58 protein-coding genes (1 of these 58 cut by a window edge) are annotated in these 55150 nt (G+C 67.7%); 39 read left to right on the plus strand and 19 right to left on the minus strand.

The window, feature by feature from the left end; genetic code table 11:
• Positions 1-250: 250 nt before the first annotated feature.
• Positions 251-1864 (minus strand): alpha-glucosidase family protein, encoded by a 1614-nt coding sequence (locus HH110_RS17235; RefSeq protein ID WP_176990792.1) that lies wholly within the window; start codon positions 1862-1864, stop codon positions 251-253.
• A gap of 316 nt (positions 1865-2180) precedes the next feature.
• Here HH110_RS17235 and HH110_RS17240 point away from each other — a divergent pair, with 316 nt between their 5' ends.
• Positions 2181-3179, plus strand: a complete 999-nt coding sequence (locus tag HH110_RS17240) for a polyprenyl synthetase family protein (protein ID WP_176990793.1) — start codon at positions 2181-2183, stop codon at positions 3177-3179.
• Positions 3180-3337: 158 nt separating this feature from the next.
• On the opposite strand, the gene HH110_RS17245 is transcribed toward HH110_RS17240, so the two are convergent.
• Positions 3338-4132, minus strand: coding sequence for a dienelactone hydrolase family protein (locus HH110_RS17245; protein WP_176990794.1), 795 nt, complete (start codon positions 4130-4132; stop codon positions 3338-3340).
• 213 nt (positions 4133-4345) lie between these two features.
• On the opposite strand from HH110_RS17245, the gene HH110_RS17250 reads away from it, so the two are divergent.
• Complete coding sequence (locus tag HH110_RS17250; protein ID WP_176990795.1) at positions 4346-4942, plus strand: SMI1/KNR4 family protein; 597 nt, start codon at positions 4346-4348, stop codon at positions 4940-4942.
• A 6-nt stretch (positions 4943-4948) separates the two neighbouring features.
• Here the strand turns inward: HH110_RS17250 and murD are convergent, their stop codons facing one another.
• Genes murD through HH110_RS17265 form a run of 3 tightly spaced genes read right to left on the minus strand, consistent with a single transcriptional unit; the run spans position 4949 to position 10328 of the window.
• Positions 4949-6358 (minus strand): UDP-N-acetylmuramoyl-L-alanine--D-glutamate ligase, encoded by a 1410-nt coding sequence (murD, locus tag HH110_RS17255; protein ID WP_176990796.1) that lies wholly within the window; start codon positions 6356-6358, stop codon positions 4949-4951.
• Complete coding sequence (gene murL, locus HH110_RS17260) at positions 6339-7691, minus strand: UDP-N-acetyl-alpha-D-muramoyl-L-alanyl-L-glutamate epimerase (protein WP_176990797.1); 1353 nt, start codon at positions 7689-7691, stop codon at positions 6339-6341. Before murL ends, murD begins: the two co-directional genes overlap by 20 nt.
• 33 nt (positions 7692-7724) lie before the next feature.
• Entirely contained in the window at positions 7725-10328 is a 2604-nt protein-coding gene (locus tag HH110_RS17265; RefSeq protein WP_176990798.1) for a bifunctional aspartate kinase/diaminopimelate decarboxylase, read from the minus strand.
• A 204-nt stretch (positions 10329-10532) separates the two neighbouring features.
• On the opposite strand from HH110_RS17265, the gene HH110_RS17270 reads away from it, so the two are divergent.
• On the plus strand, positions 10533-11408 hold the full coding sequence (locus HH110_RS17270) for a PhzF family phenazine biosynthesis protein (protein WP_176990799.1): 876 nt from the start codon (positions 10533-10535) through the stop codon (positions 11406-11408).
• A gap of 12 nt (positions 11409-11420) precedes the next feature.
• Here the strand turns inward: HH110_RS17270 and HH110_RS17275 are convergent, their stop codons facing one another.
• Positions 11421-13094, minus strand: coding sequence for an amidohydrolase (locus HH110_RS17275; protein ID WP_194243818.1), 1674 nt, complete (start codon positions 13092-13094; stop codon positions 11421-11423).
• An 86-nt stretch (positions 13095-13180) separates the two neighbouring features.
• Complete coding sequence (locus HH110_RS17280; RefSeq protein ID WP_176990800.1) at positions 13181-13615, minus strand: OsmC family protein; 435 nt, start codon at positions 13613-13615, stop codon at positions 13181-13183.
• 364 nt (positions 13616-13979) lie between these two features.
• Between HH110_RS17280 and HH110_RS17285 the strand changes: the two genes are divergently transcribed.
• The 3 genes from HH110_RS17285 to HH110_RS17295 all read left to right on the plus strand — a co-directional run bounded on the left by HH110_RS17285 (position 13980) and on the right by HH110_RS17295 (position 15954).
• Complete coding sequence (locus tag HH110_RS17285; RefSeq protein WP_019185677.1) at positions 13980-14378, plus strand: HU family DNA-binding protein; 399 nt, start codon at positions 13980-13982, stop codon at positions 14376-14378.
• Positions 14379-14636: 258 nt separating this feature from the next.
• Positions 14637-14981, plus strand: coding sequence for a DUF3861 family protein (locus HH110_RS17290; protein ID WP_176990801.1), 345 nt, complete (start codon positions 14637-14639; stop codon positions 14979-14981).
• A 376-nt stretch (positions 14982-15357) separates the two neighbouring features.
• Positions 15358-15954 carry a DUF1439 domain-containing protein gene (locus HH110_RS17295; protein WP_176990802.1) on the plus strand — a complete coding sequence of 199 codons (597 nt, stop codon included), beginning with the start codon at positions 15358-15360 and terminating at the stop codon, positions 15952-15954.
• A 75-nt stretch (positions 15955-16029) separates the two neighbouring features.
• Here HH110_RS17295 and HH110_RS17300 read toward each other — a convergent pair whose 3' ends face one another.
• The gene (locus HH110_RS17300; protein ID WP_176990803.1) at positions 16030-16572 is read right to left on the minus strand and encodes a type 1 glutamine amidotransferase domain-containing protein; all 543 of its coding nucleotides are present in this window, start codon (positions 16570-16572) and stop codon (positions 16030-16032) included.
• Between the two features lie 121 nt (positions 16573-16693).
• Positions 16694-17161, minus strand: a complete 468-nt coding sequence (locus HH110_RS17305; protein ID WP_176990804.1) for an SET domain-containing protein — start codon at positions 17159-17161, stop codon at positions 16694-16696.
• Between the two features lie 173 nt (positions 17162-17334).
• Here HH110_RS17305 and HH110_RS17310 point away from each other — a divergent pair, with 173 nt between their 5' ends.
• The 18 genes from HH110_RS17310 (at position 17335) to HH110_RS17395 (ending at position 35655) form a co-directional block, all read left to right on the plus strand.
• Complete coding sequence (locus HH110_RS17310; protein ID WP_026070170.1) at positions 17335-17787, plus strand: SUF system Fe-S cluster assembly regulator; 453 nt, start codon at positions 17335-17337, stop codon at positions 17785-17787.
• A 13-nt stretch (positions 17788-17800) separates the two neighbouring features.
• Positions 17801-19276 carry a Fe-S cluster assembly protein SufB gene (gene sufB, locus HH110_RS17315; protein ID WP_176990805.1) on the plus strand — a complete coding sequence of 492 codons (1476 nt, stop codon included), beginning with the start codon at positions 17801-17803 and terminating at the stop codon, positions 19274-19276.
• Positions 19273-19680 carry a lysozyme inhibitor LprI family protein gene (locus HH110_RS17320; RefSeq protein WP_176990806.1) on the plus strand — a complete coding sequence of 136 codons (408 nt, stop codon included), beginning with the start codon at positions 19273-19275 and terminating at the stop codon, positions 19678-19680. Before sufB ends, HH110_RS17320 begins: the two co-directional genes overlap by 4 nt.
• Positions 19681-19725: 45 nt before the next feature.
• Positions 19726-20490, plus strand: coding sequence for a Fe-S cluster assembly ATPase SufC (sufC, locus tag HH110_RS17325; RefSeq protein ID WP_176990807.1), 765 nt, complete (start codon positions 19726-19728; stop codon positions 20488-20490).
• Positions 20490-21752 (plus strand): Fe-S cluster assembly protein SufD, encoded by a 1263-nt coding sequence (gene sufD, locus HH110_RS17330; protein WP_176990808.1) that lies wholly within the window; start codon positions 20490-20492, stop codon positions 21750-21752. Before sufC ends, sufD begins: the two co-directional genes overlap by 1 nt.
• Entirely contained in the window at positions 21749-23005 is a 1257-nt protein-coding gene (locus tag HH110_RS17335) for a cysteine desulfurase (protein WP_176990809.1), read from the plus strand. Before sufD ends, HH110_RS17335 begins: the two co-directional genes overlap by 4 nt.
• Before the next feature lie 106 nt (positions 23006-23111).
• A complete protein-coding gene (locus HH110_RS17340; RefSeq protein WP_176990810.1) occupies positions 23112-23648 on the plus strand; it encodes a GNAT family N-acetyltransferase in 537 nt (178 codons plus the stop codon).
• Entirely contained in the window at positions 23645-23977 is a 333-nt protein-coding gene (locus HH110_RS17345) for a non-heme iron oxygenase ferredoxin subunit (protein ID WP_176990811.1), read from the plus strand. Before HH110_RS17340 ends, HH110_RS17345 begins: the two co-directional genes overlap by 4 nt.
• 89 nt (positions 23978-24066) lie before the next feature.
• Positions 24067-24447, plus strand: a complete 381-nt coding sequence (locus HH110_RS17350) for a hypothetical protein (protein WP_176990791.1) — start codon at positions 24067-24069, stop codon at positions 24445-24447.
• 146 nt (positions 24448-24593) lie between these two features.
• Positions 24594-26915, plus strand: coding sequence for a catecholate siderophore receptor Fiu (locus tag HH110_RS17355; protein ID WP_176990812.1), 2322 nt, complete (start codon positions 24594-24596; stop codon positions 26913-26915).
• A gap of 51 nt (positions 26916-26966) precedes the next feature.
• Positions 26967-27653, plus strand: a complete 687-nt coding sequence (locus HH110_RS17360) for a Fe2+-dependent dioxygenase (RefSeq protein WP_176990813.1) — start codon at positions 26967-26969, stop codon at positions 27651-27653.
• A 159-nt stretch (positions 27654-27812) separates the two neighbouring features.
• A complete protein-coding gene (locus HH110_RS17365; protein WP_176990814.1) occupies positions 27813-28211 on the plus strand; it encodes a hypothetical protein in 399 nt (132 codons plus the stop codon).
• Between the two features lie 141 nt (positions 28212-28352).
• Positions 28353-30776 (plus strand): TonB-dependent receptor, encoded by a 2424-nt coding sequence (locus HH110_RS17370; protein WP_176990815.1) that lies wholly within the window; start codon positions 28353-28355, stop codon positions 30774-30776.
• A 152-nt stretch (positions 30777-30928) separates the two neighbouring features.
• A complete protein-coding gene (locus HH110_RS17375; RefSeq protein WP_176990816.1) occupies positions 30929-31567 on the plus strand; it encodes a PepSY-associated TM helix domain-containing protein in 639 nt (212 codons plus the stop codon).
• 25 nt (positions 31568-31592) lie between these two features.
• On the plus strand, positions 31593-32111 hold the full coding sequence (locus HH110_RS17380; protein WP_102789113.1) for a DUF2271 domain-containing protein: 519 nt from the start codon (positions 31593-31595) through the stop codon (positions 32109-32111).
• Between the two features lie 25 nt (positions 32112-32136).
• A complete protein-coding gene (locus HH110_RS17385) occupies positions 32137-32943 on the plus strand; it encodes a DUF4198 domain-containing protein (protein WP_176990817.1) in 807 nt (268 codons plus the stop codon).
• Between the two features lie 121 nt (positions 32944-33064).
• Complete coding sequence (locus HH110_RS17390) at positions 33065-34045, plus strand: FAD:protein FMN transferase (protein ID WP_176990818.1); 981 nt, start codon at positions 33065-33067, stop codon at positions 34043-34045.
• Positions 34042-35655 (plus strand): flavodoxin domain-containing protein, encoded by a 1614-nt coding sequence (locus HH110_RS17395; protein WP_176990819.1) that lies wholly within the window; start codon positions 34042-34044, stop codon positions 35653-35655. Before HH110_RS17390 ends, HH110_RS17395 begins: the two co-directional genes overlap by 4 nt.
• Positions 35656-35671: 16 nt before the next feature.
• Here the strand turns inward: HH110_RS17395 and HH110_RS17400 are convergent, their stop codons facing one another.
• The 4 genes from HH110_RS17400 to HH110_RS17415 form a co-directional block, all read right to left on the minus strand.
• On the minus strand, positions 35672-36283 hold the full coding sequence (locus HH110_RS17400; RefSeq protein ID WP_176990820.1) for a HutD family protein: 612 nt from the start codon (positions 36281-36283) through the stop codon (positions 35672-35674).
• 36 nt (positions 36284-36319) lie between these two features.
• Positions 36320-37027 (minus strand): murein L,D-transpeptidase catalytic domain family protein, encoded by a 708-nt coding sequence (locus HH110_RS17405; RefSeq protein ID WP_176990821.1) that lies wholly within the window; start codon positions 37025-37027, stop codon positions 36320-36322.
• 27 nt (positions 37028-37054) lie between these two features.
• A complete protein-coding gene (locus tag HH110_RS17410) occupies positions 37055-38116 on the minus strand; it encodes a L,D-transpeptidase (RefSeq protein ID WP_176990822.1) in 1062 nt (353 codons plus the stop codon).
• Between the two features lie 383 nt (positions 38117-38499).
• Positions 38500-38775: a ComEA family DNA-binding protein gene (locus tag HH110_RS17415; protein ID WP_176990850.1), complete on the minus strand. Its 276-nt coding sequence runs from the start codon at positions 38773-38775 to the stop codon at positions 38500-38502.
• Between the two features lie 253 nt (positions 38776-39028).
• Between HH110_RS17415 and HH110_RS17420 the strand changes: the two genes are divergently transcribed.
• Genes HH110_RS17420 through murU form a run of 4 tightly spaced genes read left to right on the plus strand, consistent with a single transcriptional unit; the run spans position 39029 to position 42637 of the window.
• Positions 39029-40522 carry a M20 family metallopeptidase gene (locus HH110_RS17420; protein WP_176990823.1) on the plus strand — a complete coding sequence of 498 codons (1494 nt, stop codon included), beginning with the start codon at positions 39029-39031 and terminating at the stop codon, positions 40520-40522.
• 60 nt (positions 40523-40582) lie between these two features.
• Positions 40583-40852 carry a GlsB/YeaQ/YmgE family stress response membrane protein gene (locus tag HH110_RS17425; protein WP_176990824.1) on the plus strand — a complete coding sequence of 90 codons (270 nt, stop codon included), beginning with the start codon at positions 40583-40585 and terminating at the stop codon, positions 40850-40852.
• Between the two features lie 58 nt (positions 40853-40910).
• Positions 40911-41936 carry an aminoglycoside phosphotransferase family protein gene (locus tag HH110_RS17430; protein ID WP_176990825.1) on the plus strand — a complete coding sequence of 342 codons (1026 nt, stop codon included), beginning with the start codon at positions 40911-40913 and terminating at the stop codon, positions 41934-41936.
• Complete coding sequence (murU, locus tag HH110_RS17435) at positions 41933-42637, plus strand: N-acetylmuramate alpha-1-phosphate uridylyltransferase MurU (protein ID WP_176990826.1); 705 nt, start codon at positions 41933-41935, stop codon at positions 42635-42637. The genes HH110_RS17430 and murU overlap by 4 nt, the downstream gene beginning before the upstream one ends.
• 8 nt (positions 42638-42645) lie before the next feature.
• On the opposite strand, the gene hda is transcribed toward murU, so the two are convergent.
• The 3 genes from hda to HH110_RS17450 are packed head-to-tail and all read right to left on the minus strand — an operon-like array spanning position 42646 to position 45640.
• Positions 42646-43356, minus strand: a complete 711-nt coding sequence (gene hda / locus HH110_RS17440; RefSeq protein ID WP_176990827.1) for a DnaA regulatory inactivator Hda — start codon at positions 43354-43356, stop codon at positions 42646-42648.
• Complete coding sequence (locus HH110_RS17445; RefSeq protein WP_176990828.1) at positions 43353-44525, minus strand: AI-2E family transporter; 1173 nt, start codon at positions 44523-44525, stop codon at positions 43353-43355. The genes hda and HH110_RS17445 overlap by 4 nt, the downstream gene beginning before the upstream one ends.
• On the minus strand, positions 44522-45640 hold the full coding sequence (locus tag HH110_RS17450; protein ID WP_241696618.1) for a DUF2066 domain-containing protein: 1119 nt from the start codon (positions 45638-45640) through the stop codon (positions 44522-44524). The genes HH110_RS17445 and HH110_RS17450 overlap by 4 nt, the downstream gene beginning before the upstream one ends.
• 138 nt (positions 45641-45778) lie before the next feature.
• Between HH110_RS17450 and purM the strand changes: the two genes are divergently transcribed.
• The 5 genes from purM to HH110_RS17475 all read left to right on the plus strand — a co-directional run bounded on the left by purM (position 45779) and on the right by HH110_RS17475 (position 49476).
• Complete coding sequence (gene purM / locus HH110_RS17455) at positions 45779-46804, plus strand: phosphoribosylformylglycinamidine cyclo-ligase (RefSeq protein ID WP_176990851.1); 1026 nt, start codon at positions 45779-45781, stop codon at positions 46802-46804.
• A gap of 8 nt (positions 46805-46812) precedes the next feature.
• Entirely contained in the window at positions 46813-47295 is a 483-nt protein-coding gene (locus HH110_RS17460) for a hypothetical protein (RefSeq protein WP_241696619.1), read from the plus strand.
• The gene (gene purN, locus HH110_RS17465) at positions 47292-47945 is read left to right on the plus strand and encodes a phosphoribosylglycinamide formyltransferase (protein WP_176990830.1); all 654 of its coding nucleotides are present in this window, start codon (positions 47292-47294) and stop codon (positions 47943-47945) included. The genes HH110_RS17460 and purN overlap by 4 nt, the downstream gene beginning before the upstream one ends.
• 68 nt (positions 47946-48013) lie before the next feature.
• Positions 48014-48790, plus strand: coding sequence for a DUF3108 domain-containing protein (locus HH110_RS17470; RefSeq protein ID WP_176990831.1), 777 nt, complete (start codon positions 48014-48016; stop codon positions 48788-48790).
• 2 nt (positions 48791-48792) lie between these two features.
• Positions 48793-49476 carry a DUF3108 domain-containing protein gene (locus HH110_RS17475; RefSeq protein ID WP_176990832.1) on the plus strand — a complete coding sequence of 228 codons (684 nt, stop codon included), beginning with the start codon at positions 48793-48795 and terminating at the stop codon, positions 49474-49476.
• A gap of 33 nt (positions 49477-49509) precedes the next feature.
• Here HH110_RS17475 and HH110_RS17480 read toward each other — a convergent pair whose 3' ends face one another.
• The 3 genes from HH110_RS17480 to HH110_RS17490 are packed head-to-tail and all read right to left on the minus strand — an operon-like array spanning position 49510 to position 51368.
• Positions 49510-49818 carry an EF-hand domain-containing protein gene (locus HH110_RS17480; protein ID WP_176990833.1) on the minus strand — a complete coding sequence of 103 codons (309 nt, stop codon included), beginning with the start codon at positions 49816-49818 and terminating at the stop codon, positions 49510-49512.
• Entirely contained in the window at positions 49815-51089 is a 1275-nt protein-coding gene (murA, locus tag HH110_RS17485; protein ID WP_176990834.1) for a UDP-N-acetylglucosamine 1-carboxyvinyltransferase, read from the minus strand. Before murA ends, HH110_RS17480 begins: the two co-directional genes overlap by 4 nt.
• 45 nt (positions 51090-51134) lie before the next feature.
• Complete coding sequence (locus HH110_RS17490) at positions 51135-51368, minus strand: BolA family protein (protein ID WP_176990835.1); 234 nt, start codon at positions 51366-51368, stop codon at positions 51135-51137.
• 53 nt (positions 51369-51421) lie between these two features.
• Here HH110_RS17490 and HH110_RS17495 point away from each other — a divergent pair, with 53 nt between their 5' ends.
• The 6 genes in view from HH110_RS17495 to HH110_RS17520 are tightly spaced (at most 43 nt apart) and all read left to right on the plus strand, a layout consistent with a single transcriptional unit that may run on beyond the window.
• Positions 51422-52423: a KpsF/GutQ family sugar-phosphate isomerase gene (locus HH110_RS17495; RefSeq protein ID WP_176990836.1), complete on the plus strand. Its 1002-nt coding sequence runs from the start codon at positions 51422-51424 to the stop codon at positions 52421-52423.
• A gap of 43 nt (positions 52424-52466) precedes the next feature.
• On the plus strand, positions 52467-53015 hold the full coding sequence (locus tag HH110_RS17500) for an HAD family hydrolase (protein ID WP_176990837.1): 549 nt from the start codon (positions 52467-52469) through the stop codon (positions 53013-53015).
• Positions 53012-53578, plus strand: coding sequence for an LPS export ABC transporter periplasmic protein LptC (gene lptC, locus HH110_RS17505; protein ID WP_176990838.1), 567 nt, complete (start codon positions 53012-53014; stop codon positions 53576-53578). Before HH110_RS17500 ends, lptC begins: the two co-directional genes overlap by 4 nt.
• Positions 53556-54131 (plus strand): lipopolysaccharide transport periplasmic protein LptA, encoded by a 576-nt coding sequence (gene lptA, locus HH110_RS17510; RefSeq protein WP_176990839.1) that lies wholly within the window; start codon positions 53556-53558, stop codon positions 54129-54131. The genes lptC and lptA overlap by 23 nt, the downstream gene beginning before the upstream one ends.
• Positions 54131-54850 (plus strand): LPS export ABC transporter ATP-binding protein, encoded by a 720-nt coding sequence (gene lptB, locus HH110_RS17515; RefSeq protein WP_176990840.1) that lies wholly within the window; start codon positions 54131-54133, stop codon positions 54848-54850. The genes lptA and lptB overlap by 1 nt, the downstream gene beginning before the upstream one ends.
• A 42-nt stretch (positions 54851-54892) precedes the next feature.
• On the plus strand, positions 54893-55150 hold the beginning of the coding sequence (locus tag HH110_RS17520) for an RNA polymerase factor sigma-54 (RefSeq protein ID WP_176990841.1). It continues 1182 nt past the right edge of the window; the window shows 258 of its 1440 coding nt (coding positions 1-258); its start codon is at positions 54893-54895; its stop codon lies beyond the right edge, outside the window.

Below are 55150 nucleotides of genomic sequence, written 5' to 3' on the forward strand. Positions count from 1 at the left end.
CATGGATGGCGCGACATAAGCCTACACGGACGTACTTGCGGCGGGTCCCGCCAACCCACCCGTGCCCGCCCAAACCAGCACAAGCGCACCCCAAAGCGCCCTTGCCGTTGCAGTTGCCGTTGCAGTTGCCGTTGCAGCTGCCGTTGCAGCTGCCGTTGCTGAAGCGATTGACGCACCCCAACGCACGAGCGCGAAACAAAAAAAGGGCGAGGCACTCGGCCCCGCCCTCTCAATACCACCGGAAATCGAATCAGCCGCGTCGCGCGCAATACATCGACTGCGCAGGCAACACCAGCTCGCCATCCACCACCTCGCCCACATCCGGACCCGGCACATGCATCGCCTGCCACGCCCCCACCGGCAGCGACACCCGAGCACGCTCAGCCGACAGATTGAACGCCAACAGCAACGTCTCCTCCCCGTGCACCCGCTCGAACATCAACACCGGCTCGGCGGACTCGAGAAAACGAATATCTCCCACCAACAGCGTCGGCATCGTCCGCCGCCACGCCAGGAACTGACGGAACGCGTTCAACACCGACTGCGGATCATGTTCCTGCGTCGCCACCGATGCGGCCTGATGCTCCGCCGGAATCGGCAACCACGGCTCACCGGTCGTGAACCCCGCCTTCGGCGCATCGAGCCACGGCATCGGCGTGCGGCAGCCATCGCGGCCCTTGAAGTTCGGCCAGAAGGTGATGCCATACGGATCCTGCAGCGCCTCGAACGGCACATCCGCTTCGCCCAGCCCCAGCTCCTCGCCCTGGTACAGGCAGATCGAACCGCGCAGCGAGCACAGCATCGCCACCAGCATCCGGGCCAGTCGCGGTTGGGCCGGATGACCGCCCCAGCGCGTCACCGCGCGCTCCACGTCGTGGTTGGAGATCGCCCAGCATGGCCAGCCTTCGGTCATCGTCGCTTCCAGCCGCGACACGGTGTCGCGGATGTAACCGGCGCTGAAATCCTTCACCAGCAGCTCGAAGCTGTAGCCCATGTGCAGGCGGCCCGGCGCGGTGTACTCGGCCGTGGTCGCCAGCGAGTCTTCCGCGGAAATCTCGCCCAGGCTGACCGATCCCGGATACTCATCCAGCAGCACGCGCAGCCGCTCGATGAAGCCGATGTTCTCCGGCTGCGTATTGTTGTAGTAGTGGTACTGGTAAGCGTACGGGTTGTCCGCGCTGAAGCCACGGCCCAGGCGCTTCTCCAGCGGCTTGGCCGGATTGTCGCGCAGCTGGGCGTCGTGGAAACAGAAATTGATGGAGTCCAGGCGGAAGCCATCCACCCCACGGTCCAGCCAGAACCGCACGTAATCCAGCGTGGCCTGCTGCACTGCCGGGTTGTGGAAGTTCAGGTCGGGCTGGTCAGCCAGGAAGTTGTGCAGGAAATACTGCTCGCGGCGCGGCTCCCACTGCCAGGCCACGCCACCGAAGATCGACATCCAGTTGTTGGGGGGGGTGCCGTCCTCGCGCGGATCGGCCCACACGTACCAGTCCGCCTTGGGATTGGTGCGGTCCTGCCGGCTCTCCTGGAACCAGGCGTGGTCGATCGAGGTATGGCTGAACACCTGGTCGATCATCACCTTCAGGCCCCGCGCATGCGCCTCGGCCAGCAGCCGGTCGAAATCGGCGAGCGTGCCGAACATCGGATCGACGTCGCGGTGGTCGGCGATGTCGTAGCCGAAGTCGGCCATCGGCGATTTGAAGAACGGCGAGACCCAGATCGCGTCGACGCCCAGGGCGGCGACATAGTCCAGGCGCTCGATGATGCCGGGCAGGTCGCCTACGCCATCGCCGTCGGCATCCAGGAAACTGCGCGGGTAGATCTGATAGATGACGGCACCGCGCCACCATGGAGACTGCGACATTGGGGCCCCCCTTCGGGCTTCCACGGCACCCACGAGGGGGGCCAGAAACGAACCCGACAAGCTTAGCTGCGTGCCTCCAGTGGTGGGGTTGCTTGCATACGTATTCACGCCGGACGGGGCACTTCCCGGCGCAACTGCCCCCCGTGATGCGGCCGCCCGTCGCGCGTGGGACGGGGGGGGGCGGCCTCCCGGATTGGCACGGTTCCGCTCCGTCCGCCCGCGACCCTCCCCGTCGATCCAGCGTCCCGGCGCGTCTTCGCGGGCGGAATACGACCGCACCGCCTATAATTCCGCCCAAGCCTGAAAGTCAGACCGCATGACCATCACCGAAGACACCCGCCCCGCGCTGGGCCTGCCCCAGATCCAGACGCTCGCCGCGCCCGACATGGACGCCGTCGATGCGCTGATTCGTCGCCGACTGTCCTCGGATGTCGTGCTGATCAACCAGATCGCCGACCACATCATCTCGGCGGGCGGCAAGCGTCTCCGGCCGATGCTGGTGATGCTGGCCGGCCACGCGGTCGGCCAGGCCGGACCCGAACACCACCAGCTGGCGGCGATCATCGAGTTCATCCACACCTCGACCCTGCTGCATGACGACGTGGTGGATGAATCCAGCCTGCGGCGCGGCCGCAGCACCGCCAATGCGCTGTGGGGCAACGCCCCGAGCGTGCTGGTCGGCGATTTCCTTTACTCGCGCAGCTTCCAGCTGATGGTCGAGCTGGACCGCATGCCGGTCATGCGCATCCTTGCCGACACCACCAACCGGATCGCCGAGGGTGAGGTGCTGCAGCTGCTGCACGTCCACAACCCGGATACCGACGAGGCCGCCTACCTGCGCGTGATCGAGCGCAAGACCGCGGTGCTGTTCGCCGCTGGTACCCGTCTGGGCGCTTTGGCCAGTGGCGTCGATGAGGCCACCCAGCAGGCGCTGTACGACTACGGCATGCACCTGGGCTACGCCTTCCAGATCGCCGACGACGTGCTGGACTACTCGGCCAATGCCGATGAGCTGGGCAAGAACCTGGGCGACGACCTCGCCGAGGGCAAGGCCACGCTGCCGCTGATCCACGCGATGGCGCACTCGGATGCGACCACCCGCGAGCGCCTGCGCGAGATCGTGCAGAACGGCGATGCGACGGCGATGCCGGAAGTCCTGGCCGCCATCCACGCCACCGGCGGGCTGGATTACAGCCGCGCCCGAGCCGAGGAATACGCCGACGCCGCCGAGCGTGCGCTCGACGGCCTGGCCGACAACGATGCGGTCGCCGCCCTGCGCGGGCTGGCCCGTTACGCGGTGCAGCGCTCGCATTGATTGGAAGCGTGCCGACCAACGGTCGGCACCTACCGGGCGGATCGCCATTGACGCGCGCATTCCGGTAGTGCCGGCCGCTGGCCGGCTCCGCAGGGCTGCCGGCCAGCGGCCGGCACTACCCACCGAGCGCTGGCCGATACCCCGCGTCTCATTACGTCTCAGCGCGTCTCGAACCGCTCGTCGAAGAACTCGTCCAGCGCCTTCCACGCGCGCTTGGCCGCGAGCGGGTTGTACAGGCAGCCCGGCGGGCTGTTGGCGTCCGATTCGGCGAAGCAGTGCACCGCGCCGCTGTAGTTGGTGAATTCCCAGTCGACCTTGGCCGCGTTCATTTCCTGCTCGAAGCTGGCGATGTCATCCTTGCTCACGCCCTTGTCGTCGGCGCCATTGAGCACCAGCACGGACGGATGCGTGCCACCGGCCTTGGCCGGCAGCGGCGAGCCCAGCCCGCCATGCAGGCTGACCACACCGGCCAGCGGCGCACCGGCGCGCGCCATCTCGAGCACGGTCGTGCCGCCGAAGCAGAAGCCAACCGCGCCGATCCGGCTGGCATCCAGCGGCGCCTTCCCCGCCTGGGCCTTGAGCACCTCGATCGCCTTCAGCGCACGCGCCCGCAGCACGGGACGGTCATTGCGCAGCTTGGTCGCCACCGGCCCGGCCTCGGCATCGGTCTTCGGGCGCACGCCCTTGCCGTACACATCGGCAACCAGCACCACGTAGTCGTCGCCGGCCAGCTGCTTGGCCTTGGCGATCGCCGAGTCGTTGACGCCCTTCCAGTTGGGCACCATCACCAGCCCCGGACGCTTGTCGTTGTCTCCGTCGTCGTAGACCAGCACGCCGCTGAAGGTGGTGCCATCCTGGGTCCACTCCACCGGCTTGGCCTGCATCGCCGCCAGCGCGGGCAGCGCCGTCATCCCCAACAGCACCGCCGCACCCCACCGCCATTGCCTGTTCATGCGTCTGCTCCCGACAGAAAGAGTCCCGAGTGTATGACGGCCGGTTGACGGGACCGTGTAGAAGCGCCGGGTCCACGTGCCCCCCGCCTCGTGATCCGGCAGGCCGGCCGCGCCCGACCTCATCTGAATTAACCACCTCCGTCCCTGTTATTGAATTAACTACCTCCGTCCCTGTTATGGCAGGCTGGCCGGCCCCCGTGTACGGAACACTTCATGAGTCTTGTCGACCGCTTCCTGTCCGGCCTGGTGCCGCGCCTGCCCGAAGACGATGCGCGGATGTGGGCCTGGGTCGAAGGGGCCAGCGCCGCCGACCTGGCGCGCCTGCGCGAGCGCTGGCCGCAGGTGCCCGAGAGCCTGCTCGCGCTGCTGGCGCGGGTGGATGGCACGCATTTCCGCACCTACCCGGGTGGCGAGGTCGTGGTGCTGATGCTGGGCTCGGACGTCGAAGAGGGGCATTACCCCTACTACCTGCGCTCGGTGAACCAGGTCTTCGAGGACAGCGCGCAGTGGGATGACAGCATCCGCTCGATCTACGAGGAATGGCTGGAGGAAGACCCGGAGATTCTCGGCGACGGCATCGATGCCGACCTGCCAATGGGCAAGCGCCTGTGCTTCTCGCACTGCATGAACAACGGCGGCAGCTCGATGCTGTACCTGGATTTCCATCCCGCGCCCGGTGGCACGGTCGGCCAGGTGGTGCGCTATCTGCACGATCCCGACAGCTACCGGGTGATCGCGCCGAGCTTCGATGCATACCTGCAGCAGCTCATCGAAAACGACTACGCCTTCATCGATGAGGAAGAGGTCTGACGCGACTCAGGCGATCCCGATCCCCGGGATCGCCGTGATCTGGTCCGGATCGAAGCCGGCCAGGTCAGCGAAGTGGCGGCCACGGGCGACGTAGTCGCGGTATACGCCATAGCTCGGCGCACCCGGCGACAGCAGCACGACCCCGCCCTCCCCGCCGAGCGCGGCCTGCGCCAGCCGCATGGCCTCGGGCAGGTCGGCAGCGGCATGCAGCCCGAAGCGGCCGGCATCGGCCAGTGGCTGCAGCAGCGCGTGGATGCGCGGCCCGTTGGCCCCCATGGTGACGATCTCCACCGGCGGCACGTCGTGCGCCATGTGCGCGACGAAGTCGTGCCAGTCCAGGCCACGATCATGTCCCCCCACCAGCAGCGCGATGCGGCGCCCGGCGAAGCACTCCAGCGCGGCCAGGCTCGCGTGCGGCGTGGTGCTGATCGAATCGTTGACGAAGGTGATCCCGTCGCGCATGCCGATCGTCTGCAGGCGGTTGGGCAGCGGGCGGAAATCCTGCACCGCCGGGGCCAGCCTCACCGCGTCGAGGCCCAAGGCCTCGATCGCGGCCAGCACCGCGCACAGATTGCCGCGGTTGTGCCTGCCCGGCAGCGGCGTATGTGAGGTATCGAACACCGCCTGCTCACCGCGATGCACGACATCGCCACGCATATGCCAGCCCTGCGGCTGGTTGAACCAGATGACCTCGCTCTCCGGCAGCGACAACTCTGCCAGGTGCGGGTCGGCGGCGTTGAGCACCGCGATCCGCGGCGCGGCCTCGGTGACCAGCCGCAGTTTGTCTTCGATGTAGCGTGCCTCGCTGCCGTGCCAGTCCAGGTGCTCGGGGAACAGGTTCAGCACGATGGCGACCTGCGGGTGCGCGCCACTGCGCGCGACCTCGCCGGTCTGGTAGCTGGAGAGCTCCACCGCCCAGTACTGCGGCACCGGCTGCGGGTCCAGCACTTCCAGCAGCGGCAGGCCGATGTTGCCGATCAGCCCGGTGCGCGCGCCCGAAGCACGTAGCAGATGCGCCAGCAGCGCGGTGGTGGTGCTCTTGCCCTTGGTGCCAGTCACGCACACGGTGTCGTGCACGATGCCGTCGGCGGCGGCCTGTTCGGCGAACCACAGCGAGGTACCGCCGATGAACTGCGTGCCCTGCGCCGTGGCGTGCAACGCAGCTTCGCCATACGGGCTGATGCCCGGCGACTTGATCACCACCTCGAACGCGGCCAGTGCCTCGCCGGTGACATCCGAACGGACCGTCAGCGCGCCGTGGGTTTCCTCGCGCGCACCGGCGGCCTCGGCCTCCGGGCAGAACAGGGTCAGCGGCAGCGATGGCAGCCGCTGCTGCAGGACGTGGAACGCCGCGCGTCCCTCACGTCCCCATCCCCACAACGCAACGCGCTTGCCTTCAAGCTGCGAAATTCGCACGCAGACGCTCCCAGATCGCCGGCGGAATGCGGTGTTCGCCTTCCAGCGCAAGCAGCGGCTCGATCTGCAGTTCGGTGGCATCCAGCTGCGGGCGGATGTCGTGGACGAACCGCTTCACCAGCGCGTCTTCATTCCATTCCGGGCGCGCGGCCAGGGTCGCCATCGCGGCGCGCGATTCGCGGCCTTCGCCCACGCACTCGAACGGTTTGTGGTCCTGGAATTCCAGCAGTGCATCGAAGCCCGGGGCCTGCTCGATATCGTCGAGCAGGTTGCGGCCGAAGATGCCGACCAGGCGCATCTTGGGCATGAACGGGGCCAGCGCCAGGAACACGAAGTGGCACTTCGGGCAGACGCCGCACCAGCGGTTCACCGGGCGCTCGCCCAGGATGTGGAAATTGCGGTTGCAGCTGGAGAAATGCGCGTCGTAGACATCGCTCTTGGCGAACTGACGCGCCACCGCCAGCTCCGAGAGCGGGCGCAGCAGCGAGTAATAGTGCAGGTCTGCGGCGACGTGCCGTTCCAGATGCTCGCCGAAGGCCTGCTCGAACGCCCAGCCCTTCGACCACTGGTGATTGACCTCGCCCGTGCCCGGAATCTGGCTGCCATAACTGGCCGAGCGCTCGTTGGAGAACACGACCTGGTCCACGCCCTGCAGCAGCGCGGCCAGCACCATGATCGCCGAGTTCACCGCGGTGACCGGGATATGGCCGTTCCAGGCCCCCTGGCGGTTGAGCTCGAACAGCTCCGGGGCCAGCGTGCGGCCGATGTTGAGGATCGGCAGGCCGGTGCGCTCGGCGCAGGCACGGATCAGCTGCGAGCCGCCGATCCACGTGACCGTTTCGGCGATGCCCAGGCTGCGCAGCGCTTCGATGCTGACCAGCGAATCCTTGCCGCCGCCGATGGCGACCAGCGCGTGTTCGCGCAGGCCCAGCGCCGGCGCCGCGAAGGCCTCGCCGTCCACCGGCAGGCGGAAGCGGCCACGCAGGTTCAGGCCATTGCGGTAGGCGAATTCGCCCAGGCCGTTGAGGTACACGGTCTCGACCAGCGCCGCGGTCGCCGCATCGATCGTGTAGCTGTCGATGCGCACCTGCTCGGGCACGCCGGCCTTGTAGTAGCTCACGCCGGCGATCAGGTGCAGCAGGCGCAGGGCGCGCTGCACCGCCTCGGCACGGTCACCCTCGAGCACGAACGGCGCGCCCGGGATGGTCACCGTCTCGATCAGCTCCGGGCCGTCATCGAAGGCGTAGACCAGCTGCGCCACGCCCGTGTCCGCAGCGAATTCGCAGCGGACGAAGCGGAAAACGGCAACCTGGTGTTTATCAAAAGCAGTCATGGTGTATCCGGTTTGGAAGGCGGCTGGCAGCACTCAAGGACCATCATCGATGACGTCCTCGCGCGGCAGCTCGCGCTGGTTGTAGGTGTTGGCCATGACGTAGCCGTACGCGCCCGCATCGGCGATCAGCATCACATCCTCCGGCGCGGTCGAGGCCGGCAGGCGGCGGCGCTTGCCGAACACATCGCTGGATTCGCAGATCGGCCCGACCACATCGAACATCGCTTCGGAGTAGCCGCTCAGGCGGCTCAGGTTCTCGATGTCATGCCAGGCGTCGTACAGGGCCGGACGCATCAGCGTGTTCATGCCCGCATCCAGTCCGACACGGCGGATGCCGTCCTTCTCGACCACCTGGGTGGCCCGCGCCAGCAGCACGCCGGACTCGGCCACCAGGTAACGACCCGGCTCGATCGCCAACCGGAACGCGGGGTGCACCGCCTTCACTTCGGCCAGGCCAACAGCCCAGGCCTCCAGATCGAACGGCTCGTCATCGGCGCTGTACGGGATCGGCAGGCCACCGCCGATGTCGATGGTCTCGACGCTGCCGATGCGGCGGGCGAACCCGGCCAGTTCATCGCACATCAGGCGCCAGTGCTGCGCGGTTTCCACGCCGCTGCCCAGGTGCGCATGCAGGCCGACCACGCGGGTGCCCAGCTCGCCGGCGATGCGCACGAACTCATCCACGCGGGCGATCGGCAGGCCGAACTTGGAGTCCTTGCCACCGGTGCGGACCTTGGCATGGTGGCCTTCGCCACGGCCCAGGTCGACACGCAGCCACAACTCGCGGTTGCTGAACAGTTCCGGCCAGCGCTGCAGGGCTTCCACGTTGTCCAGGGTGACGGTCACGCCCAGCGCGAACGCGGCATCGTACTCGGCGTGCGGCGCGAAGCTGGGGGTGAACAGCACGCGCTTGGGCGACAGCGTCGGCAGCGTGTTGAACACATGCTTGAGCTCGCCGTGCGAGACGCACTCCAGGCCGAAGCCTTCCTGCTCCAGCACTTCCAGGATGGCCGGGTGCGAGTTGGCCTTGATCGCGTAGTAGCGCTGGTCGATCGCCTTGATCGCGTTCAGCGCGCGCGCACGCGCCCGCACCGTGGCCAGGTTGTAGACGTAACGCGGCGTGCCGGCTTGGGCGAGGGTCAGCAGGTGCTCGCGCTGGCCGCGCCACCAGGCGGTTTCGCGCGGGCGGATGGTGCCCGCGATTTCGCGCCAGCGCGGGCCGAACACTTCACCCTCTTCCACCGGCATCGCGCCGCTGTCGATCAGCTCGGCGTGCAGGATCGGCAGCAGGCCGTCCGCATCGGCCTCGTCGATGACGAAGGTCAGGTTCAAGTCATTGGACGACTGCGAAATCATGTGCACGCGTTCGCGGCCGAAGGTAGCCCACACGTCCGAGAGCTTGTGCAGCATCGAGCGCATGCCGCGGCCGACCAGGGTGATCGCCGCGCACGGCACGATGATCTTGACCTTGCAGATCTGCGACAGGTCGGCCGACAGCGCGGCCAGCACATCGGTGCTGACCAGGTTTTCGGACGGGTCGAGCGAGACGGTCACATTGGTTTCGGCCGAACCGATCAGGTCCACGGAGAGGCCATGCTTCTTGAACAGCCCGAAAACGTCGGCGAGGAAGCCGACCTGCTGCCACATGCCGATCCCTTCCATCGAGACCAGCACGATGCCGTTGCGGCGGCTGATCGCCTTCACGCCCGGTACCGCCGCGGCGTTGCCATCGATGCTGGTGCCCGGCAGCTCGGGGCGTTCGGTATCCAGGATCGCCATCGGCACGCCGGCATCGCGGCACGGCTTGATCGAGCGCGGGTGCAGCACCTTGGCGCCGGTGGTCGCGATTTCCTGCGCTTCGTAATAGTCCAGGCGGGTCAGCAGGCGCGCATCCGGCACGTCCTTCGGGTTGGCGCTGAACATGCCCGGCACATCGGTCCAGATCTCCACGCGGCTCGCGCCGAGCAGTGCACCGAAGTACGCCGCGGACGTATCCGAACCGCCGCGACCGAGGATGGCGGTGCCACCATCGGCGTGGCGCGAGATGAAGCCCTGGGTGATCAGCATGCGGGTCGGCTGGGCGCGGAAACGCGTGGCCCAGTCGGTCTCGGCACGCCACTGGCAATTCACCGAAAGGCGCTGCGACCACTCGCTCTGGCTGGGCTGCGGCGGCAGCGCATCGAGCCATTCGCGCGCGTCCATCCAGCCGAAATCCAGGCCGCTGGCGCGCAGGTAGGCGGCGCCAACGGTCGAGGACAGCAACTCGCCCTGGCCCAGCACCTCGGCCTGCCATTCCAGCGGCCGCCCGGCGGCACGCGGATCGTCCAGCAGCCCGGAAAGCGCGGCCAGGCGGACATCCAGCGCGGCGGCGTCCAGCTCGAGCTCGGTCAGGAATTCACGGTGGCGCGCGACCAGCGCGGCGACGCGGTCGCGGCTGTCGGCGGCGCCGTCGGCGATCGCGGTGAGTTCATTGGTCACCCCGGACAACGCCGACACCACCACCAGCACGCGCGAGCCCGTCTCTTCCGCCCGTTTTTTCGCCAGTTTGCCGATGGTGTCCCAGCGGTGACGACGCGACACGGAGGTGCCGCCGAACTTCAGTACGATCCAGCGATCGACAAGGGGGGAAGCTGACATGGAGGTGGAGGTTTGGGTAGTGAGGGGGATCGCCCGGCACGCCGGGCCGAACCCCCGATTCTATGCCAAGCCTGGCCGTTGCAGGGCCCGGGCGGCGCAGGCGGGCCGGATTTGTGCCGACACCGGTCCACGCGCCGCCGTACACGGCCCGGGAGGCGGCGCCGGTTGGTAAGCTGCCCGCCCGTTTTCGTCGAGCGTACCGCCATGACCTCCCGTCGTTTCCTGCAGCTGGATGTGTTCTCGCCCTACCCCGGCGCCGGCAACCCGTTGGCCGTGGTGCTCGATGCGCAGGGCCTGGACGAGGCGGCGATGCAGGCCATCGCCCGCTGGACCCGGCTGCCCGAGACCACCTTCGTGTTCCCACCGCAGGCCCCGGGCGCCAGCTACGGCATCCGCATGTTCAGTCCGCAGAAGGAAGTGCCGTTCGCCGGCCATCCCAGCGTGGGCACCGCCCATGCGGTGCTGGAACTGGGCGTGGCCGCGCCGGTAGAGGGCGTGCTGATCCAGGACGGCATCGCCGGGGCCCTGCCGCTGCGCGTGGACGGCAGCGGTGAGGCCCGCACCATCGCAATCCGCACCCCGCGCGCCGCCGTGGCCGAAGTGACCACCGCCGCCGATCCCCGCCTGCAGGCCGTCCTGGCCGGTTGGCCACTGGGCAGCCTGCCGCCGGCGCGCATGGCCGGTGGCCGCAGCTGGTGGGTGGTGGAACTGGCTGACGAAGCCGCCCTGCGCGCGCTCACCCCCGACTGGGACGCCGTGGCAACGCTGGCCGAGGCGACCGACAGCATGGGTGTGTTCGCTTATGCGCGCAGCCAGGGCCAGGCCTGGGATCTCGCGGTCCGCGCCTTCGTCGGCAATGGCCGTCGCTTTGAAGATGCTGCCTCCGGTGCGGCCAATGCCGTGCTCGCCGCCTGGCTGGACAGCCGCGACGCGCTGCCGGGTACCGCGCACGGTTACGTGGTCAGCCAGGGCCGGGAAGTCGGCCACGATGCGCGCCTGACCCTGCGCATCGATGACCATGGTGACGTCTGGTCCGGCGGCCAGGTGCAGACCGTCATCCGCGGCACGCTGGACTGGTAAACCCGCGGCGCCTCAGCGCGCCGCCTCGTATACCGGTGCGCCATCGACCCAGGTCGAGCGCACCTGCAGGTCGGCCAGCCCGGCCGGCGGAACGCTGAGCGGGTCGCGGTCGAGCACAACGAAGTCCGCGCGCAGTCCCGGCTGCAACCGGCCGACCTGGGCTTCGTCATGGCCCGCCCACGCCGCATCGGCGGTGAAACCGCGCAGCGCTTCCGCCGCCGTCAGGCGCTGATCGGGCTGCCAGCCCCCTGGCGGCTGGCCGGCACGGTCCTGGCGGGTAACCGCGGCATACAGGCCCAGGCGTGGATCGACCTGCTCGACCGGGAAATCCGAGCCGAGCGCAAGCCGCGCACCGGAGGCCAGCATCCGTCGCCACGCATAGGCACCGCGGATGCGCTCGGGACCGACCCGATCCTGCGCCCAGCCCATGTCCGACGTGGCGTGGGTGGGTTGCATCGAGGCGATCACGCCGAGCTGGGCGAAGCGCGGAATGTCCTCCAGCGCGACCACCTGCGCATGCTCGATCCGCCAGCGGTGATCCGTGGCGCGACGCTTGCCCAGCACCTTCTGATAGGTGTCCAGTGCGATCCGGTTGCCACGATCCCCGATCGCATGCGTGGCGACCTGGACATGACAGGTATCGGCCCTGCGCACCGCCGTTTCAAAGTCGTCGGCTGAGGTCACCAGCAACCCACGGTTGTGCGGGTCGTCGCTGTAATCGGCCAACAGCGCGGCCCCGCGGCTGCCCAGCGCCCCATCCATGAACAGTTTCACCCCGCGCATCTCCAGGCGACCACCGGCGTGCTGGTACGCGCCTTGGGCACAGAGATCCGCCAGGGCATCGCCATTGCCATCGGCATACGCATCGATGCGCAGAGGCAGCTTGCCGGCATCGGCGAAGCGGCGCATCAGGGCCAGGTCGGCGCGCGATACGCCCATGTCGTGCACACCGGTCAGGCCCTGGCTGACCGCCTTGTCCAGCGCGCGGGCCAGCATCTGCTCGCGTGCGGCCTCGCTCGGTGCCGGGATCGCGGCCTGCACGAGCGACATCGCTTCATCGACGAACACCCCGCTCGGTTGCCCCTTGGCATCGCGCACGATGCGCCCGCCGGCCGGTTGCCAGCTGCCCTTCAATGCGCGTTGCCCGGGTTGCCGTGCGACGGCACGCAGTGCCGCGCTGTTGCCCCAGCCGGCATGGCCATCGATGCGGCCCAGCCAGACCGGCCGGTCCGGGAACGCCGCGTCGAGATCGGCCACGGTCGGGAACTGTTTGTCCGGCCAGCGATTCTGGTCCCAGCCGCTGCCCAGCAGCCAGCCCTCGGGATTGTCAGCCGCGAAACGCTGCAGGCGCGCGACGATGTCCCGGGTACTGGTCGCGCCGGTGAGGTCGGCCTGCATCAGGGTGCCGCCGAGGAACATCAGGTGGGCATGCGCGTCGATCAGGCCCGGAATCACGGTTGCCTGGCCGACGTCGGTCAATGCCGCGAGTGGATACAGCGTGAGCATCGCCTGTCGGTCACCGACGGCAAGCACGCGTCCGGTATCGGTATCCCAGGCCAGCGCAGTGGCGGCCGGTGCGTCGGGATCGCCGGTATGGATCGTCGCAGCGGTCAGCAGGCGGACATCGGCCTGCGCGGTGCCGGCCAGCAGGCAGGCGATCAGGGCGGCAAGAGCGGTCGGACGCATGCAGAGACCCCACAACAGGAAAGCGGCGACTATGCGGCCGCCGCTTTCCCATCACAATCTGCTGTGCACCAATCCGTCTGCGCGGATCAGCCGGCCAGCTCGGCCTCGAGCGTGATCGGCACCGCGCTGAGTGCCTTGGACACCGGGCAGTTCTGCTTGGCGTCATCGGCGATGGCGCGGAACTGGGTGGCCTCGATGTTCGGCACCACGGCCTTCACCTTCAACGTGATCTGCGACAGCTGCGGGCCGCCCTCCATCGAGAGGTCGACCTTGGCTTCGGTATCCAGCGAAGTGGGCACGAAACCGGCCTCGGTGAGCTTGGCCGAGAGTGCCATGGTGAAGCACCCGGCGTGCGCGGCGGCGATCAGTTCTTCCGGGTTGGTGCCCTTCTCATCGCCGAAGCGGCTGCTGAAGGCATAGCGGGTTTTGTCCATCAAGCCGCTCTGGGGCGTACTCAATTGTCCCTTGCCTGTCTTGAGGTCACCTTCCCAATGCGCGGTGGCATGACGCGAAATACCCATCGTTGATCTCCTGCGGGATGAATGGCCTGGCCAGCCTAGACCGGTCCGCGTTAGCACCGTGTCTGGCTGCCGTCAGGCAATCGGCAGGCGCCGCCCCCAGCTGAATCGGATCTCAAGACGGATGCTGTTTTCAAGTGGTTTTCGTGCGACAGTCGGGGTGCGACGGTCCATGACCGATGGCCTCCGCCGCGAGGGCGGACCCTGTTTTTTGGCTATGACCTGATGCACTGCGGTAACGAAGGGCGTGGAAATCACGAATTTTTATGCGTTTGCCTATTGGCGGCGCCCCATAGTTGCCCTACATTTCGCTTGCCGACGGGGTTCGGCGCGACCAAACAACCAACCGTTCACGGAACAGGAAACCATGGCAAAGACCGCTAAGAAGGCTGCCCCGAAGAAGGCAGTAAAGAAAGTCGCTACGAAGGCAGCCGCGAAGCCGGCCGCTCCCAAGCCGATCAAGGAAGTGCTGAGCAAGTCTGGTCTGGTTGCACACATCGTTGAAGCGTCCGGCGTTGTCGCCAAGGACGTGCGCGCCGTGCTCGCCTCGCTGGAAGGCGCCGTCGCCGCTTCGGTGCACAAGAAGGGCGCTGGCAGCTTCACGCTGCCGGGCCTGCTGAAGATCTCCACCGTCAGCGTGCCGGCCAAGCCGAAGCGCAAGGGCATCAACCCGTTCACCAAGGAAGAGCAGTGGTTCGCCGCCAAGCCGGCCTCCACCAAGCTGAAGGTGCGTCCGCTCAAGAAGCTCAAGGACGCTGCGCTCTAATCCGCGCGCTTCCTGCAGCACCCGGACGGGACGGCTCACGCCGTCCCGTCTTTTTTTTGATTTTGCGAGGGACCTGCCGGTCGCTGCGGGGCTCGGCGTGCGCAGCGAAACACAGCGTTTCCGAACACGCGTCGGGGGAGCAAAGCGCACGGAAACACCTGTCCTGCCGCGATCCACGGCATGGCAGAACCGACCGGAACGCACAGGGTGGAACACTGCGTGCGACCGCGCCTGTCGTCGCGGTACGGATCGCAGCCTATGGTGGCCTTGTCCCCCACCGTGCAGGCAGCCATGGCCAGCTCTTCTTCCCAGCGTTACCGCATCACCGTCACCCCGATCGAAAAGGACGGCCTGCAGTGCAGCGGGCGCTGCACCATCGAGCTGGAACATCGCGCGCAGCAGGACTGGATGCGCCTGCTGGAAACCGCGCGGCGCACCACCGGGCTCAGCGGTGACGAGCGTGCCGCGGCGATCGTCGCCACCCAGTTGCTGCGCGATCTCGCCCGGCGTCACGCCGACGAACCCGACCATCCGTTGACCGTGCTGCAGCCACAGCTGGACGAGGTGCTGGCCGCGCTGGAATTGATCCAGGGCGCGCCCTGAACCAGGCGCCCGCCTGGACCGGTGGCGGACCGGGCAGTCATCCCGACGATGCGGTCCTGCGCGCACTGCCCGGGTTCTGCGGGCTGCGCATCACGACCCAGGCGCCGATCGCCCGCGACACGGCGACGCCCTCCCGACTGCGCGAAGTCCCGGTCCAGATCCGGGTCGGCACGGCGTGCGGCACGCTGCGCTTCGAGGGCTGGTATCGACTGCAGCCCCGCGTGGATGGCAGTGGCTGGGAAATCCATGGCGCCTCGATCCAGCCGGTGATGAACTGACCGCAGCGGAAAGGACGTTGATCTGCGTGCGCGTACGTCAAAGCTGGATTCAGCCGCACGCGCTATTGTTGGCCTCTCACTCCCCACGGCCTGCCGCCATGAATGTTCGCCCGCTGTTGTCCCGCCTCGCCGCCTGCACCGTGTTGCTCGCCGCCGCCATCGGCGCGCAGGCCGCACCCAGCGTGTCCGGCCGCCAGTTGTCGGTCGGTGCCACCGATGTGCAGCAGTATCTCGATGGCAGCTTCCCGCGTACCCAGAACGCGCTGGGCGGGTTGATCGCGATGACGATGAGTCACCCGCAGCTGACCCTGCCGCAGGGCAGCCGACTGGACCTGGGCTTCGATGTGGCCATGGCCACCGCCGGCGGCACTCCGGCACCACTGGGCAAGGTGAAGCTCAGCAGCGGCCTGCGCTATGACGCGCAGACCCAGGGCTTCCATCTGCAGGAGCCGACGGTGGATGACTTCACCCCGGCCAACAACGGCGGCAAGCTGGATTCACGCACGCGCAGCCTGCTCAACGCCTGGCTCGCCGATTACGCCCAGCGCGAGCCGATCTACAAGATCGACCCGAGCGTGGGCGCCCTGCTCGGCGCGCTGCAGGTGCAGTCGGCCCAAGTGGAGAACGGCAAGCTGGTGGTCACCTTCAACCAGGATCTCGGCGCACTCGTGCCGGCCGGGGTGCTGGGCAAATAACCGGGATGGCACCGACCAACGGTCGGTGCCTACACGCTAAATCGGTGCCTGCACGCTCAACGGGTGTCTACAGGCTCAACCGGCCAACGCCTTGGCCACCGCATCGGCGAACGCCGGGATGTCACCCGGCTTGCGGCTGGTGATCAGGCCACCATCCACGACAACCTCGGCATCGGTCCATTCGGCGCCGGCATTACCCAGATCGGTCTTCAGCGAAGGCCAGGACGTGACCTTGCGGCCCTTGGCCAGGCCCGACTCGACCAGCAGCCACGGGCCGTGGCAGATCGCCGCGACCGGCTTGCCTGCCGCCCCGAATGCCTTGATCAGGGCGACCGCGTCGGTGTCGATGCGCAGCTTGTCGGGATTGATCACACCGCCGGGCAGCACCAGCGCGTCGTAATCGTCGGCCTTGGCGCCCTTCAGCGGCGCATCGACCTTCACGTTCTCACCCCAGTCCTTGTCTTTCCAGCCGCGGATCTGGCTGGCATCGCCGGGCGCGATCACCTTCACCGAGGCCCCCCAGGATTCCAGCAGGCGCTTGGGTTCCTGCAGCTCGGACTGTTCGAAACCATCGGTGGCGAGGATCGCGATGTACTTGCCGTTGAGTGCGTGTGCCATGGAGCGGCTCCAGTAAGTGGGAGCGCCCAGTGTGGCCACGTGCGCATTGGGCGACGGTGACCACGATGTGCACAGCGTGTCGGCGCAACCACCGACCCTCAGTCGGTGGTTGCCAACGGTATCAGCGCTTGGGCTGCAGCATGGTGCCGGTGCACTTCTTCGAGCCGCAGCGGCATTCCCAGATCTTCTTCAGGCGCGCGGTGTGACGCTCGGCCAGCGTGATGCCGTAGTTGTAGGTCAGTTCATCGCCCGGCTTGATGTCCTTGATCGCCTCGATGAAGACCTTGTCCTCGCGCCGGTTGTCGCCCTCGGCTTCCTCGATCACGGCCTCGCAGTTCGGATCGCAGCTGTGGTTGAGCCAGCGCGCGTCGTTGCCCTTGTAGTTCGCATCGATGACGTAGTCGTCATTGAGGGTGAACAGGAAGGTATGACCGCTCTCCACATCCCCGGTGTCGTCGGCATCCACGTCAGCGTGGCTGCGCAGCAGACCCTTGTACTGGATGACCCGCTCGCCCTTCTTGATCGGCGCCAGCGCGAACACGCCATTGCCATGGATGGTGGACTTGCGGGCCTGGATCTTCTTGGGCATCTGGCTGACCGTTGCGGTGGGAAGCCCCGATTCTCGCTTAATCTTTGTGATTGCCAAAGCGATGCGGCGCAATAGGCGTCCAAGGCCGCCCTGCGGGCGCCTGAACGGGCGGGTTGGATGCCGCCGGAGAAAAGCGTACAATTTCAGTCCGCTTTATGGTTCTGCACCCCACCATGCTCCGCGTCACCAAGCTTACCGATTACGCCACCGTCGTGTTGACCGTGCTCGCCGCCCGTCCGGGCGAGGTGCTCAGTGCGACTGAACTGGCCGAGTTTGCCCGTCTGGAACCGCCGACTGTCAGCAAACTGCTCAAGCCGCTGGCCCAGGCCGGTCTGGTCGAGGGCCTGCGCGGCGTCCGCGGCGGCTACCGGCTGACCCGCGCGGCGGACCAGATCACGCTGTTCGAGATCGTGGAAGCCATGGAAGGGCCGCTTGGCCTGACCGAGTGCGCCCACGACCACAGCCAGTGCGGCCGCGAGCTGCAGTGTGGCGCGCGCAGCAGCTGGCGGATGATCAACGACGTGGTGTCCGAAGCGCTGCGCGCGGTCACCCTGGCGCAGATCCTGCCCCCTCTTCCCCTTGTTGACGCCCACCGCCGCGCGATCGCGGCGGATGTCGTCTCCTGATCAGGCAGCCCCCATGGCCACCGATACCCTTGATACCGTCGCCACCGGCGATACCCCCAACCGCGAGATCCATGAGCAGCTCGGCCGCAAGTATTCGGCGGGCTTCATCACGGACATCGAATCGGACTCGTTGCCGCCCGGCCTGGACGAGGACACCATCCGTGCCCTCTCGGCCAAGAAGGAAGAGCCGGAATGGATGACGCAGTGGCGCCTGGATGCCTACCGCCACTTCCTGACCATGCCGATGCCGGACTGGGCCAAGCTGCAGATCGCCCAGATCGACCTGCAGGCGCTGAGCTATTACTCCGCGCCGAAGGGCCCGAAGTACGCCTCGCTGGACGATGTGCCCAAGGAACTGCTGGACACCTACGACAAGCTCGGCGTGCCGCTGCATGAGCGCGCCAGGCTGGCCGGCGTGGCCGTGGATGCGGTGTTCGATTCGGTCTCGGTCGGCACCACGTTCCGCAAGGAACTGGCCGAGAAGGGCGTGATCTTCTGCTCCATGTCCGAGGCGATCAAGGAACACCCGGAACTGGTCAAACAGTACCTGGGCACCGTGGTCCCGGTCGGCGACAACTACTTCGCCGCGCTCAACTCGGCGGTGTTCTCCGATGGCAGCTTCGTGTTCATCCCCAAGGGCGTGCGTTGCCCGATGGAGCTGAGCACCTACTTCCGCATCAACGCCGGCCATACCGGCCAGTTCGAGCGCACGCTGATCATCTGCGAGGACAAGGCGTACGTGTCCTACCTGGAAGGCTGCACCGCGCCGATGCGCGATGAGAACCAGCTGCACGCCGCGGTGGTCGAACTCGTCGCGCTGGAAGATGCCGAGATCAAGTACTCCACGGTGCAGAACTGGTACCCGGGCGATGAGAACGGCGTGGGCGGCATCTACAACTTCGTCACCAAGCGTGCCGAATGCCGTGGCGCGCGCAGCAAGGTCACCTGGACCCAGGTCGAGACCGGCTCGGCGATCACCTGGAAGTACCCGTCCTGCGTGCTGCTCGGCGATGATTCGGTCGGCGAGTTCCACTCGGTCGCGCTGACCCACCACCGTCAGCAGGCCGATACCGGCACCAAGATGATCCACATCGGCAAGCGCACCAAGAGCAAGATCGTCAGCAAGGGCATCAGCGCCGGCCACGGGCAGAACACCTACCGCGGGCTGGTCAAGATGGAGCGCGGCGCCGAGGGTGCGCGCAACTACACCCAGTGCGATTCGCTGCTGATCGGCAAGAAGTCCGGCGCGCACACCTTCCCCTATATCGAGGTGAAGAATCCCAGCGCGACGGTCGAGCACGAAGCCACCACGTCCAAGATCTCCGACGACCAGCTGTTTTATTGCCGCGCCCGCGGCATCGACCAGGAAAACGCGGTCTCGATGATCGTGGACGGTTTCTGCAAGCAGGTCTTCCGCGAGTTGCCGATGGAGTTCGCGGTGGAAGCCAAGAAGCTGCTGGACGTCAGCCTGGAAGGCTCGGTCGGATGAAGCGCCTGCTCACCCTGGCCGTGCTGCTGTGCGCGGCGGCACCGGCGTTCGCGCAGGACGTGGTGTGCAATCCCGGCGGCAATCAGCTCGAACTCAATGCCTGCGCCGACCAGGAGTTCAAGAAGGCCGATGCCGAATTGAATGCCGTCTACCGCCAGATCGTGACCCGGCTTGCCGGCGAGCCCGTGGCGCTGGCGAAGGTGAAAGCGGCACAGCGGCTGTGGGTGCAGCTGCGTGACGCCGACCTGGAAGCGCGCTACCCGGTGGGCGCGGATGAGAATCCGCGTTTCCTGTACGGCTCGATGTACCCGATGCTGTACTCCGGCGCCAAGGCGGCATTGACCACCACGCGTACCGCTTACCTGCGCAACGAATTCCTCGAGCGCAGCGAATACGACCTCTGAGTCGCGCTGCCTCCAGTTCCCCTATCTGACAAGACGATTATCGACATGTTGAAGATCGACAACCTCCACGCACGCATCGGCGAAAAAGACATCCTGAAGGGCCTCTCGCTCGACGTGAAGCCGGGCCAGGTGCACGCCATCATGGGCCCTAACGGCGCCGGCAAGTCCACCTTGGGCAATGTCCTGGCCGGCCGCGAAGGCTATGACGTCAGCGAAGGCAGCGTGCAGTTCGAAGGCAAGGATCTGCTCGATCTGGCCCCGGAAGAACGCGCCGCCGCCGGCCTGTTCCTGGCCTTCCAGTACCCGGTGGAAATCCCCGGGGTGAACAACACCTACTTCCTGCGCGCCGCGCTCAACGCCCAGCGCAAGGCGCGCGGCGAAGAGGAACTGGATTCGATGCAGTTCCTCAAGCTGGTCCGCCAGAAGCTGGCCGTGCTGCACCTGAAAGACGAGCTGCTGCACCGTGGCGTCAACGAAGGCTTCTCCGGTGGCGAGAAGAAGCGCAACGAGATCTTCCAGCTGGCCGTGCTCGAGCCGAAGCTGGCGATCCTGGATGAAACCGACTCCGGCCTGGACATCGATGCGCTCAAGAGCGTGGCCGACGGCGTCAACGCGCTGCGTTCGCCGGACCGTTCGTTCATCGTGATCACCCATTACCAGCGCCTGCTCGACTACATCAAGCCGGACGTGGTGCATGTGCTGGCCGACGGCAGGATCGTGCAGAGCGGCGGCCCGGAACTGGCCCTGGAACTGGAAGCCCACGGCTACCACTTCCTGAAGGACCGCGTGGTGCCGGAGGCAGCGGTCTGATGAGCGCCCTGCTCGATTCCCTCGCCAGCGGCTTCTGCGGCAGCGATGCACGTCGCGCCGAGCTGGACGCCGCCCTGCAGGCCGGCCTGCCCGGCCCGCGTACCGAAGCCTGGAAATACACCTCGCTGCGCCAGCTGGAGCGCCGCAGCTTCCAGCCCGCCCCGCTCGCCCCGGCCTTGGTCGACGCCGCCCTGCTGGCCGACATCCCGTCGCCGCGGCTGGTGTTCGTCAACGGCCGTCCGTCCGGCGCGCTGAGCGATGTCGCGGCAGTGCCGGCCGGCGTACAGCTGGCCACGTTGTCCTCGGCGCTGGCCGCCGGCGATGAAGCCGCGCGCTTCCTTGGGCGCCGATTCGAGCGCAGCGAGGAAGTGTTCGCCCGCCTCAACGCCGCGCTTGCCGATGAAGGCGTGCTGCTGCGCGTGGAGGAAGGCGTGCAGGTCGAGGCGCCGCTGCAGCTGGTCTTCATCAGCGTGGCCGGCGATACCGATCTGTCCTGGCACCACCGCCACCTGATCGAACTGCGCAGCGGTGCCGCGCTGGGCGTGGTCGAGCATCACCTGCATGTCGGGGATGCCGCACACCTGGACAACACCCTGGTGCACGTCCACCTCGCGCAGGACGCCGTGCTCTCGCATGCCCGCGTGCAGGCCGATGCCGCCCGCGCCACCTCGCTGCTGCGCACCGACGCCGTGCTGGCCCGCAACGCGCGATACCGCCGTGTCGATCTGGAGCTGGGCGCCGCGCTGAGCCGCCATGAGCTCAACGTCCGCCTGGAAGGCGACAACGCCCAGCTGACCGCCAACGGCGTGCTGCTCGGCAACGGCCGTCGCCATGTCGACACCCGCCTGGGCATCGAGCACATCGCGCGCGATACGAGCTCGGAAATGGTCTGGCGTGGCGTGGCGGCCAACCGCAGCCGCGTGGTCTTCCACGGCGGCATCCACATCCGCGAAGGCGCCGATGGCACCGACGCCAACCTGTCCAACAAGAACCTGCTGCTCTCCGCCGATGCCGAGATCGATACCCAGCCGACGCTGGTGATCGATGCCGACGAAGTGAAGGCCGCGCACGGCGCCACGGTCGGCCAGCTCGATGCGAATGCGCTGTTCTACCTGCGCTCGCGTGGCCTGCCGGCCGATCGCGCGCAGCAGCTGCTGAGCGCGGCGTTCTGCCATGAACCGCTGAACGTCCTTGACGCACGCCTGACCGAGCAGCTCACCGCCCAGCTCACCCGAGCGCTGGCCCTGGCGGGCGTCGCATGAACCTGTCCACGCCGCGCCCGGTCGCCGATACCGGCGCCGCGCCCGACTGGGATCGCGTGCGCCTGGACTTCCCGCTGTTGATGCGCGAAGTGCATGGCAAGCCGCTGGTGTACTTCGACAACGCCAACACCGGCCAGAAGCCGGTGCAGGTGATCGGCGCGGTGGACGAGTTCTACCGCCGCTACAACGCCAACGTCAGCCGCGCGGTGCATGCGCTCGGCACCGAAGCGACCGATGCCTACGAGGGCGCGCGCAACAAGCTGGCGCGCTTCCTCAACGTGCGCGCCAGCGAGCTGGTGCTGTGCAGCGGCACCACCTTCGCGATCAACCTGGTGGCGTATTCGTGGGCGCTGCCGCGGCTGAAGGCCGGCGATGTCATCCTGGTTTCGCGCATGGAGCACCATGCCAACATCGTGCCGTGGCAGCTGGTTGCCCAGCGCACCGGCGCGACCCTCCGCGTGGCCGAGATCACCCCGGACGGCGCGCTGGACCTGGACGCGCTGCGCAGGGCCATGACCCCCGAGGTCAAGCTGCTCGCAGTCGCCCACGTGTCCAACGTCCTGGGCACGGTCAACCCGGTCCGGGAGATCTGCCGCGAGGCCCGCAAGCGCGGCATCATCACCGTGGTCGACGGCTCGCAGGCCGTCCCGCACCGCAAGGTCGACATCCCCGCGATCGGCTGCGACTTCTACGCCATCACCGGCCACAAGATGTGCGGCCCGACCGGCACCGGTGCGCTGTGGGCCAGGCGCGAGCACCTGGACGCCATGCCGCCGTTCCTCGGCGGGGGGGAGATGATCAAGGAAGTCAGCTTCGAGGGCACCGTGTTCAACGAAGCCCCGCACAAGTTCGAAGCCGGCACCCCGAACATCGCCGGCTTCATCGGGCTGGGCGTGGCGGTGGACTACCTGGAGTCGCTGGGCCTGGACCACGTGGAAGCCCGCGAAGGCGAGCTGCTGGCGCACTTCACCGAAGAGCTGAACAAAATCGACGGCCTGCGCATCTTCGGCACCACGCCGGACAAGGCGGCGGTGGTCTCCTTCCTGGTGGACGGCGCGCATTCGCACGACCTGGCCACCCTGCTCGATCTGGAAGGCGTCGCCGTCCGCTCCGGCCAGCACTGCGCGCACCCGCTGCTGCAGTACTACGGCGTCGCCGCGACCTGCCGTGCGTCGCTGGCGTTCTACAACACGCATGAAGAAATCGAACGCTTCATCGTGGCGCTGAACAAGGTGCGCAAGCTGCTGAGCTGAGCCTGCCCCGCCTGCGCCCCACCGGAACGCCGTGGCCTGCCACGGCGTTTTTCGTTGCCGCCGGAGGTCGTTTCCGTCCGGGCCCCAGCCAGCCTAAAATGGCGGCATGAGCACCCTGACCTACCGCGCCGCCACGCCGGCCGACATCCCCGCCCTGATCACCCTTGTCACCTCCGCCTACCGGGGCGATGCCAGCCGCGCCGGCTGGACCACCGAGGCCGACATCCTCGATGGCGCCCGTATCGACGCGCAGGGCCTGCAGACCGACCTCGAGCGCCCGCGCAGCACCATCCTGCTCGCCGAGCGCGACGGCCAGCTGCTGGCCTGCGCGCACGTGGCCGATGACCAGGGCAAGGGGTACTTCGGGATGTTCTCGGTGGATCCGGCCCAGCAGGGCGGCGGCATCGGCAAGCAGGTGATGCTGGCGGCCGAGGCCCACGCCGCACGCGAGTGGGGCGTATCGGTCATGCAGATGACGGTGATCGACATCCGCGACGAGCTGATCGCCTTCTACGAGCGCCGGGGCTACCTGCGCACGGGGATCAAGAAGCCCTTCCCCTACGGCGACGAGCGCTTCGGCATTCCCAAGCGCGACGATCTGCGCTTCGAGATCCTGGAAAAGCCGCTGGTGGTGCCCGCGTGAGCGAAACCTGGACCTTCGTCTGCGCCAGCGCCGAGCTGCTGCCCGGCGAAATGAAGAGCACCTTCGATGAAGTGACCGGCACGCCGATCGTGGTGTTCAACCTGGACGGCGAGCTGTACGCGCTGGAAGACCAGTGCACCCACGACGAGTTCGAGCTGTCCTCGGGCACCTTCGATACCGGCGAGGCCAGCATCGAGTGCGTCCTGCACGGAGCCCGCTTCGACATCCGCGACGGCGCCGCGCTGTGCGCGCCGGCCTACTCACCGGTGGCGAAGTTCCCGGTCAAGCGGGAACACGACGCCGTCTGGGCCCGCGACGATCGCGACTGACCCGGGCTGAACGCCGGCGTTTTGAAAACGCGAATTGTTCCTATTACGATAGGCATTGCGGCCAGCCGGTCGCGCCTGTCCGGTAACCCGTGTCCGCCCACCGCTCTCTTCTTGGTGCTCTCGCCCTGTGGGCCACGCTCTGCGTGGTGCTGCTGGCGTGCCGCGGGCTGAACGGAACGCAGGTCGGCGCTGAGCCAGGCAACGCGCCGGCACGGACCTCGCTGGCTTGGGAGCTCTCGCCGACGGCGACCGCCCCGGATACGCCGCTGCCCGAACTCCCGGCGGCAGAGCCCTTGTCGGCCACCGAGTCCGGCCCCGATCCCGAACTCGGCCATGTCGGCCTGCCTCTGCGTCAGCGGCGTACCGCCTGGACGGCACTGGTCCCGTTGTGGCCGTCCGATGCGCTGCGGCGGCAGCGGCTGGAACCTTCGCTGCGGCTCAACCCCGGCCACGCGCCTCCCTACGCCTGATTCCGGCCCCGCGCACCGCGTGGGGCGTGCCGTGCCTGCGCCTGTGCGCAGTGCGAACGGCTTCGCGTGCCCGCTTCTCCATTGCCAGCCGCTGTGCCCCGCGCACACCGCGCCGCCCGTCTTTCCCTTCCCGGATCGTCCACACCATGATCAAGAGCCGCAAGCATTCTTCCTTTCCGCGCACCGTTGCCGGCCGCGCCACTGCCGGCCTGGTCACCGGGCTGAGCCTGGCTGTCCTGCCAGTCATCGCGCACGCACAGTCCAGCGGCAACACGCCGCAGACCCTGGATCAGATCGATGTGCGCGGCGTGCGCGGCTTCAAGGCCGACAAGGTCGCTTCCCCGAAGTTCACCCAGTCGCTGCAGGACACCCCGCAGACGATCCAGGTGATCACCAGCGACCTGTTCAACCAGCAGGGTGCGACCACGCTGACCGATGCGCTGCGCAACAGCCCGGGGGTGGGTACGTTCTACGTGGGTGAGAACGGCAACACCAACACCGGCGACAGCATTTTCATGCGCGGCTTCGACACCTCCAGCAGCATCTTCGTCGATGGCGTGCGCGACCTCGGCTCGATCTCGCGGGATGTGTTCAATACCGAGCAGGTGGAGGTGGCCAAGGGCCCGGCCGGCACCGACAACGGCCGCTCGGCACCGACGGGTGCGATCAACATGGTCAGCAAACAGGCCAACCTGCACAACGCCGTGTCGGGCACAGTCTCGGCCGGTACCGACAGCCAGCAGCGCGGCACCGCCGATTGGAACCAGGCGCTCGGCGCGACCAGTGCGCTGCGCGTGAATGCGATGTGGCAGGACAGCGACCCGCCCGGCCGCGACCACGTCAACAACAGCCGCTGGGGCATCGCACCGTCGTTGGCGTTCGGCCTCGGCACCAGTACCCGCTATTTCCTCAACCTGCTCTACGTGGACCAGGACAACGTGCCCGACGGCGGCGTGCCGACCCTGGGCCTGCCGGGCTGGACGCCGCAGCCCAGCCTGGAGCGGCTGGCCGGGCAGCCGGTCGATCCGGAGAATTTCTACGGCACCCGCGCCGACCACGACGATGTCACCGCGAAGATGGCGACGTTCCGCATCGAGCACGACGTCAACGACGCCGTGCGCGTGACCAACACCGCCCGCTGGGGCCGCACCGACCAGGATTACCTGCTGACCGCGTTCATGGGTACCGGCACGCGCGGTGCCAATGGCGCACCGACCGGCAACATCCGCTTCACCAACCCGGCCGATCCAGCCACCTACACCATCGCGCGCAGCCTGCCGACCTTCAAGGACCAGCAGAACACGATCCTGACCGACCAGCTCAACCTGCGCGCGGACATCACCACCGGGGCGATCGTGCACAACCTGAGCGCCGGCCTGGAATTCACCCGCGAGGAGCTCAAGAGCTTCGGCCAGGCCGCCACCGGTGGCACCACCTGGTCGCCGGCCAACCTGTATGCCCCGGACTGGAACGCGACCGGACTGACCTGGGCACACAACGGTGCCGACAGCCACGGCAAGACCACCACCTCCTCGGTCTATCTGTTCGACACCCTCAACTTCGGCGAAAGCCTGCTGGTCACCGCGGGCCTGCGCGCCGACCACTACACGACCGAGTACCAGAGTGCATCGGTGTGCGGCGGCCGTGGTCCGGCCTGTGGCGCCAACCCGGTCGGCACGGTGATCGCCAATCCCTCGCTTGAACATTCGGACACCCTGCTCAACTGGAAGCTTGGCGCGGTCTACAAGGTCGATGACATCGTCAGCCTGTACGCCAACTACGCCCTCTCCCAGCAGCCGCCGGGCGGCAGCAACTTCCAGCTGAGCACCTCCGCCAGCAGCGCCGACAACCCGAGCCTGGATCCGCAGAAGGCCAGGACCGTCGAAGTGGGGACCAAGTGGGCCTTCCTCGATGACGCACTCGCCTTCAACGTGGCGCTGTTCAAGACCGAGGTCAGCAACGAGATCAACACGCAGGTCCTGGACGATGCAGGCAACCCGACCCAGACCGGCAAGAAGTCGGTGCAGGGCATCGAGGTCTCCACCGTGGGCCGCATCACCGACAACTGGTCGGTTTCGGCGGGCTACAGCCATCTGGATACCGAGGTGGATGAAGGCGCCAACGTCGCCGCCGACGGCACCCGCAACCTGACCTACACCCCGGGCGACACCTTCACCAGCTGGACCAGCTATGCCTTCCCGTCCGGCCTGACGATCGGCGGCGGCGTGCGCTACGCCGGCCAGATGCATCGCGGCACGGACGGTGCGGTCGGTACCCCGGCCTTCACCAAGTCCTACACGGTCTACGATGCGGTGGCTTCGTATGCGATCAACGAGCATCTGGTGCTGCGCTTGAACGCATACAACCTGTTCGACAAGCAGTACGTGGCTGCGATCAACAAGAGCGGCTACCGTTACACCCCGGGTGCCCCGCGCACCGTCCTGTTCAGTGCGGACTTCCGCTTCTGACCACCGGCCGGCGCAGGGGAGCCCTCCCCTGCGTCGTACAAGGACCCTGTCATGTTGCTGCATGTTCCCGACGTACTGAGCGCCGATGAACTGGCCCACCTCCAGCGCGCGCTGGCCGAGGCGGCATGGGCCGATGGGCGCGAGACCGTCGGCGCGCAGGGCGCGCAGGTCAAGCGCAATGAACAACTGCCCGACGCCTCGCCGCTGAAGGCCGAGCTGGGCCGGATCGTACTGGTCGCCCTGGACCGGCATCCGCTGTTCTTCGCGGCGGCATTGCCGCTGCGGATTCTGCCGCCCCGCTTCAACCGCTACCAGGGCGGCGGCGAGTACGGCTTCCACGTGGATGGGGCGGTGATGATCACCCCGCTGGACGGACAGCGCAGCCATCTGCGTTCGGACGTATCGTGCACGCTGTTCCTCACCGCGCCGGAGGACTATGACGGCGGCGAGCTGGTGATCAGCGATACCTACGGCGAGCACGAGGTGAAGCTCCCCGCCGGCGATCTGGTGCTGTATCCCTCGAGCAGCCTGCACCGCGTCAACCCGGTCACCCGTGGGTCGCGGTTGGCCTCATTCTTCTGGGTGCAGAGTATGGTGCGCGATGACAGCGCGCGGCGCACGCTGCTGGAGATGGACAGTGCGATCGAAACGCTGCGCTCCACCGGTGCCGACAGCGCGGCCGTACTGCAGCTGACCGGCGTGTATCACAATCTCCTGCGACGCTGGAGCGAGATCTGAGCCTGGCGCCATAGGCTTTCGTAATCGCAAATCATTCCCATTTGCGCTTGGGAACATATCTCACTACAATCTCGGCGCGTTGCGAACCGGACATCCGGTCCGCCGCTACCGGGCCTCCTTTTGCGCCACCCTCACCGCCATCGCAGCTTCGCCACCGCCATGCGCGGGCAACGCCCTGCGCTGCCCGTGGTGCTGGCGTGGCTCGCAGTGCTGGCGATGCTCTTTACCGGCCTGCCGGTGCTGGAACGGGCAGCCCCCGGCAGCACCGTCATGGTCCTGCAGATGCCGATGGACGAGCGCCCGGCCGGCGGTGGGGAAACCACGCCGCAGGAAGAAGCCCCGGCCAAACCGCGCCGGGTCGCCAGCGCGCGCCCTGCCGCGACGCCGCCGCAGCTGCCTTCACTGCCGCCGGTCGTGGAATCCCTGGATTCGCTGATGGCCACCCTGGTGGCACAGCCGCCGCGGATCGTGCCCGCCATCGATTCGGCACCGGCCACGCCGCTGCCTGCCGCACCCGGGCTGCGCGTCCAGCGCGGCCAAGCCCCACCGCAGGGCTAATTCCGGCCCCCGGCAGCGCCATCGCGCCCCGCCTCCGGTCCTGCGTGTTGCGCCCGCCCCGGGCGTCCCTGATACCTGCGCGTGCTGCCGCCCTGCGGCCTGCCACGTCGCGTCCGTTTTCTCCTTACCGAGGTTGCCCCCATGGCCCAGCGCCATCGTCGTCGCACGTCCCTGTCCCGCTGCACCCTGTCCCTCGCCCTGCTCGGTGCGCTGAGCGCCCCGGCCTTCGCCAACGGCGACGCCGCCGGTCCGACCACTCTGGACAAGGTGGTGGTCACCGCCGCCGGCTTCGAGCAGAAGATCGCCGATGCCCCGGCCAGCATCAGCGTGATCAGCCGCGAAGAATTGAGCAAGCGCCCGTACACCAGCCTGGTGGATGCGCTGCGCGACGTGGAGGGCATCGACGTGGGCATGGAGCCGACCGACAAGAACGGCCGCGCCACCATCTCCATGCGGGGCATGCCGTCTGACTACACCCTGGTGCTGATCGACGGTCGCCGCCAGAGCAACGCCGGCAACCTGTATCCGAACAACTTCGGCGGCGGCCAGTTCTCGTACATGCCGCCGCTGGATGCGATCGAACGCATCGAAGTGGTGCGCGGCCCGATGTCGACCCTGTACGGCTCGGATGCGATGGGCGGGGTGATCAACATCATCACCCGTCGCAACCAGACCGAGTGGCATGGCGCGGTCACCCAGGGCTTCACCCTGCAGCAGGACGACCAGTTCGGTGACGCGCGCAGCACCGATGTCTACCTGAGCGGCCCGTTGATCAAGGACCGACTGGGCCTGTCGGTGCGCGGCAGCTACTACGACGCCAAAGCCTCCAACCCGGAATGGGACGACCTCCAGCTGCCCGACGGCACGATGTGGTCGCGCAGCATCGGCTTCGGTGGCGGCGGCAAGGCGGTAGCCAACACCAACTGGAACACCGGCCTGCGCCTGAACTTCATCGTCAACGACGACCACGAGCTGTGGCTGGACTACGACGTGTCGCGCCAGAAGTACGACAACAGCGAAGGCCAGACCGGCACCCTGGACAGCCTCGCCAGCCTGTGGCGCGTCGGCAACGCGACGATCCCCAACCCGAACGGCACCGGCACCGTCAGCCGCCGCGTGGTGCAGCCGCGCGTGGGCTACACCGCCTACCAGCGCTACGAGCGCGACCAGTTGGCGCTGACCCACCAGGGCCGCTATGAATTCGGCACCTGGCAGACCACGCTGACCCACATCACCAGCAACAACCTCGGCCGCTCGCTGCCGCTGACGCTGGACGAGCGCGCGGATCTGCAGGGCCTGTGGAACGACGTCTGCCGCCGCACCGGCGCCGCCGCCAACTGCGCGGCCGGCGCGCGCAACGGGCTGGGTGCGCTCAACGCCGCCGAGCTGGCGCGCCTGCAGGCCTTCCTGCCGCGCCCGCTGCGCACCATGGAACTGAAGGGCAACGTGCTGGACACGATGCTCGACCTGACCTTCGGCGCGCACAAGCTGACCGTCGGCGGCCAGTACAACGACACCGACATGGTCGATGGCGTGTTCGGCATGGACGGCAACGGCTACAAGACCAACGTCAAGCAGCAGCACCGCATGTGGGCGCTGTTCGCCGAGGACAACTGGTCGCTGACCGACACCCTGACCGCCACCGTCGGCGTGCGCTATGACGACCACAACATCTTCGGCAGCCACGTCAGCCCGCGTGCCTACCTGGTATGGAACGCCAACGATGCCTGGACCCTCAAGGGCGGCGTCAGCACCGGCTACAAGACCCCGCGTCCGGACCAGCTGTTCCCGGGCATCGTCGGCTTCGGTGGCCAGGGCGTGACCCCGCTGGTCGGCTCGCCCAACCTGAAGCCGGAAACCAGCACCAACTACGAAATCGCCGCGTACTACGAGGGCGATCGCTGGGGTTTCAACGTCACCGGCTTCCTCAACAAGTTCGATGACAAGATCGCCAGCGGCGGCACCTTCGCCAACTGCGAAGTCGCCCCGGACGATGGCAGCTACTGCGTGGACATCGGCCCGGGCTGGGCCGAGCTGGGCTACAGCACCTTCGGCCAGAGCGTGAACATCGACAAGGCCGAAACCCGCGGCGTGGAAGCGGCTGCCCAGGTCGATCTGCTCGACACCCTCCAGCTGCGCGGCAACTACACCTGGACCAGGAGCGAGCAGACCAGCGGCACCGGCAAGGGCCTGCCCATCACCGGCAACCCGGCCAGGCACATGGCCAATGCCAGCCTGAACTGGCAGATCAACGAAGCGGTCAGCCTGTCGCTGATCGGCGAAGGCCGCTACGACCGCTACCGCGACACGCTGGTCAGCAACGTCGGCGGCGTGAGCAGCTCGCAGACCCGCTACTACGAGGACTACACGATCTTCCACCTCGGCGGCAGCTGGGACATCAACACCTGGCTGACGGTCAACGCGCGGGTCAACAATCTGTTCGACAAGGACTTCGTCTCGCAGTCCTGCGTGCTGATCAGCGACAGCGAATTCAACTGCGTGGACGACTACGCCACCAAGGACCAGCGTCGCAGCTACTGGATTTCAGTGAACGCCAAGTTCTGAGGCACCCCGTGGCGGCGTCCCGAGTGACGCCGCCACGGGCCTTGACCTCGGGCAGCGCGCAGGCAACGGTTCGCTGCCCTTTTTTTGCCCACAAATTGCGAATCATTCTCATCAATGGTGTAATTCGCCCCTCAGCACTTCCTCCTGCGACCGTGGCCACCAGCGCTCCCTCTTCCAGCGTGCAACAACAACGCCGCGGCTTCTGGCTGCGCACGCTGCACCAGTGGCACTGGATCAGCTCCGCGGTGTGCCTGATCGGCATGCTGCTGTTCGCCGCGACCGGCATCACCTTGAACCACGCATCCAGGATCGAAGCCAAGCCGGAGGTGGTCAGCCGCCAGCTGGAGCTGCCTGTCGACCTGCTCGGCAAGCTCGGCGAGCGCGCCGATGGCCACGCACCGATTCCCCGCGTGGCCACCCGCTGGCTGGATGCGCAGCTCGGCATCTCGATCGGGCGCCGCCCGGCCGAATGGTCCGATGGCGAAATCTACCTGTCCCTGCCCAGCCCGGGGGCCGATGCCTGGTTGAGCATCGACCGCGAATCGGGCGCCGTGGAGTACGAATCCACCGCGCGCGGCTGGGTGTCCTATTTCAACGATCTGCATAAAGGGCGCAATGCCGGGCCCGCCTGGGGCTGGTTCCTGGATATCTTCGCCGTGGCCTGCCTGGTGTTCTGCATCACCGGCCTGTTCCTGCTGCACCTGCATGCCCGCCAGCGCCGCATGACCTGGCCGCTGGTCGGCCTGGGCCTGCTGATCCCGCTGCTGATCGCCCTGATCCTCATCCACTGACCTTCCCTTCCCGGAGCCGCACACCATGCGCGTCACCCTGACCATCGCCCTGAGCGGCCTGCTGGCCACCTCGCCGGCCTACGCCACCACCCTGGACATCAATGTCGAGGTGCCCAAGCTCAACGTGGCCGAGTACCACCGCCCGTATGTGGCCGTGTGGCTGGAAGGTGCCGACCAGAAGGTCGCCGCCAACCTGTCGGTCTGGTACCAGCAGACCGGCAACAGCGAAGGCCATGGCACCAAGTGGCTGCCTGACCTGCGCCAGTGGTGGCGCAAGAGCGGCCGCACCCTGGAGGTGCCGGTGGACGGCGTGACCGGTCCGACCCGCCCGGTCGGCAAGCATGCGCTGTCGTTCAACGACAAGCAGCCGGCGCTCAAGGCACTCGCGCCGGGCAACTACACCCTCGTGGTGGAAGCGGTGCGCGAAGTCGGCGGCCGCGAACTGCTCAAAATCCCCTTCACCTGGCCGGTCACGGCCGCACAGACGGGCAAGGCCCAGGGCGCGACCGAACTCGGTCTGGTCACCCTGTCCGCCAAGCCCTGATACCCCATCCACCTGGAGTTTTTCGATGAAGCGCACGCTCGTCCTCGCCGCCGCCATGGCCGCCGCACTTCCGTTCTCCGCCCTGGCCCACAAGGCCTGGCTGCAGCCCTCGCAGACCGTGATCGCGGGCACCAACCCGTGGATCACCGTCGATGCGGCGGTCTCCAACGACCTGTTCTACTTCAACCACGTGCCGCTGCGCCTGGACAACCTGATCATCACCGCGCCCGATGGCAGCACCGTGCAGCCGCAGAACGCGGCGACCGGCAAGTTCCGCAGCGTGTTCGATGTCGAGCTGACCCAGCAGGGCACCTACCGCCTGGCCACGATCAACAACGGCCTGTCGGCCAGCTGGGAAGAAGACGGCAAGCCCAAGCGCTGGCGTGGTACCCCGGCCACCTTCGCCACCGAGGTGCCGAAGAACGCGAAGAACCTGCAGGTCTCGCAGTCGGTCGGCCGCGTGGAGACCTTCGTCACCAACGGCACCCCGAACGACACCGCGCTCAAGCCGACCAACCAGGGCATCGAGATGATCGCGCTGGCCCACCCGAACGATCTGGTCGCCGGTGAAGCCGCGCGCTTCCGCGTGCTGGTCGACGGCAAGCCGACCGCCGGCCTGGCGTTCGAGATCACCCGCGGCGGCACCCGGTACCGCAACGCGCAGGACGAGATCAAGGTCAGCACCGATGCCAAGGGCGAGTTCGCCGTCACCTGGCCGGAAGCGGGCATGTACTGGCTGGAAACCGGCACCGAGGACAGCAAGACCTCGATCAAGGAAGCCAAGAAGCGTCGCCTGAGCTACGTGGCCACGCTGGAAGTGCTGCCGGAGTAACCGCCTGCGGCGCAGGCGCTGCACGCGCCCTCCACCTCACCCGCCCCCCTCGACACGACGGGGGCTTTCACCCGACGCAGTCCGGCCATCGGGCTTACTAGGCCCCGACGTGCCCACCTCCATGAACAACCCGGATCTCGACATCGCCAGCCTCGGCGGCCACACCATGGGCACCACGTGGCAGGTAAAGCTGGCCGTGGCACGCAGCCGCGACCTGCATCCGCTGCACGCCGGCATCCAGGCGCAGCTGGACGCCATCGTGGCGCAGATGAGCACGTGGGAAGCCGACAGCGATATCGCGCGTTTCAACCGGGCGCCCGCCGGTGAATGGCAGGCGTTGCCGCCGTTGTTCGACACGGTGCTGCAGTGCGCGCTGGAGATCGCACAGCGCAGTGGCGGCGCCTTCGATCCGACCGTGGGTCCGCTGGTGGCGCTGTGGGGGTTCGGCGCGCAGGCGCAGGCCCGGCAGATTCCCGATGCGGCCGCCCTCGCCGCGACCCGTGCGCGGTGTGGCTGGCAACGCCTGCAGTGGCAGCCCGGTCGCCTGCGGCAACCCGGTGGGCTGGCGCTGGATCTCTCGGCGATCGCCAAGGGCTTTGGCGTCGACCAGGTCAGCGCGTGGCTGCGCCAGAACGGTGTGCAGGCAGCGCTGGTGGAAGTCGGCGGCGAGCTGCACGGGTTCGGACGCAAGCCCGACAGTCAGCCGTGGCGCGTGCTGGTGGAATCCGCTCCGGAAGACGATGCGCAGGCAGACCATCCGCCGCGCGTGCTCGCGCTGACGGAGCGTGCGGTCGCCACCTCCGGTGATCGTTGGCACCATTTCGAGCACGGCGGTGAGCAGTACAGCCATACCCTGGATCCGCGCATCGGTGCGCCGGTCACACGCGCCGCGGCCGCGGTCACCGTGGTTGCCGACAGCGCCATGCAGGCCGATGCCTGGGCCACCGCATTGACGGTGATGGGCGCCGACGACGGCATGGCATTTGCGCGCACCCATGCGCTGGCCGCACGCTTTGTCAGCCGGGGGACGCACGGTATCGAGGAACACATGAGTCCCGCATTCGAACACCTGCTCGCCGACGACCGCGTGGACGCGGCATGAGTCTGCGTCCTTCCCGTGCGTGGCTGGGCAACCTGGCGGTGATTCTGGTGCTGGCGGCCATCGCCTGGGCGCTGCTGCGCCTGCATCTGGGTGAAGCGTGGTGGCAGAGCGCACCCCTGGCCGCGCAGTGGCGCTGGGCCGCCGGCAGCCTGCTGCTTTATGCGGCGTTCTGCGCGCTGATCTGGTGGCGTGGACGACCGCGCGAGGCGCGCGTGGCCGATGACGGACCCGCCCCCATCCTGCTGGTCTGGGCGAGCCAGACCGGCTTCGCGCAGCAGCTGTGCGAACGCAGTGCGGACGCGTTGCGCGCTGCCGGACTGCCGGTCCGCATCCGCGCGCTGCATGCGGTGACGGCCGAGCTTCTGCAGCGCAGCGGGCAGGTGTTGTTCGTGGTCAGCACCACCGGCGAAGGCGATGCGCCGGATCATGCGCTGCCCTTCCTGCGCAACGTGATGCCGCAGTCGCTGGCCCTGCCACAACTGCAGTACGGCGTGCTGGCGCTGGGCGACCGCAGCTATGGGCACTTCTGCGCGTTCGGCCACCAGCTCGATGCGTGGCTGCGCCAGCACGGCGCGCATCCGCTGTTCGACACGGTCGAGGTGGACAACGCCGATCCCGGCGCACTGCGCCACTGGCAGCAACTGCTCGGCCAGCTGGGCGGTGAAGCCACCGAACTGCCGGACTGGGCGCCGGCCGACTATCTGCCGTGGCAACTGCAGGCGCGGCACCTGGAAAACCCGGGCAGCCCGGGCGCGCCGACCTACCGCATCACGCTGGTGCCGGCCGACGGCGTGCTGCCGCTGTGGCAGGCCGGCGACGTCGTCGAGATCGGACCGCAGCATGCACCGGCCGAGGTCGAGGCCTGGCTGCGTGATACCGCGTGGGAGGGCGATGCGGACATCGATGGACGGCCGCTGCGTGCGCATCTCGCGCGGGCGCACCTCCCGGATGCCGACGAAATTCCGGCATCGGCCGACACGACCGCACTGGTGGCCGCACTCCGTCCGCTTCCGCACCGCGAGTACTCGATCGCCAGCCTGCCTGCCGAAGGCCAGGTGCAGCTGCTGCTGCGCCGCCAGCTGCGTCCGGATGGGACGCCGGGGCTGGGCAGCGGGTGGCTGTGCGATCACGCCGCGCTGGAGGGGCAGATCGATCTGCGCTTCCGCAGCAACCCGAATTTCCACGGTGTCGCCGCCGCGACGCCGCTGATCCTGATCGGCAACGGCACCGGCATCGCCGGCCTGCGCGCCCACCTGCGCGAGCGCATCAGCGCCGGCGCGCGCCGCAACTGGCTGCTGTTCGGCGAACGCACGGCCGCGCACGACTTCTTCTTCGGCGACGACCTGCGCGCCTGGCTGCGCGATGGCTGGATCGCGCGGCTGGATACGGTGTTCAGTCGCGATGGTGGCGAGCATCACTACATCCAGGACCGTCTGCAGGCGCACATCGGCGAACTGCAGCAGTGGGTGCATGACGGGGCCACCATCCTGGTCTGCGGCAGCCTGCAGGGCATGGCGCCGACGGTGGATGCGGTGATCGAGCAGGCGCTGGGTCGCGACGGCAAAGAAGCGCTGATCGTGGCCGGTCGCTACCGGCGCGACGTGTACTGAGGTTACGTGCCGCTGCTCACGCAGCGCGGCCGCCCGCACTCACGCGGATCGCCAGCAACTCGCCGCCGCCATGCAATGCAAACCGTCGGCGCTCACCGGCCGCCAACCAGGCGGTATCACCGGCGGCCAGCGGTGCCAGCGACGGCTCGCCCTCGAATTCGGCCTGACCGGCAAGCAGATGAATCGCCCACGCCGCCTCCGGCTCGGTGAAGAAGAACATGCTGCCCACCAGCGGCCGGTGCAGCAGCTCGGCCTGCACGGCATCGCGCCGCCACATCAGATTGAAATCGTGGGTCACGCCATCGACCAGTTCGCCGGTGACCTGCGCTTCACCGGCGAAGCGCAGGCGCTCATGCGGCGGCATCAGTGTGTGCACGGCGCCGTCGGCGAAGCGCAGGCGCAGGCCTTCGCCACGCAGCAGCACCAGTTCGCGGTCGATGCCGGGAAACGCGGAGAACGCGGCGTCCTGTTCGATCTCGGCGATCGACAGGCGCACCTGCCAGTTGTCGTTGTCGGGCAGGCGCAGGATCTCGCGGGTCCAGCCGAGGCCATTGCGCCAGCGTTCGCGGCGGTACTCGAAGGAGGGAATGACGCGGCTGGCCGCGCCCAGGACGGTATCGGTCGACATGCGCCTAGTGTGCCTGAGCGGCGCACCGCAGTGCGCTCAGGACGCGCCGCCGCAATCGGGTTCGAGCAGGCGCGAACGCGCCAGCCAGTCTTTGTCGGGGTAATACGCGAACACCATCGTGCCGCCGCGCAGGCTGTCGATCAGCGGCCGGGCCACGGACAGGCGCACCGCCGGGCAGCCCAGGCTGCGGCCCAGGCGCCCCTGCAGGCGCGCGATCGCAGGATTCACGTACGGCGCGCCGTGGATGACGATCGCGCGGTCGCGGGCGTGGTCGTTGAAGCCCGGTTCCAGTCCTTCCAGCCGCAGCGAATAGCCGTTGCCGCCCATGTAGGTTTCCTTGGCGGTGAACGCACCCAGGCTGGACATGAAGCTGCCGTCCTTGTTGGAGAAATGCTGGGTGCGGTTGTCGCCACTGTTGCGGCCATGCGCGACCCACTCCTCGAACAGCAGCCGCTGGCGGGTCAGATCAAAAATCCACATGCGCGGTTCGGTCGAGGGTCGCGAGTAATCGATCACGCTCAGTTTGCCCGGGTCGATGCCGAGTTCCGGACGACGCAGCGCGCAGTGCATCGCACGGGCCGCCAGCTGCAGCACCTGCTTATCCGCGGCCGGCGCGGCCTTGGCCAGCATCTCGGCCATCTGCACCGGGCTGGCGGTCGGGGCCGGCGCAGGGCTGGCCGCGCCGGCCGTGGCGGACGCGATCAGGCCGCAGAACGCGGCAGGCAGCAATTTCACAACGGACATGGGCAGCACGCCAACCGGAGGCAACCCTTACAAAGTGGACCCACCGGCGTCCGATTCCAAGACAGGCTGCAGGTTCTGTTCATCGGCCACCGGGCGTACCGCCGGCAGGCTGGTGACCAGCAGCGTGGTGCCAGGCACCAGCACGCTGTACAGCTGCTCGGCGAATTCCGGCGGCAGCGCCATCGGCAGGCTGGGCGTGGCGAGCAGGTCCGGCGTCGCATTGGCGGCGGTCTGGCCCAGCAGCGGATAGGCGGTCCAGCGGTGCAGCGGGCGGTGCGGGTCCAGCGGGCTGGGGTTGTCCTGGTAGCCCTGGCCCATCACGAACAGGGTCGTCCCCTCGAAGGCCGGCAGGGCCTTGGCTTCCAACCGCGACTCGCCGATCAGCACGCCGTCGCGCAGCACGTACAGGCGCTGGTCGTGCAGGCTGACCAGGATGCCCACCTGGCCGGCCGGGGCCGCCGCATCGTTCCAGTAATGCGCCGGGGCGTCGGTGCTCTCGACCAGCGGTTTGCCGGTGCTGCTGACCGGTGCCAGCACCGCCGGATAGGCCAGCGTCATCGGTGCGCTCTTGGCATCGGCCACCACCACGGTATCGCCACGATGGGTCTCACCGAACAGTTTCTGCGCGAACGCCTGCGGCAGCCGCACGCAACCGTGCGAGGCCGGATGCCCGGGCAGGCTGCCGCCGTGCAGCGCAATGCCATCCCAGGTCAGGCGCTGCATGTAAGGCATCGGCGCGCTGTTGTAGAGGTTGGACTTGTGGTCCTTGTCCTTCTGCAGGATCGTGAACACACCGGTCGGCGTTTCATGCCCGGTCTTGCCCGAGCTGATCGTGCTCATGCCGATCGCGATGCCGTTGCGGTAGACGTAGGCGCGCTGCTCATCCAGGCTGACCACCAGCACGATCGGACCGGCCGGAGAAATCTCGGGGTGCCAGAGGAATTCGCCGGGCTTGAGATCGGTCGGGCCGCGCGGGGCCTCGGTGGTCTTGGTGGCCGTCGGCGCAGTGTTGGCGGCGGTGGCGGGAAGCATCCCGGTCGCCAGCAGCGTCCCGAGCGCCAGACTCAACAGCGTGCTGCGTACTGCCATGTCGTGCATCCATTCGAAGAGATGCCGCCACGCTACACGAAGTGCCTGCATGCGTTCGCGAAAACAAGGGAGCACAAAAAGTAATTGCCCGGCCACACATCCCTGTGCAGACCGGGCAATCGATACATCCTTGTCGGCATCCCGCCTTCCCCCTGTGCATCCTGCCCAGTCTGGGTGCCGGCCATGCTCCGTGCACTCGGCCGTATATGCTTCCGCCATCTCAGCCCTTCCCGGGGTCTGGATGCCACCGTCCTGGTGGGTCCGCGCCAATCCTTCCGCGCCGCTTCCGTGCGTGCTGCGTCCTGCAGCTGTCGGTGCCGCCGCGGCCTCCTGCCGTGGCGACCAGTGACCGGCGTCCTGCCTGTCCCGACCCGTCCTGTTGTTCAGCGCCTCGGTACGGAGGCCGGCGCTGCCCTCCTGGGCGGTGCCTCGACCGGTGCCTGCCTGGCGCCGGTCGTCATCCGTTGTCGATTCCGTTCGACGGTCGCTGTCCCTATCCCCTTCACCCGCGCCAGATCCTCGACGTGTTCGAAGGGTCCGTGTTGTCGCCGGTACGCGACGATCGCTTCGGCCTTCATCGGCCCCACGTTCGCCAATCCCTGCTGCAGCGTCGACGCATCCGCCGTATTGATGTTGATCCGATCGGCCGCGAAGGCCATTCCGCTCAACAGCAGTCCCAGCACCAGCGCCCTGCACGAAAACCAAGGTCCCACTGTGTAACTCCTTGTGGCTCGGAACCGGCCCCTGCCGGCAATCCTGTCGAAGGTTCCAGCGTCCCTCGCCACATACACACAGCCTATCGTCCACGGCACCTTCACACAGCAGGCCTAACACCCGAAGTGGTGTAGGGAAATACCTACCCCAGCGCAGGCGTAGAATGGCGGGACTTGTCAAAAGCACTCCGGAGTTCAGATGGACAGCGCCAAGCTCGGCCAATTCGTCAGTGAAAAGTGGGACAACGAGATCGTCCCGCAATTGGTCGATTACATCCGTATCCCCAACAAATCGCCGATGTTCGACGCCGATTGGGTCGCCAACGGCTACATGGAACAGGCCGTCACCCTGATGGAAACCTGGGCCAAGGCTCAGAAGCTGCCGGGCCTGACCGTCGAGGTCGTGCGCCTGGAAGGCCGCACCCCGCTGCTGCTGCTGGAAATCCCGGCCTCCGGCGCCGAGACCGGCGACGACACCATCCTGCTCTACGGTCACCTGGACAAGCAGCCGGAAATGACCGGCTGGGACGACGATCTCGGCCCGTGGAACCCGGTGCTGCGCGGCGACAAGCTGTATGGCCGCGGCGGCGCCGATGACGGCTACGCGATGTTCGGTTCGCTGGCGGCCGTGCTGGCGCTGCAGGAACAGGGCCTGCCGCACGCACGCTGCGTGATCCTGATCGAAGCCTGCGAAGAATCCGGCAGCTACGACCTGCCCGCCTATGTCGACCACCTGGCCGACCGCATCGGCAAGCCGTCGCTGGTCGTCTGTCTGGATTCGGGCTGCGCCAACTATGACCAGCTGTGGTGCACCACCTCGCTGCGCGGCCTGACCGGCGGCAACTTCTCGGTCAAGGTGCTCAACGAAGGCGTGCATTCCGGCGATGCCTCCGGCGTGATCCCGTCCAGCTTCCGCCTGCTGCGCCAGCTGATCTCGCGCATCGAGGACGAGAACACCGGCCGCATCCTGATCGACGGCATGAACGTCGAGATCCCGGCCGAGCGCCAGGAACAGGCCAAGCGTGCCGCCGAAGTGGTGGACACCGCGATCTTCGAGAAATTCCCGATGGTCGACGGCCTGCGGCCGATGAACGACGACCTGGCCGAACTGGTGCTCAACCGCACCTGGCGCCCGGCGCTGTCGGTCACCGGTGTGGACGGCCTGCCGCCGCTGGCGTCTGCCGGCAACGTGCTGCGTCCGCATACCGCGGTGAAGCTGTCGCTGCGCCTGCCGCCGACCGCGGACGGCAAGGCCTGCGGCGAGCTGCTCAAGGAAGCCCTGCTGCGCGATCCGCCGAACGGTGCGGAAGTGAAGCTGGACCTGGAAAAGGCCTCCAGCGGCTGGAACGCTCCGGCGATGGCGCCGTGGCTGACCCAGGCGATCGACGATGCCAGCCAGACCTTCTTCGGCAAGCCGGCGATGTACATGGGCGAAGGCGGCTCGATCCCGTTCATGGGCATGCTCGGCGAGAAGTTCCCGGGCGCGCAGTTCATGATCACCGGTGTGCTCGGCCCGCACTCCAATGCACACGGCCCGAACGAGTTCCTGCACATCCCGATGGGCAAGCGCGTGACCTCGTGCGTGTCCAAGGTGATCAGCGAGCATTACGCGGCCAGCCTGCGTGGCGAGACCAGCGGTTCGCCGGTCGCCGCCGACAGCGGCACCCGTCACGGCGGCCACGGCTGCTGCTGACGTTGGCGGACGCAGCCTGGCCTTGCTAGGCTGCGTCCACCCTCTACTGACGTCTTTGGCATGAACGGACTGTTTGGCAGCACCAGCTGGCTCTACATCATCCTGGTCGGCTTCGTCGTCGGTCTGCTCGGGCGTTTCTTCATGCCCGGCAACAACCGCATGGGCTGCCTGCTGACCATCGTGCTCGGCATCGTCGGCGCCCTGCTGGCCGGCTGGTTCGGCCAGTACATGGGCTGGTATGCGCGCGGCGAGCCCGCCGGGTTCATCGGCGCCATCCTCGGTGCGGTCGTGGTCCTGGCCGTGCTTCGGCTGTTCAGCAGCAAGCGCTGAGCACCGCCCCTCTCTTCTTTCCCGCGCGCCCCCCGGCGCCGCTTCGACGTACCCGTCCATGAACGATCCTGCTTCCGATCCGCTGCGCGCCGAACTCCGCCGGCAGTGGACCTGCGCCGCCCTCGGCGACCCGGCCACCGCGCTCGACCGTGCCTCGGTCGACGCCGGTTTCCGCAGCTACTGGCGCGCCACCAGCGCGCGCGGCAGCCACATCGTGATGGACTCCCCGCCGGGGCTGGAGGACGTGCGGCCGTGGCTGCGCATGCACGACCTGCTCGAGCCCCATGGTGTACGCGTGCCGCAGGTACTGGCGCGCGATGAGGACAACGGTTTCCTGCTGCTGGAAGACCTGGGCGGCCCCACCCTGGCCCGCCATATCGACACCAGCAACGCCGACGCCTGGTTCGATGCCGCGTTCGCACAGCTGATCCGGCTGCAGTCGATCCCGGTGCCGGAGGGCATGGGCAGCTTCGGCGAGGCGCTGCTGCAGCGCGACGCCGGCCTGTTCGACGAATGGTTCCTGCAGCGTCACCTCGGCCTGGAGCTGGACTGTGGCGAGATCGAGAACCTGCAGCGCATGCATCGCCTGCTGATGGACAACGCGCTGCAGCAGCCGCAGGTGCTGACCCACCGCGATTTCATGCCGCGCAACCTGATGCCGATCGACGGTGGCCCGGCGGTACTGGACTTCCAGGATCTGGTGCGCGGGCCGATCGCCTACGACCCGGTCAGCCTGTTCAAGGACGCGTTCCTGAGCTGGCCGATCGAGCGGGTGGACGTCTGGCTGGCGCGCTATCACGCGCTCGCCTTGGCCGCCGGGCTGCCGGTGCGGCCATGGCCGCAGTTCCTGCGCGATGCCGACTGGATGGGCGTGCAGCGCCATCTGAAAATCCTCGGTCTGTTCGTCCGCCTGCGCGACCGCGACGGCAAGGGCCACTACTTCGAGGACGCCCCCCGTTTCATCCAGTACCTCGACGAAGTGCTGCCCCGCCATCCCGAACTTGCACCACTGCACGCCCTGTTCGAGCTGCGGATCAAACCGGCCCTGGCCCGCATCGCCGAGCCGGTGCTGGCGCGCCCATGAAAGCGATGATCTTCTCGGCCGGCAAGGGCGAGCGCATGCGCCCGCTGACCCTGCACACGCCCAAGCCATTGCTGGTGGCTGGCGGCAAGCCGCTGATCGTCTGGCACCTGGAACGGCTCGCCGCGGCAGGCATCAATGAGGTGGTGATCAATACCGCGTGGCTCGGCGACCAGTTCGCGCCCGCGCTCGGCGACGGTGCGCGCTGGGGGCTGCGGCTGCACTTCGTCGACGAAGGCGCGGTGCCGCTGGAAACCGGCGGCGGCATTCTCAACGCGCTGCCGATCCTCGGCGAGGCACCGTTCCTGGTGATCAACGGCGATGTGTGGACGGATGTGGATGTCGCCACGCTGCCGCGCACGCCCGCCGGTGATGCGCATCTGGTGCTGGTCGACAATCCTGCGCAGCACCCGCGTGGCGATTTCATCCTGCACGCCGATGGTCGCGTCAGCGATGACGGCGACGGCGCGCGACTCACCTATGCCGGTGTGGGCGTGTACCGCCCGGCGATCATCGACGGTTGGCGCGCGGTGATCGGCGCGACCGTCGGCGCCGCTGCAACGCCCCCGCAGTTTGGCCTGGCCCCGCTGCTACGGCATGCGATGGCGCAGGGCCGCGTGACCGGCCAGCACCATCGCGGCCGATGGACCGATGTGGGCACACCGGAACGCCTGGCGCAGCTGGATGCGGAACTGAACGCCTGACCCTGCCCTTACAACAGGTGCGGACCGTCTTCCAGAACCTGCCGCAGGAAGGGCACGGTGATGCGGCGTTGCGCCGCCAGTGATTCGCGGTCCAGCCAGTCCAGCAGGCTGACCAGGCTGCCCAGCTCGCGGCCGGTGCGGGTCAGCAGCCATTCGATCGCCGCCTCATCGATCGCCAGTCCACGTCGCGCCGCACGCTCGCGCAGCACCGCCGCGCGGCCTTCGTCGTCCAGCGGCTGCAGCACCACCCGCACACACTGCTGCAGGCGTGAACGCAGGTCCGGCAACACCAGCCCGAGCTGGTCCGGTGCGTGCTGCGCGGTGTACAGCAGGGTGATCCCCGTCGCGCGCGCACGGTTGTGGAAATCGAACAACGCCACTTCGTCGTCGCGCTGCCCGGCCACGGCATCCAGCCCATCCAGCGCGACCAGGTCGCGGCCTTCCAGTGATTCCAGCGCGGCGCGCGTGCGCCCCACCACCGCCTTCAGCGGCAAGTAGGTCGGCTGGCGGCCGGCCTGTTCGGCCAGCGAGCACATCGCCAGCGCCTGATGGGTCTTGCCGGTGCCCGGCGCGCCCTCCAGGTACACCCAGTCATGCGCGGCGCCCACGGCAATGGCGCGCAGCTGCGCCAGCGCACCATCCGGCGCACCGATGAACGTCTCCAACCGCTCGTCCTGCGGGTAGCGCAGGGCAAGCGGCAACTGCGGAACGACACTCACTGCGCGTCCGGCCCCTTCGGGTTGCCCACGATCACGATCTCGGGCTTGTCGACATACGCATCGAGCACGATCGCCGACTTCTCACCGGCATACAGATCGCTCTGGCGATAGCGCTGGTGCGCGTAACGCAGCAGCACGTTGCTGACCGCCGCCACCGGCAGTGCCAGCAGCATGCCGAGGAAGCCGAACAGCTGGCCGCCGGCCATCACCGCGAAGATCACCGCCACCGGGTGCAGGCCGATCTTGTCGCCGACGATGCGCGGGGTCAGCACGTAGCTTTCCAGCAGCTGGCCCACGGTGAACACCACGCCGACCAGGATCAGCAGTTTCAGATCGAAGCCCTGTGCCTGTACCAGCGCCGCCGCCACCGCCATCACGATGCCGGTGGTCGCGCCCAGATACGGGATGAAGCTGATCAGGCCGGCAACCAGGCCGATCAACAGGCCCAGCTTCAGGCCGACCAGCGACAGGCCCGCGGCGTACACCACGCCCAGCGCGATCATCACCAGGAACTGGCCACGGATGAACGCACCCAGCACCTCGTCCGACTCACGCGCCAGCTTGGTGATGGTGCCGACATGGTTGCGCGGAATCATCGAGGCCACGCGCTCGACCAGCTTGTCCCAGTCGCGCAGGAAGTAGAACGCCAGGATCGGCAGCAGCAGGATGTTGACCACCCATGTGACCATGGTGAAGCCCGAGCGCTGCACGTAGCCGAAGAAGGTCTTGGCGAACCCGCCGGCCTGCTGCCAGTGGCTGCGCACCCATTCGATCAGGCGGTCCGGGTCCATCCACTGCATGATCTCGAGCCCGGTCTTCTGCTCGAACCACGGGATGCCCTTTTCCATCAGCCACTGCTGCGCCTGCGGGATCGCCGCCACCAAGGTGGCGACCTGGCGTTCGATCATCGGCACCAGGATCAGCAGCGCGGCGGTGATCAGCAGGATCATGGCCACGAACACCAGCACCACGCCGGTGTTGCGCGAGCGGCCGGTCGCTTCGATCCGGTCGACCAGCGGGTCGCCCAGCCAGGCCAGCGCCAACGCCAGCACGAACGGGGTCAGGATCGGGCCGAGCAGCCAGATCACCCAGCCGGCGAAAAGCGCCACCAGTACGAATTTCAACCGTCGGAGGAACTGCGCGATTTCTGCTTCGGGGGTGAGGATCATCGCAGGCGATACTCGTTGCTGGCAGGCGGCGGCAGGGCCGAGGGACTGGTTTCATCGATCGGCACCGGCAGCGGCGCGGTCGGCGCGATCACGCCGTTGTCGCCCAGCATGCGGTTCAGGCCGGCCAGGCCGGTGGTCATCTCCAGCGACAGCTCCAGGCGGTCGCCCGAGGCGCGCACCGGGGTGACGTTGCGGACCACGGCGGTCTCGCGCAGGCCGGCGGCCAGGCGCATGTAGTCCTCGGCGCTGTTCAGGCCCAGCACCACGATGGTGTACGTGCCGGCGGCACCGGTGGCGGCACCGGCCTTGGCGTACCGGCGCACCAGCGCATCGGCGGCACCATCGGCGCCACTGGCCATGGCGCGACGGGCGTCGCTGTCCTTGGTGGTCCACTTGTTGAGCTCTTTGCCACCGTCGACGAACACCCAGTCGGCCACCCAGCCGCTGCCATCGCGGTAGAGCTTGCCGATCAGCTGCATCGGCGGGGCATAGCGCGCCGAGGCGCGGGCCACGGACGCGGTGTCCTGGCGCCAGATCGCGCCGACCAGCGCCTGCTCGGCCGCGCTGCCCGAGGGCAGGCCCAGCTTGTAGCCGCGCTCGATGGCGCGATTCAGCAGCGGGCGGGCCGCATTGGCCTGCTGGACGGTCACCAGGCGCGGGCCGGAGCCGTCGTCGATGGCCAGCCAGATCACCGGCTTGGGACGCGGCTGCGGCCACAGCGGCAGGCCGAGGGCCGAGATCAGGCCATCGACGTCATCCTCGCGGAACCGGGCGACCAGGATCGTGCGGTAGCTCGGCGCGCCACCGGCCGAGGTGCTCTGGTCCTGGCGGTAGTCATAGCTGGCCACGTAATCCTTGGCATTGCGCAGGGCCTGCATCACGCCGGGGCGGCTCATCACGCTGCGGTCGCCCGACAGTTTGGCCAGCACATTGCCCAGCGCCCTGGCCAGGGCACCGTTGCGGTCCGAATCGGCCTGGCTGTTGACCGGGACCTCGGCCTCGTAAGCGCCACTGGCACTGGCCACATCGCCTTCGGTGCGCAGGCCGCTCTGGGCCATCGAGGCCACCGGCAGGCACAACGCGAGGAACATCATGAAAAAGAGGCTGCGGCGCATCAGGACTTCCATTGAGCGTATCCGGGGGGAATTGTTGCCCGAATAGGGCCTGCGCGCCAACGTGGCCTGTTAAAATCGCGCTTTCACCCCAGCGCAGCGCCGACGCCCGTGACCAATTCCCCGTCCCATCCCTCTCCCCTGACCTATCGCGACGCCGGTGTCGACATCGACGCGGGCAATGAGCTGGTCGAGCGCATCAAGCCGCTGGTGAAGCGCAGTTTCCGCCCGGAAGTCATGGGCGGGCTGGGTGGCTTCGGCGCCCTGTTCGACCTCTCCAACAAGTACCGCGAGCCGGTCCTGGTCTCGGGTACGGATGGCGTGGGCACCAAGCTGAAGCTTGCACAACAGCTGGGCCGCCACGATACGATCGGCATCGATCTGGTCGCCATGTGCGTGAACGACGTGCTGGTGCAGGGCGCCGAGCCGCTGTTCTTCCTGGATTATTTCGCCACCGGCAAGCTGGACATCGACACCGCTGCGGCGGTCGTGGGCGGCATCGCCAACGGCTGCACCGAGGCCGGTTGCGCGCTGATCGGCGGTGAAACCGCGGAAATGCCGGACATGTATGCCCCGGGCGAGTACGACCTGGCCGGCTTCACCGTCGCCGGCGTCGAGAAGAGCGAGCTGAAGGACGGCGCCAGCGTGGCCGCCGGCGACGTGCTGATCGGCATCGCCTCCTCCGGCCCGCACTCCAACGGCTACTCGCTGGTGCGCCGCATCTACGACCGCGCCGGCCAGCCGGCCGAGCTGGAACTGGAGGGCGGGGTCAAGCTGGTCGATGCGCTGATGGCGCCGACCCGCCTGTACGTCAAGCCGATCCTGGCGCTGCTGAAGACCCACGGCGCGGCGATCCACGGCATGGCCCACATCACCGGTGGCGGCCTGACCGAGAACATCATCCGCGTGGTGCCCGACGGCCTGGGCCTGGACATCAAGGCCGATGCCTGGACCCTGCCGCCGGTGTTCCAGTGGCTGCAGAAGGAAGGCGCCGTGGCCGACAGCGAAATGTGGCGCACCTTCAACTGCGGCATCGGCTTCGTGCTGATCGTGGCCGCCGACCAGGTCGCCGCGGTCAGTGCGGCCGTGGCCGCGCAGGGCCTGGAGCACTGGACCATCGGTGAAGTGACCACCGCCGACGGCGCCGAACGCGTCAAGATCGGCTGAGCCCGGCCATGGAGCCCCGCCCGGAGGCCGCTGCTCAACCGCCGTCGCTGCCCGTCGCAGCGGCGCCGGCCCTGCCGGCCACCGCGGGTGACACCTCGCAGCTGCAGTTGCTGTCGGTCTTCCACTATGTCGTGGCTGGCCTGACCGCCCTGTTCTCGCTGTTCCCGCTGATCTACCTGCTGATGGGGGTGGCGGTGATCTTCGCCGCGCCGACGCCGCTGGCGCCCGGTGAGGCGCCGCCGCCGTTCGATCCGCGCCTGATCGGCTGGGTGTTCGTGCTGATCGGCGGCCTCGGCTGCGCGGCCGGACTGGTCCTGGCCGGCTACATGGCCTACGCCGGGCGGTGCCTGGCGCAGCGCCGACGCTACCTGTTGTGCATGGTCGTGGCTGGCATCGCCTGCATCTTCATGCCGTTCGGCACCGCGCTGGGTGTGTTCACCCTGGTGGTGCTGTCACGCCCGGCAGTCAAGGCGGCCTTCGAAACCGCATGAGCAGCCGTATCGCCGTACTCGCCTCCGGCCGGGGCAGCAATCTCCAGGCCATCCTCGATGCCATCGCCGCGCAGCGGCTGGATGCGCAGGTTGTGGCCGTGCTCTCGGACAAACCCGAGGCCTCGGCCCTGCTCAAGGTCGGCCCGGGGCAGCGCTGGGCACGCTCGCCCAGGGACTTCGCCGACCGCGCCGCCTTCGACGCCGCGATGGCGGAGGCGCTGGAGGCCTTCGCCCCGGACTGGATCGTCTGCGCCGGTTACATGCGCATCCTCGGCCCGGCCTTCGTGGCGCGGTTCGACGGGCGCCTGGTCAATATCCACCCCTCGTTGCTGCCGCTGTACAAAGGCCTGCACACCCATGCCCGCGCGCTCGAGGCCGGTGATGCCGAGCACGGCGCCAGCGTGCACTTCGTGGTGCCCGAACTGGATGCCGGCACCGTGCTCGCCCAGGCCCGGGTGCCCGTGCAGGCCGGCGACACCGCCGAGACGCTGGCGCTGCGGGTGCTGGCGGTGGAGCATCCGCTGCTGATCGCCAGCCTCTCGCTGCTGGTCAGCGGCCGCGTAACTGAACAGGCAGGTCAGCTCCAGCTCGATGGTCACCCCCTGTTTAGCCCGCTGCGCCTAGATTGCGCCGGACAGCTGAACCGATAAGCGCCGCGCACACGCGCCGCTGATCCGGGCGCTGGCATTCTTTCCCCTTTCTCCAACGACCGGCCCGCATGAGAACGCCTGTGTTCAAGCCCGTGCTGCTGATGGCATCCCTGCTGTGCACCGCTGCTCTTGCCCACGCGCAGGAGACGCCCACGCCACCGCTGCCCGCGTTGCCTGCCATGGACTGGGAGGCGCCGCCGCTGCAGCCCTTCACCGCCACCTACCAGGCCCTCTACAAGGGCAAGCAGGCCGGCGATGCGACCATGCGCGTCACCCACACCGGGGGCGACCAGTGGCGCGTGGACATGCAGGTGGTCGGCCGCAGTGGCTTTGCCAGTGTGCTCGGGCTGAACCTGGAACAGAGCACGGTGTTCGAGAACCGCAACGGCACCTATGTGCCGTTGAGCCAGAGCACGGTGCGCAAAGGCCTGTTCCTCGGCAAGAAGGTCACCGGCACCTACGACTGGAAGGCCGGCACCGCGCAGTGGCTGGGCGACCTGAAGAAGGAGCGCCGCCAGCCGATTCCGCTGCAGCCCGGCGACCAGAGCGCGCTGCTGCTGAACCTGGCGATCATGCGCGACGCCCGCCCCGGTGGGCAGATGCATTACCGCTATGTGGACGTGGGCCGCGTCCGCCAGCACGACTACCAGGCCGCGCCGGACACCGAGAACGTGCCGGTCGGCGATCTGTCCTACAACGCGCTGCGGGTGTATCGCACCAACGGCGGCAATGACGAAACCATCCTCTGGATCGCCAACGGTGTCCCCACGCCGGTGCGCATCCTGCAACGCGAAGACGGCGAAGATCGGATTGATCTGCGCCTGATCGAATACCAAGGAGTCTGAGCATGACCACACTGAACCGTCCGCTGACCTGGATCGCCGCCGGCGCGCTTGCCGTGGTGAGCCTGCCCGCGATGGCACTGCAGCCGTTCAAGGCCGATTACCAGGCCAGCTACATGGGCATGCAGGCCAACGGCACCATGACCCTCACCAGCGAAGGCGCCAATAAGTGGCGTTACAGCCTCAACGTCAAGAACCAGCTGGCCGATCTCAGCCAGAACACCGTGTTCGAGGAAGCCAACGGCCGCCTCCGCCCGCTGAGCAGCAACGACCGCTCGGTGCTGCTGGTCAAGAAGCGCAACGTGGATGCCACCTACAACTGGAGCAGCAACCAGGCCACCTGGACCGGCGACGTGAAGCCGGACCGCCGTGGTCCGGTCGCGCTCAAGGCCGGTGACATGGATGCCCTGCTGATCAACCTGGCGATCGCGCGCGACCTGGCCGCCGGCAAGCCGCTGAATTACCGCATGGTCGACGAAGGCCGGATCAAGCCGATGTCCTACAAGGTGGTCGGCAAGGAAAAGATCACGGTGGGCGGCAAGTCCTACGACGCGACCAAGGTCTCGCGCGTGGATGGCAACAAGGAACTGATCGCCTGGATCGTGCCGGAGTTCCCGGTGCCGGCGCGCCTGCTGCAGCGTGAGAGCGGCAAGGATGCGCTGGATCTGACGATCAAAGGGATGAATTGACCAAGAAAAACGCCCGCTTGCGCGGGCGTTTTTTCATTCCGGCTTGGCTTCGCCGAACACCGTCCTGCAGTCGACCCGGATCTGCTGGCGCGTGTCGCGCCAGTAGTAGGTGCTGCAGTGGCGGTTGCCGTCGACCTTCTTCTCCACGCCGACCGCATAGAACGACTGGAACACCTCGGTACGGCTGACCGTGCCGTCCGCGTTCCAGTCCATGTCTTCCTGCTGGATGCCCTGGGTGATCGCGATGCCGGCGTACCAGGCATAGCCCAGCCACGCCAGCACGATCAGTACCAGGACCAGCAGCGCCTTGCGGCGGCGGGTGAACCGGCCGCGCAGGATCATGCCGCGACGCGCCGGATGGTGGCGCCCAGCGAAGACAGCTTCTCTTCGATGTTCTCGTAGCCGCGGTCCAGGTGGTAGATGCGGTCGATGGTGGTATCCCCCTCGGCCATCAGGCCCGCCAGGATCAGCGAGGCCGATGCGCGCAGGTCGGTCGCCATCACCGGCGCACCGCTGAGCTGTTCGGTGCCGCGCACGATCGCGGTATGCCCTTCGACCTGGATGTCCGCGCCCAGGCGCAGCAGTTCGTTGACGTGCATGAAACGGTTTTCGAAGATCGTCTCGTTGATCACGCCCACACCGTCGGCCACGCAGTTGAGCGCCATGAACTGCGCCTGCATGTCGGTCGGGAACGCCGGGTACGGCGCGGTGGTCAGGTTGACCGCGCGTGGGCGCTTGCCTTCCATGTCCAGGGTGATGCTGTCTTCCGTGGTCTCGATCTTCGCACCGGCCTCGACCAGCTTGGACAGCACCGCATCCATGGTGTTCGGGCGCGCGCGGTTGACCGTGACCTTGCCGCCGGTCATCGCCGCGGCCACCAGGAAGGTGCCGGTTTCGATGCGGTCGGGCAGCACTTCATGACGGCCGCCGGAGAGCTTCTCCACGCCTTCGATCACCAGACGGGCGGTGCCCAGGCCTTCGATCTTCGCGCCGAGCGCGATCAGGCAGTGCGCCAGGTCTGTGACTTCCGGCTCCATCGCCGCGTTGTCCAGCACGGTGGTGCCTTCCGCCAGCACGGCGGCCATCAGCACGTTCTCGGTGCCGGTGACGCTGACCATGTCGAAGGTGAAGTGCGCACCCTTCAGGCGCTTGGCCTGGGCCTTGATGAAGCCGTTCTCGACGGTGATTTCCGCCCCCAGGGCCTGCAGGCCCTTGATGTGCTGGTCGACCGGACGCGAGCCGATCGCGCAGCCGCCCGGCAGCGACACTTCGGCCGCGCCGAAGCGGGCCAGCAGCGGGCCCAGCACCAGGATCGAGGCGCGCATGGTCTTGACCAGCTCGTACGGGGCCACGTGCTGGTCCACAGAACGCGGGTCGACCACGATCGCACTGCCGCGCGACAGGGTGCCCTGGTCGATGGTGACCTTGGCACCCAGCTCGCCGAGCAGCTTCACGGTGGTGACCACGTCGTGCAGGTGCGGCACGTTGGTGATTTCCACCGGCGCATCGGCCAGCAGGGTGGCGCACAGGATGGGGAGGACAGCGTTCTTGGCGCCGGAAATGTTCACTTCACCGTGCAGCGGCTTGCCGCCGGTCACTACGATCTTGGCCATGGAGTCTGCGCAATAAGAAAAAGGAGGGGGGCTTGGTGGGTCGGCTTACCGACCCGCTTCGGCCGGGGTGACGGTCTTCAGCGCCAGCGCGTGGATCGCCCCGCCCATCAGATCGCCCAGGGTCGCGTAGACCATGCGGTGGCGCGCCAGCGGCATTTTGCCGGCAAAGGCGTCGCAGACCACGGTGGCCTCGAAGTGCACGCCGTCGTCACCCTGCACGTCCGCGCGGGCGCCAGGCAGGCCGGTTTCGATCAGATTGCGGATGGTCTCGGCGTCCAACGGGCTTTCCTAATAAAATGAGCGCTCATTCTACTCTTCCACGTGGCGCTCGCATGGCTGTCTCGCCCCAACTCCCCCATCCGGCCGACGCTGCGGCACTGGTCGCCAGCGGCCGCCGCGTGTTCGAGATCGAGCGCGATGCGCTGGGCGCGGTCGCCGACCGGCTGGGCGAAGCGTTCAGCCAGGCCTGCCAGCTGATGCTGCAGAGCAAGGGCCGCGTGGTCGCCACCGGGATGGGCAAGTCCGGCCACGTGGCGCGCAAGATCGCCGCCACGCTGGCCTCGACCGGGACCCCGGCCTTCTACGTGCATCCCGGTGAAGCCGGGCATGGCGACCTGGGCATGATCACCAGCGCCGACGTGGTGCTGGCGCTGTCCTACTCGGGCGAGTCCGACGAACTGCTGATGCTGCTGCCGGTGCTCAAGCGCCAGGGCAACCGCCTGATCGCGATGACCGGGCGGCCGCAGTCCAGCCTGGCCACCGCGGCCGACGTTCACCTGGATGTCAGCGTGCCGGCCGAGGCCTGCCCGCTGGCCCTGGCCCCCACCTCCAGCACCACCGCCTCGCTGGCCATGGGTGATGCGCTGGCCGTGGCCCTGCTGGATGCCCGCGGCTTCACCGCCGACGATTTCGCCCGCTCGCACCCGGCCGGCAGCCTGGGCCGCCGCCTGCTGCTGCACATCACCGATGTCATGCACAGCGGCGATGAGCTGCCGCGCGTGGGCGTCGATGCCAGCCTCAGCGAGGCCTTGGTGGAAATGAGCCGCAAGCGCCTGGGCATGACCGCCGTGGTGGATGCCGACAACCGGCTGATCGGCCTGTTCACCGACGGCGACCTGCGCCGCGCGCTGGATACCGACCTGGACGTCCGCAGCGCGCGGATCGCCGATGTGATGACCCGTGGCCCGCGCACGATCGGCGCCGATCAGCTGGCGGCCGAGGCCGCGCAGCTGATGGAAGCCCACAAGATCACCGGCCTGCTGGTGGTCGATGCGGAGGGTCACCTGGTCGGCGCACTCAACATTCATGACCTGTTGCGGGCCCGGGTGGTTTAAACCACAGTTGCCTTCCTCCATTCAGCTGAGCTCCCCCCAGACGATGCCTTACTCCCCGTTGCCCGGTTTCCCGTCCCACCTGCATGCCGCCGCCGGCCGTATCCGGCTGGCCTGCTTCGACGTGGACGGCACGCTCACCGACGGTCGGCTCTACTACGACAAGGACGGCAACGAGAGCAAGGCGTATTACGTGCAGGACGGACTCGGCCTGAAACTACTGCAGCAGCATGGTATCCACCCGGTGCTGATCACCGCGCGCAACAGCCAGTCCGCGCTCCGGCGCGGCGCGGACCTGGGCATCGATACCCAGATCGCGGTCGGCGACAAGCTGGCCAGCGTCAAGGCGCTGTGCGGGCAGCACGGCATCGGCCTGGACCAGGTGGCCTTCATGGGCGATGACCTGCCCGACCTGGCCCCGCTGTGCGCGGTCGGCCTGGCGGTCGCCCCGGCCAACGCCCACCCGTGGATCGCCGAACGCGTGCACTGGCAGACCCGCAGTGACGGCGGCCAGGGCGCGGCGCGCGAGCTCTGCGATGTGCTGCTGGCCGCGCAGGGCCATGTGGACGCGGTGCTGGCGAGGTTCGGCGCATGAACATGCGTACCGCCATCGGGGGCCTGCTGCTGGCCGCCGCCCTGCTGACCGGCTGGCTGGCCCTGCACCATCGCGGCAAAGCCCCGGCGGCCGAGGGCGAAGATGCCACCAAGGATTACGTGCTGCACGATTTCCAGATCGTGGCGCTGGACGAACAGGGCAAGGAATCCACCACCCTGCGCGCCCCGCTGCTGGAACGCGCGCGCAGCGATGAGACGATGACCCTGACCACCCCGGTGTTCCTGCTGCCCGACCAGGACGGCAACCACTGGGAAATGCGCGGCGACAGCGGTTGGGTCAGCGCCAAGGGCGACCAGCTCAAGCTCACCGGCAACGTCAGCGGCGACAGCCCCAAGGTTGCCGGCACGCCGCCCACCACCTTCCGCACCGATCACCTGGACGTGTTCCCGAAAGAGAACCGTGCCAAGACCGATGCCCGGGTCACCATGACCCGCCCGGGCCTGTCGCAGACAGGCGTCGGCTTCGAAGCCGACATGAAAACCCGGCAGTACAAACTCCTTTCACAGGTCAAGACCCGCTATGAACCGAACGCTGCCCGCTAAGCTCGCGCTGCTCGCCCTGCTGCTGCCCGGCGTGGCGCTGGCCAAGTCGTCCGACCGCAACCAGCCGATGGACCTGGAATCCAACAGCAACGACTGCAACCTGACCGATGATGCGGGCAAGTGCACGTTCACCGGCAACGTGGTGATCACCCAGGGCACCCTGGTGATCCACGCCGCCAACGCCGATCTGTTCCGCAAGAACGGCGATATCGAACGCGTCGTGCTGACCGGCAAGCAGGCCACGCTGGAACAGGAAATGGATGACGGCTCCAAGATGAATGCCTGGGCCGACAACATGGATTACAACGTCAACAGCGAAGTGATCATCCTCACCGGCAACTACAAGGTCGAATCGCCGCGCGGCACCAACAGCGGCCAGAAGATGACCTACAACACCCGCACCGGCAACATGCAGAGCGGTGGCGACGGCACGCGCGTGCGCACGGTGATCCAGCCCAAGAACAAGGGCGCCGCACCGGCTGCCCCGGCCGCCAAACCGGCCACGCCGGCGGCCAAGCCTGCCGCCGCGCCGGCCACCGGGAGCAAGAAGTAATGCTCGTCGCCAAAGGCCTGCGCAAGCGCTACAAGCAGCGTGAAGTCGTCAAGGATTTCGGGCTGACCCTGGAGGCCGGTGAAGTGGTCGGCCTGCTCGGCCCCAACGGTGCCGGCAAGACCACCTGCTTCTACATGATCGTCGGCCTGGTCGAGACCGACGCCGGCAGCATCGTGCTGGACGGCAAGGACATCACCAGCGACCCGATGTATACCCGCGCCAAGCAGGGCGTGGGCTACCTGCCGCAGGAACCCTCGGTGTTCCGCAAGCTGACCGTGGCCGACAACCTGCGCCTGGTGCTGGAACTGCGCGAAGACCTGGACAAGGCCGGCCGCGAAAAGGAACTGGCCGGCCTGCTGGACGAGCTGCAGATCAACCACGTGGCCGACCAGCTGGGCGCGAGCCTGTCCGGTGGTGAGCGCCGCCGCTGTGAAATCGCCCGCGCGCTGGCCGCCAAGCCGCGCCTGATCCTGCTCGATGAACCGTTTGCCGGCGTCGACCCGATCTCGGTCGGTGAAATCCAGCGCATCGTCACCCACCTCAAGCAGCGCGGGATCGGGGTGCTGATCACCGACCACAATGTCCGCGAAACCTTGGGAATCTGCGACCGCGCGTATATCCTCAACGAGGGCAGCGTGCTGGCACAGGGCGCGCCGGACGAGATCCTGGCCAACGCCGACGTCCGCCGCGTCTACCTTGGGGACACCTTCAAGCTCTGATCCAGCGGCCGCCGCAACGCCTTCCTTCCGTTCGGCACAGGCATGAAAGCACGGCTGCAGACATCGATGGGGCAACACCTGGTCATGACGCCGCAGCTGCGTCAGGCGATCAAGCTGTTGCAGATGTCCAGCGCCGAGCTGGAGCTGGAAATCAACGAGGCGGTGGAGACCAACCCGCTGCTGGACTGGGCCGAGAACGCTGAACCGGCGCTCGACGCCAGCCCCGGCGAGGACGCGCCGCCGCCCGCCCCCACCGATACCCACGCCGACGGCGAACACCAGGTTTCGGCCAGCGATGAC

Source organism: Stenotrophomonas sp. SAM-B (genome assembly GCF_013387485.1).
In the GTDB taxonomy this organism is placed as follows: Bacteria; Pseudomonadota; Gammaproteobacteria; order Xanthomonadales; family Xanthomonadaceae; genus Stenotrophomonas; species Stenotrophomonas maltophilia_AA.

Bases quoted from the DNA above. Each gene is read 5' to 3' on its own strand.
- HH110_RS17235 (WP_176990792.1), bottom strand. From the start codon at position 1,864: ATGTCGCAGTCTCCATGGTGGCGCGGTGCCGTCATCTATCAGATCTAC.
- HH110_RS17240 (WP_176990793.1), top strand. From the start codon at position 2,181: ATGACCATCACCGAAGACACCCGCCCCGCGCTGGGCCTGCCCCAGATC.
- HH110_RS17245 (WP_176990794.1), bottom strand. From the start codon at position 4,132: ATGAACAGGCAATGGCGGTGGGGTGCGGCGGTGCTGTTGGGGATGACG.
- HH110_RS17250 (WP_176990795.1), top strand. From the start codon at position 4,346: ATGAGTCTTGTCGACCGCTTCCTGTCCGGCCTGGTGCCGCGCCTGCCC.
- murL (WP_176990797.1), bottom strand. From the start codon at position 7,691: ATGACTGCTTTTGATAAACACCAGGTTGCCGTTTTCCGCTTCGTCCGC.
- HH110_RS17265 (WP_176990798.1), bottom strand. From the start codon at position 10,328: ATGTCAGCTTCCCCCCTTGTCGATCGCTGGATCGTACTGAAGTTCGGC.
- HH110_RS17270 (WP_176990799.1), top strand. From the start codon at position 10,533: ATGACCTCCCGTCGTTTCCTGCAGCTGGATGTGTTCTCGCCCTACCCC.
- HH110_RS17275 (WP_194243818.1), bottom strand. From the start codon at position 13,094: ATGCGTCCGACCGCTCTTGCCGCCCTGATCGCCTGCCTGCTGGCCGGC.
- HH110_RS17280 (WP_176990800.1), bottom strand. From the start codon at position 13,615: ATGGGTATTTCGCGTCATGCCACCGCGCATTGGGAAGGTGACCTCAAG.
- HH110_RS17285 (WP_019185677.1), top strand. From the start codon at position 13,980: ATGGCAAAGACCGCTAAGAAGGCTGCCCCGAAGAAGGCAGTAAAGAAA.
- HH110_RS17290 (WP_176990801.1), top strand. From the start codon at position 14,637: ATGGTGGCCTTGTCCCCCACCGTGCAGGCAGCCATGGCCAGCTCTTCT.
- HH110_RS17295 (WP_176990802.1), top strand. From the start codon at position 15,358: ATGAATGTTCGCCCGCTGTTGTCCCGCCTCGCCGCCTGCACCGTGTTG.
- HH110_RS17300 (WP_176990803.1), bottom strand. From the start codon at position 16,572: ATGGCACACGCACTCAACGGCAAGTACATCGCGATCCTCGCCACCGAT.
- HH110_RS17305 (WP_176990804.1), bottom strand. From the start codon at position 17,161: ATGCCCAAGAAGATCCAGGCCCGCAAGTCCACCATCCATGGCAATGGC.
- HH110_RS17310 (WP_026070170.1), top strand. From the start codon at position 17,335: ATGCTCCGCGTCACCAAGCTTACCGATTACGCCACCGTCGTGTTGACC.
- sufB (WP_176990805.1), top strand. From the start codon at position 17,801: ATGGCCACCGATACCCTTGATACCGTCGCCACCGGCGATACCCCCAAC.
- HH110_RS17320 (WP_176990806.1), top strand. From the start codon at position 19,273: ATGAAGCGCCTGCTCACCCTGGCCGTGCTGCTGTGCGCGGCGGCACCG.
- sufC (WP_176990807.1), top strand. From the start codon at position 19,726: ATGTTGAAGATCGACAACCTCCACGCACGCATCGGCGAAAAAGACATC.
- sufD (WP_176990808.1), top strand. From the start codon at position 20,490: ATGAGCGCCCTGCTCGATTCCCTCGCCAGCGGCTTCTGCGGCAGCGAT.
- HH110_RS17335 (WP_176990809.1), top strand. From the start codon at position 21,749: ATGAACCTGTCCACGCCGCGCCCGGTCGCCGATACCGGCGCCGCGCCC.
- HH110_RS17340 (WP_176990810.1), top strand. From the start codon at position 23,112: ATGAGCACCCTGACCTACCGCGCCGCCACGCCGGCCGACATCCCCGCC.
- HH110_RS17355 (WP_176990812.1), top strand. From the start codon at position 24,594: ATGATCAAGAGCCGCAAGCATTCTTCCTTTCCGCGCACCGTTGCCGGC.
- HH110_RS17360 (WP_176990813.1), top strand. From the start codon at position 26,967: ATGTTGCTGCATGTTCCCGACGTACTGAGCGCCGATGAACTGGCCCAC.
- HH110_RS17365 (WP_176990814.1), top strand. From the start codon at position 27,813: ATGCGCGGGCAACGCCCTGCGCTGCCCGTGGTGCTGGCGTGGCTCGCA.
- HH110_RS17370 (WP_176990815.1), top strand. From the start codon at position 28,353: ATGGCCCAGCGCCATCGTCGTCGCACGTCCCTGTCCCGCTGCACCCTG.
- HH110_RS17380 (WP_102789113.1), top strand. From the start codon at position 31,593: ATGCGCGTCACCCTGACCATCGCCCTGAGCGGCCTGCTGGCCACCTCG.
- HH110_RS17385 (WP_176990817.1), top strand. From the start codon at position 32,137: ATGAAGCGCACGCTCGTCCTCGCCGCCGCCATGGCCGCCGCACTTCCG.
- HH110_RS17390 (WP_176990818.1), top strand. From the start codon at position 33,065: ATGAACAACCCGGATCTCGACATCGCCAGCCTCGGCGGCCACACCATG.
- HH110_RS17395 (WP_176990819.1), top strand. From the start codon at position 34,042: ATGAGTCTGCGTCCTTCCCGTGCGTGGCTGGGCAACCTGGCGGTGATT.
- HH110_RS17400 (WP_176990820.1), bottom strand. From the start codon at position 36,283: ATGTCGACCGATACCGTCCTGGGCGCGGCCAGCCGCGTCATTCCCTCC.
- HH110_RS17405 (WP_176990821.1), bottom strand. From the start codon at position 37,027: ATGTCCGTTGTGAAATTGCTGCCTGCCGCGTTCTGCGGCCTGATCGCG.
- HH110_RS17410 (WP_176990822.1), bottom strand. From the start codon at position 38,116: ATGGCAGTACGCAGCACGCTGTTGAGTCTGGCGCTCGGGACGCTGCTG.
- HH110_RS17415 (WP_176990850.1), bottom strand. From the start codon at position 38,775: ATGGCCTTCGCGGCCGATCGGATCAACATCAATACGGCGGATGCGTCG.
- HH110_RS17420 (WP_176990823.1), top strand. From the start codon at position 39,029: ATGGACAGCGCCAAGCTCGGCCAATTCGTCAGTGAAAAGTGGGACAAC.
- HH110_RS17425 (WP_176990824.1), top strand. From the start codon at position 40,583: ATGAACGGACTGTTTGGCAGCACCAGCTGGCTCTACATCATCCTGGTC.
- HH110_RS17430 (WP_176990825.1), top strand. From the start codon at position 40,911: ATGAACGATCCTGCTTCCGATCCGCTGCGCGCCGAACTCCGCCGGCAG.
- murU (WP_176990826.1), top strand. From the start codon at position 41,933: ATGAAAGCGATGATCTTCTCGGCCGGCAAGGGCGAGCGCATGCGCCCG.
- HH110_RS17445 (WP_176990828.1), bottom strand. From the start codon at position 44,525: ATGATCCTCACCCCCGAAGCAGAAATCGCGCAGTTCCTCCGACGGTTG.
- HH110_RS17450 (WP_241696618.1), bottom strand. From the start codon at position 45,640: ATGCGCCGCAGCCTCTTTTTCATGATGTTCCTCGCGTTGTGCCTGCCG.
- HH110_RS17460 (WP_241696619.1), top strand. From the start codon at position 46,813: ATGGAGCCCCGCCCGGAGGCCGCTGCTCAACCGCCGTCGCTGCCCGTC.
- purN (WP_176990830.1), top strand. From the start codon at position 47,292: ATGAGCAGCCGTATCGCCGTACTCGCCTCCGGCCGGGGCAGCAATCTC.
- HH110_RS17470 (WP_176990831.1), top strand. From the start codon at position 48,014: ATGAGAACGCCTGTGTTCAAGCCCGTGCTGCTGATGGCATCCCTGCTG.
- HH110_RS17475 (WP_176990832.1), top strand. From the start codon at position 48,793: ATGACCACACTGAACCGTCCGCTGACCTGGATCGCCGCCGGCGCGCTT.
- HH110_RS17480 (WP_176990833.1), bottom strand. From the start codon at position 49,818: ATGATCCTGCGCGGCCGGTTCACCCGCCGCCGCAAGGCGCTGCTGGTC.
- murA (WP_176990834.1), bottom strand. From the start codon at position 51,089: ATGGCCAAGATCGTAGTGACCGGCGGCAAGCCGCTGCACGGTGAAGTG.
- HH110_RS17495 (WP_176990836.1), top strand. From the start codon at position 51,422: ATGGCTGTCTCGCCCCAACTCCCCCATCCGGCCGACGCTGCGGCACTG.
- HH110_RS17500 (WP_176990837.1), top strand. From the start codon at position 52,467: ATGCCTTACTCCCCGTTGCCCGGTTTCCCGTCCCACCTGCATGCCGCC.
- lptC (WP_176990838.1), top strand. From the start codon at position 53,012: ATGAACATGCGTACCGCCATCGGGGGCCTGCTGCTGGCCGCCGCCCTG.
- lptA (WP_176990839.1), top strand. From the start codon at position 53,556: ATGAACCGAACGCTGCCCGCTAAGCTCGCGCTGCTCGCCCTGCTGCTG.
- lptB (WP_176990840.1), top strand. From the start codon at position 54,131: ATGCTCGTCGCCAAAGGCCTGCGCAAGCGCTACAAGCAGCGTGAAGTC.